44 protein-coding genes and 1 pseudogene are annotated in these 46,933 nt (G+C 32.3%); 30 read left to right on the top strand and 15 right to left on the bottom strand.

Annotated elements, in window-relative coordinates; translation table 11 throughout:
- The 4 genes and pseudogenes from UMM65_RS15985 to UMM65_RS15970 all read right to left on the bottom strand — a co-directional run.
- Positions 1 to 210: pseudogene (locus UMM65_RS15985) on the bottom strand (conjugal transfer protein); the annotation flags it as partial.
- 45 nt (positions 211 to 255) lie between these two features.
- Positions 256 to 2,670 carry a TraG family conjugative transposon ATPase gene (locus UMM65_RS15980; RefSeq protein WP_321977971.1) on the bottom strand — a complete coding sequence of 805 codons (2,415 nt, stop codon included), beginning with the start codon at positions 2,668 to 2,670 and terminating at the stop codon, positions 256 to 258.
- A gap of 21 nt (positions 2,671 to 2,691) precedes the next feature.
- Positions 2,692 to 3,000, bottom strand: coding sequence for a hypothetical protein (locus UMM65_RS15975; protein ID WP_321977969.1), 309 nt, complete (start codon positions 2,998 to 3,000; stop codon positions 2,692 to 2,694).
- Between the two features lie 86 nt (positions 3,001 to 3,086).
- Entirely contained in the window at positions 3,087 to 3,374 is a 288-nt protein-coding gene (locus tag UMM65_RS15970; RefSeq protein WP_321977968.1) for a hypothetical protein, read from the bottom strand.
- A gap of 231 nt (positions 3,375 to 3,605) precedes the next feature.
- Between UMM65_RS15970 and UMM65_RS15965 the strand changes: the two genes are divergently transcribed.
- Positions 3,606 to 4,226 carry an N-acetylmuramoyl-L-alanine amidase family protein gene (locus UMM65_RS15965; RefSeq protein WP_321977966.1) on the top strand — a complete coding sequence of 207 codons (621 nt, stop codon included), beginning with the start codon at positions 3,606 to 3,608 and terminating at the stop codon, positions 4,224 to 4,226.
- Positions 4,227 to 4,363: 137 nt separating this feature from the next.
- Here the strand turns inward: UMM65_RS15965 and UMM65_RS15960 are convergent, their stop codons facing one another.
- The 6 genes from UMM65_RS15960 to UMM65_RS15935 form a co-directional block, all read right to left on the bottom strand.
- Positions 4,364 to 5,185 (bottom strand): HNH endonuclease signature motif containing protein, encoded by an 822-nt coding sequence (locus UMM65_RS15960; protein WP_321977965.1) that lies wholly within the window; start codon positions 5,183 to 5,185, stop codon positions 4,364 to 4,366.
- A 134-nt stretch (positions 5,186 to 5,319) separates the two neighbouring features.
- Complete coding sequence (locus tag UMM65_RS15955; RefSeq protein ID WP_321977964.1) at positions 5,320 to 5,976, bottom strand: P-loop NTPase family protein; 657 nt, start codon at positions 5,974 to 5,976, stop codon at positions 5,320 to 5,322.
- The gene (locus UMM65_RS15950; protein ID WP_321977963.1) at positions 5,960 to 6,679 is read right to left on the bottom strand and encodes a hypothetical protein; all 720 of its coding nucleotides are present in this window, start codon (positions 6,677 to 6,679) and stop codon (positions 5,960 to 5,962) included. Before UMM65_RS15950 ends, UMM65_RS15955 begins: the two co-directional genes overlap by 17 nt.
- A gap of 31 nt (positions 6,680 to 6,710) precedes the next feature.
- On the bottom strand, positions 6,711 to 6,989 hold the full coding sequence (locus UMM65_RS15945; protein WP_321977961.1) for a helix-turn-helix domain-containing protein: 279 nt from the start codon (positions 6,987 to 6,989) through the stop codon (positions 6,711 to 6,713).
- Positions 6,990 to 7,262: 273 nt separating this feature from the next.
- Positions 7,263 to 7,799, bottom strand: coding sequence for an RteC domain-containing protein (locus tag UMM65_RS15940; RefSeq protein WP_415859567.1), 537 nt, complete (start codon positions 7,797 to 7,799; stop codon positions 7,263 to 7,265).
- Positions 7,745 to 8,137, bottom strand: coding sequence for a hypothetical protein (locus tag UMM65_RS15935; RefSeq protein ID WP_321977960.1), 393 nt, complete (start codon positions 8,135 to 8,137; stop codon positions 7,745 to 7,747). Before UMM65_RS15935 ends, UMM65_RS15940 begins: the two co-directional genes overlap by 55 nt.
- 382 nt (positions 8,138 to 8,519) lie before the next feature.
- Between UMM65_RS15935 and UMM65_RS15930 the strand changes: the two genes are divergently transcribed.
- The 12 genes from UMM65_RS15930 to lepB all read left to right on the top strand — a co-directional run bounded on the left by UMM65_RS15930 (position 8,520) and on the right by lepB (position 24,206).
- The gene (locus tag UMM65_RS15930) at positions 8,520 to 9,197 is read left to right on the top strand and encodes a hypothetical protein (RefSeq protein ID WP_321977958.1); all 678 of its coding nucleotides are present in this window, start codon (positions 8,520 to 8,522) and stop codon (positions 9,195 to 9,197) included.
- 127 nt (positions 9,198 to 9,324) lie between these two features.
- Complete coding sequence (locus UMM65_RS15925) at positions 9,325 to 11,226, top strand: O-antigen ligase family protein (RefSeq protein ID WP_321977956.1); 1,902 nt, start codon at positions 9,325 to 9,327, stop codon at positions 11,224 to 11,226.
- Positions 11,227 to 11,613: 387 nt separating this feature from the next.
- Positions 11,614 to 12,519: an IS982 family transposase gene (locus tag UMM65_RS15920; RefSeq protein WP_321977954.1), complete on the top strand. Its 906-nt coding sequence runs from the start codon at positions 11,614 to 11,616 to the stop codon at positions 12,517 to 12,519.
- Between the two features lie 121 nt (positions 12,520 to 12,640).
- Positions 12,641 to 12,949 carry a hypothetical protein gene (locus UMM65_RS15915; protein ID WP_321977952.1) on the top strand — a complete coding sequence of 103 codons (309 nt, stop codon included), beginning with the start codon at positions 12,641 to 12,643 and terminating at the stop codon, positions 12,947 to 12,949.
- Between the two features lie 56 nt (positions 12,950 to 13,005).
- Positions 13,006 to 14,247 (top strand): 6-bladed beta-propeller, encoded by a 1,242-nt coding sequence (locus tag UMM65_RS15910; protein WP_321977950.1) that lies wholly within the window; start codon positions 13,006 to 13,008, stop codon positions 14,245 to 14,247.
- 4 nt (positions 14,248 to 14,251) lie between these two features.
- Entirely contained in the window at positions 14,252 to 14,878 is a 627-nt protein-coding gene (locus UMM65_RS15905; protein WP_321977948.1) for a hypothetical protein, read from the top strand.
- Positions 14,868 to 15,287, top strand: a complete 420-nt coding sequence (locus UMM65_RS15900) for a DUF1573 domain-containing protein (protein WP_321977946.1) — start codon at positions 14,868 to 14,870, stop codon at positions 15,285 to 15,287. The genes UMM65_RS15905 and UMM65_RS15900 overlap by 11 nt, the downstream gene beginning before the upstream one ends.
- An 18-nt stretch (positions 15,288 to 15,305) precedes the next feature.
- Positions 15,306 to 16,409 carry an efflux RND transporter periplasmic adaptor subunit gene (locus tag UMM65_RS15895; RefSeq protein ID WP_321977944.1) on the top strand — a complete coding sequence of 368 codons (1,104 nt, stop codon included), beginning with the start codon at positions 15,306 to 15,308 and terminating at the stop codon, positions 16,407 to 16,409.
- Between the two features lie 7 nt (positions 16,410 to 16,416).
- Positions 16,417 to 18,402, top strand: a complete 1,986-nt coding sequence (locus UMM65_RS15890; RefSeq protein ID WP_321977943.1) for a hypothetical protein — start codon at positions 16,417 to 16,419, stop codon at positions 18,400 to 18,402.
- Positions 18,403 to 18,412: 10 nt separating this feature from the next.
- Positions 18,413 to 21,496: an efflux RND transporter permease subunit gene (locus UMM65_RS15885; RefSeq protein WP_321977942.1), complete on the top strand. Its 3,084-nt coding sequence runs from the start codon at positions 18,413 to 18,415 to the stop codon at positions 21,494 to 21,496.
- Positions 21,483 to 23,027, top strand: coding sequence for a TolC family protein (locus tag UMM65_RS15880; RefSeq protein WP_321977940.1), 1,545 nt, complete (start codon positions 21,483 to 21,485; stop codon positions 23,025 to 23,027). Before UMM65_RS15885 ends, UMM65_RS15880 begins: the two co-directional genes overlap by 14 nt.
- A gap of 21 nt (positions 23,028 to 23,048) precedes the next feature.
- Positions 23,049 to 24,206: a signal peptidase I gene (gene lepB / locus UMM65_RS15875; RefSeq protein WP_321977939.1), complete on the top strand. Its 1,158-nt coding sequence runs from the start codon at positions 23,049 to 23,051 to the stop codon at positions 24,204 to 24,206.
- 251 nt (positions 24,207 to 24,457) lie between these two features.
- On the opposite strand, the gene UMM65_RS15870 is transcribed toward lepB, so the two are convergent.
- The gene (locus UMM65_RS15870) at positions 24,458 to 25,813 is read right to left on the bottom strand and encodes a transposase (protein ID WP_321977938.1); all 1,356 of its coding nucleotides are present in this window, start codon (positions 25,811 to 25,813) and stop codon (positions 24,458 to 24,460) included.
- A 921-nt stretch (positions 25,814 to 26,734) separates the two neighbouring features.
- Here UMM65_RS15870 and UMM65_RS15865 point away from each other — a divergent pair.
- The 16 genes from UMM65_RS15865 to UMM65_RS15790 all read left to right on the top strand — a co-directional run bounded on the left by UMM65_RS15865 (position 26,735) and on the right by UMM65_RS15790 (position 44,134).
- Complete coding sequence (locus tag UMM65_RS15865; protein ID WP_321977937.1) at positions 26,735 to 27,010, top strand: hypothetical protein; 276 nt, start codon at positions 26,735 to 26,737, stop codon at positions 27,008 to 27,010.
- A gap of 61 nt (positions 27,011 to 27,071) precedes the next feature.
- Entirely contained in the window at positions 27,072 to 27,368 is a 297-nt protein-coding gene (locus UMM65_RS15860; protein ID WP_321977936.1) for a hypothetical protein, read from the top strand.
- Positions 27,313 to 28,254, top strand: coding sequence for a hypothetical protein (locus UMM65_RS15855; RefSeq protein ID WP_321977935.1), 942 nt, complete (start codon positions 27,313 to 27,315; stop codon positions 28,252 to 28,254). The genes UMM65_RS15860 and UMM65_RS15855 overlap by 56 nt, the downstream gene beginning before the upstream one ends.
- Entirely contained in the window at positions 28,244 to 29,578 is a 1,335-nt protein-coding gene (locus tag UMM65_RS15850; RefSeq protein WP_321977934.1) for a peptidase associated/transthyretin-like domain-containing protein, read from the top strand. The genes UMM65_RS15855 and UMM65_RS15850 overlap by 11 nt, the downstream gene beginning before the upstream one ends.
- Positions 29,579 to 29,580: 2 nt before the next feature.
- Entirely contained in the window at positions 29,581 to 30,054 is a 474-nt protein-coding gene (locus UMM65_RS15845; RefSeq protein ID WP_321977933.1) for a DUF1573 domain-containing protein, read from the top strand.
- A gap of 782 nt (positions 30,055 to 30,836) precedes the next feature.
- Positions 30,837 to 31,124 (top strand): hypothetical protein, encoded by a 288-nt coding sequence (locus UMM65_RS15840; protein ID WP_321977932.1) that lies wholly within the window; start codon positions 30,837 to 30,839, stop codon positions 31,122 to 31,124.
- A gap of 339 nt (positions 31,125 to 31,463) precedes the next feature.
- Positions 31,464 to 31,742 carry a hypothetical protein gene (locus UMM65_RS15835; protein ID WP_321977931.1) on the top strand — a complete coding sequence of 93 codons (279 nt, stop codon included), beginning with the start codon at positions 31,464 to 31,466 and terminating at the stop codon, positions 31,740 to 31,742.
- Positions 31,743 to 32,004: 262 nt separating this feature from the next.
- The gene (locus UMM65_RS15830; RefSeq protein WP_321977930.1) at positions 32,005 to 33,075 is read left to right on the top strand and encodes a DUF4221 family protein; all 1,071 of its coding nucleotides are present in this window, start codon (positions 32,005 to 32,007) and stop codon (positions 33,073 to 33,075) included.
- Between the two features lie 3 nt (positions 33,076 to 33,078).
- On the top strand, positions 33,079 to 33,492 hold the full coding sequence (locus tag UMM65_RS15825; protein ID WP_321977929.1) for a hypothetical protein: 414 nt from the start codon (positions 33,079 to 33,081) through the stop codon (positions 33,490 to 33,492).
- Positions 33,493 to 33,613: 121 nt separating this feature from the next.
- On the top strand, positions 33,614 to 34,696 hold the full coding sequence (locus UMM65_RS15820; RefSeq protein ID WP_321977928.1) for a 6-bladed beta-propeller: 1,083 nt from the start codon (positions 33,614 to 33,616) through the stop codon (positions 34,694 to 34,696).
- Between the two features lie 1,020 nt (positions 34,697 to 35,716).
- Positions 35,717 to 35,944, top strand: a complete 228-nt coding sequence (locus tag UMM65_RS15815; RefSeq protein WP_321977927.1) for a hypothetical protein — start codon at positions 35,717 to 35,719, stop codon at positions 35,942 to 35,944.
- 57 nt (positions 35,945 to 36,001) lie between these two features.
- On the top strand, positions 36,002 to 37,096 hold the full coding sequence (locus UMM65_RS15810) for a BF3164 family lipoprotein (protein WP_321977926.1): 1,095 nt from the start codon (positions 36,002 to 36,004) through the stop codon (positions 37,094 to 37,096).
- 12 nt (positions 37,097 to 37,108) lie between these two features.
- Positions 37,109 to 37,714: a hypothetical protein gene (locus UMM65_RS15805; RefSeq protein ID WP_321977925.1), complete on the top strand. Its 606-nt coding sequence runs from the start codon at positions 37,109 to 37,111 to the stop codon at positions 37,712 to 37,714.
- Between the two features lie 130 nt (positions 37,715 to 37,844).
- Complete coding sequence (locus UMM65_RS15800; RefSeq protein WP_321977924.1) at positions 37,845 to 40,982, top strand: efflux RND transporter permease subunit; 3,138 nt, start codon at positions 37,845 to 37,847, stop codon at positions 40,980 to 40,982.
- 4 nt (positions 40,983 to 40,986) lie between these two features.
- Positions 40,987 to 42,063 carry a family 20 glycosylhydrolase gene (locus UMM65_RS15795; RefSeq protein ID WP_321977923.1) on the top strand — a complete coding sequence of 359 codons (1,077 nt, stop codon included), beginning with the start codon at positions 40,987 to 40,989 and terminating at the stop codon, positions 42,061 to 42,063.
- 100 nt (positions 42,064 to 42,163) lie between these two features.
- Positions 42,164 to 44,134 (top strand): hypothetical protein, encoded by a 1,971-nt coding sequence (locus UMM65_RS15790; RefSeq protein WP_321977922.1) that lies wholly within the window; start codon positions 42,164 to 42,166, stop codon positions 44,132 to 44,134.
- Between the two features lie 131 nt (positions 44,135 to 44,265).
- Here the strand turns inward: UMM65_RS15790 and UMM65_RS17740 are convergent, their stop codons facing one another.
- Positions 44,266 to 44,787, bottom strand: coding sequence for a TraM recognition domain-containing protein (locus tag UMM65_RS17740; protein ID WP_462976396.1), 522 nt, complete (start codon positions 44,785 to 44,787; stop codon positions 44,266 to 44,268).
- A gap of 36 nt (positions 44,788 to 44,823) precedes the next feature.
- Between UMM65_RS17740 and UMM65_RS17735 the strand changes: the two genes are divergently transcribed.
- The gene (locus UMM65_RS17735) at positions 44,824 to 44,973 is read left to right on the top strand and encodes a hypothetical protein (RefSeq protein WP_462976395.1); all 150 of its coding nucleotides are present in this window, start codon (positions 44,824 to 44,826) and stop codon (positions 44,971 to 44,973) included.
- Here UMM65_RS17735 and UMM65_RS17730 read toward each other — a convergent pair.
- From UMM65_RS17730 to mobB, 3 genes are all read right to left on the bottom strand, one after another.
- Positions 44,963 to 45,244, bottom strand: a complete 282-nt coding sequence (locus UMM65_RS17730) for a hypothetical protein (RefSeq protein WP_462976394.1) — start codon at positions 45,242 to 45,244, stop codon at positions 44,963 to 44,965. The two genes, UMM65_RS17735 and UMM65_RS17730, sit on opposite strands and share 11 nt — an antisense overlap.
- Positions 45,241 to 45,747 (bottom strand): hypothetical protein, encoded by a 507-nt coding sequence (locus UMM65_RS17725; RefSeq protein ID WP_462976393.1) that lies wholly within the window; start codon positions 45,745 to 45,747, stop codon positions 45,241 to 45,243. Before UMM65_RS17725 ends, UMM65_RS17730 begins: the two co-directional genes overlap by 4 nt.
- Before the next feature lie 120 nt (positions 45,748 to 45,867).
- Positions 45,868 to 46,896, bottom strand: a complete 1,029-nt coding sequence (mobB, locus tag UMM65_RS15780; protein WP_321977921.1) for a MobB family relaxase — start codon at positions 46,894 to 46,896, stop codon at positions 45,868 to 45,870.
- Positions 46,897 to 46,933 lie beyond the last annotated feature (37 nt).

The following is a 46,933-nucleotide window of genomic DNA, read 5'->3' as shown; positions in this document are numbered from 1 at the left end:
ACTTACCTTTTCAATGCGTTCCTTTTGTTCCTTAAGAAAATTTACCGTTTTTATCAATTTGTCAGTTTGTTTTCCAGCCTCGGTCAACGCTTTTCCCAACTGGACATAATTGGTATGGTCATACACAGGATCCCCCTGGGCCACACCGTGGCCTTTTAGTAAAAAAGCAAGTAACGCTGTGAATAGGATTTTTTTAATTATATTTTTCATGGTTTTTGATTTTTAAAATTTATAAATAGTATTATTAAGAGCAGTCTATGACTGTTTGAGAAATAATTTGATGGCTTTTTCCATATTTTGGTGTTCTTCATAAAGTTGCATTATGGTCTCATTCTCTACACCATCGGTCAGATAGGCGGCATATACCTCTGGTGGGACTTCCAATCTGAAAATATTGCTCTCTTTACCAATCTTGATAAACATTTCTGTGTATTTACGTTCACCAGTTAAATTGTTCCGTATTGACTTTAGTTGATTGAGGTCGTGTGAAGTCAGGCTAAGCCTGTGTTGAAGTTCATCATAGCCTTTTTCATTGTATAAACTGTAAATGACCTGTGTGTTTTCCAAAATACTGGCAGAAGTCGCATTGCTGGGCAGTTGATTGATAGATTGCAAAATGATACCAATAGCTCCATTCTGTTTACGGATGGCTTGATAATAGTATTCCACACTTTCCAATACATTTTCAAATTTGAGCTGTTTGGCAAACTCGTCAAAAAGGATAATTCCCCTTTCAGCTTTGTTTTGCCATATTGTTCTTTGAATGGCTGACTTGATTAGTTTAAGCATAACTGACAAAATTTCTTTATTTTCCTTGACTTCATCCAATTCAAATACTATCAAGCGTTTGTCTTCAATTCTGTAGGTCTGGTCTTTATTGACGTTGAACAGAAAACTATACAATCCATTACCCACATATTCCGAGAGGATATGAAGAAAATCATTTAGGTTCAAATGCCTTTCATGAATGTTTAAGGTGGTTAATAATACATTCTTTTGGGCTTCCACGAATTGATATAAGGAAGCCAACGAGTGGGTGTTATTGACACTATTTTGGTAATAATATTGCAGTACTTTTTTTAAGGCTACGGATTGTGCTTTGGAGGCTTCTTTTTTTGAGGCCAACAGTTCCAATAGGAAAATAGTTAAGTCTTCTAATCGGTCTGGCTCTACATCTGTTCCCTTGGTACTTTTAGGAATATAAAATGGATTTATCCCTAAATTTTTGCCATGCTCATAGCGTAGTATCACATGGTCTTTGGGATAGAGTTTGGCAAATTTGGCATACGAACCGCCCAAATCGATAATGACGAGTCGGACACCAGCCTCAAAGTATTGTCGCAAGATATTATTGGCCAAAAAGGATTTTCCTTCTCCTGTGGGAGCGAATATGGCAAAGTTCCTTGCCTTGATGCGTTTCTTTTGTTCATCCCAGACATCTTTTAATACCGGGATGTTATGTTGTCTATCATTAAAAATGACGCCAGTGGCGTCTGACTGGTAATTTGTATTGTTAATATACAGGCAAAGGGCATGTTTTAAATCGGTTACATAAACATCTTCATTGGAGAAATTGGAAGCATAACAAAAGTAACTGTTCACAAAATAGTGCTTCCGTTCTTCACCTTTGGGATAATAGGGTACAATATCCAATTCTTTAAACTCCGCCTTAATATTGGAGGCAATTTCTTTTAGCCCCTGCGGCTCGCAGCACCAGAAGAGGATGTTGAGATGGCCTCTGATGATCTGTGAGGTTTCATCTTCATTTATTTGACTCAGGATATGCTCAATCTTTTTGAGAACCACTCGGTTTTGCGTACCAAAATTGATGCTCTTTTTTAGTTCTTCAATCTTTCGCTCCAGTAGTTTTCTCCATTTGTGTTTATCATCTAAATAAAGGATTTGATTCACGATATGATTTTCATTGATACTTAATCCCAATCCATCGATAAAACCTTGATGGAATATAAAATCATTAGATGTGAATTTATCATTGGGTTTACTGGTTTGTACCACATCACCAAAACACAGTTCACTATTGACTGCCAACACATCAAAATGATGATCGCCGATTGCGATATCATTATTGTTCAATAAAATGTCCGTATCAAAATCTTTATTAAAGCCATTAAAATAGGTATTGGTTAGGGATAGGATTTCGTTCTCGTTCAATTGTAACAATGACATCTTTCTACTGTTATTGATAAAAGAAACAGCGTCATTAACTGCTGATATAAATGCTTGAGCGGTATGGTCAAGTTTGGTATAAATGCTTTTTTCTAAACTTCGAAAAGGATTGGTGTATTTTGAGGCATTTAAGGCTTTGTTGTGGGGTAGTATAAAAAACAAATAACAATGATGCTTTAGATACTCCCTTCCTTTAAAATGGTTATTCGTGGCTTTTTGCAGGAAAGTACTGTCATTTAATTTATCTGCAACATAATGACTTTTTTGGTAAATATCCTGTTTATGTACAACCGTAGCGGTTGGCAATGACTTAAAGGCTTGAAACCACGTACCGTGCAAATCTTCAAAGTCTTTTTCGGAAAGGGAATACACTTCTGGGAGTGATGTTTTGTAACAAAGAATGACATTTCCGTTATTGGCAAACACGATATGCCCTTGTATATCGACGATGGGATGGTATGCGGAAAGGTTTATTTTTTTCATGCTTAAAACCAGTTTTATTTTCTAATAATTTTCTTTTTTACTAAATCCCTCGGTGAGGGAAAGACACGCTTTTTTATTACTAATTGTTTTGGGAAATACTTTTCTGAAATAAAAATGAGAAGGGTTTTTGGTCAAATAGACTAAAGCGATGTATAGGACAATATTGAATATCAACGCCGTAAGAATCACAATGAAATCAAATGAAAAAATGATAACCATAAACGAACCGATAATGGAGGTCATCATTAGGGCAAACAAGGAAATGGACAAGCCCATAATCTCGGCTTGTTTTCTCATATTTCTATACACTTCAAATTTTTTCAAACTCATTGAGTTTTTTATTATTTATATTAAAAATGCAATAATTAATAAATTGCCTAATATCGCTTACCTGCCTGCCGGAAGGCAGGGCGACCTTAGACTACGATTCCGATTAAATAGGTAAAGATGCCAACTACTGCTCCCGCAATCAGTACAAAGACCAATACGCGAGTAATCCCTTTTTTGAGATCCGAATTTTCTCCGAAGAAATGCCCTGCATTAAATAGGAAGCCAATTAGGAAAATGACGCCCAAGATGATGGGGAAAATAGAACGGACGGTTTGAGAAACATCATTTACGGAATCTTCTATACCCCCGATTTGTGCAAAAATGGGAGAGGTGATAAAAAGGATTACTGTGGTCATCGAAATTGATTTTTTCATAAGAAATCTGTTTAAAATTTTACTTGATTTTGATATATGAAAAATAGTGTATATTGTAATACAAAATATTGATAATCAGTATTTTGTGAATAAAATAAATTTTAAATTAGATTATTTTCCTTTGATGTAATTTGGCATCAAATACTATTAAAATTGGAAAGTGTGATGTTGATAACTGTAAAAAATTGGAAGTGTACAACGCTCAAAAACGTCATTTTTCTGATATTCCTCATGAAAATCTGCCTTGTTTTTGGACAGAATGATGCTTCTAAAAAAGTCATTGTTATTGATCCTGGACATGGTGGAATTGATCCAGGGGCAACAGGCGTAAATGGTGTTTTGGAAAAGGATGTGGTTTTGAATATTGCTAAGGAATTGATTAGACTTAACGAAACGCTATTTGAGGGTAATTTTGATATTTATTTGACCAGATATACTGATACACTTATTTCTTTAGGAGATAGAGCGAAGTTGGCAAAAACCTTAAAAGCTGATGTTTTCGTATCTTTGCATTGTAACGCTTCTCAGGTGTTTTCAAAAGGAATGGAAGTTTATGTGCATCATTCCAATAAACTTTATACTAAATCTTCTATTGCTTTTGGGTTATCTGTTCTGAATGAAAGTACCGAAAAACTGGGTTTTAAAAAACGAGGGGGTAAGTTTGCAAATTTTCAGGTGTTGCGGGAAACGGTCGATTTTTGCCCATCAATTTTGATAGAAACGGGGTTTGTTACAAATACTGATGAAGCTAGTTATGTTAAGAAACCTAAAAATATTAGAGCTATAGCGTTGGCTATTTTAATGGGTTTGTATAATTATTTAAATATGGACGATGAAAGAATTTTTAATTGAAGTTGTTAAGAGTTTGAGAGAAGTAGTTTTAATAATTTTTAAAGAAACTGTTACCACTATGAGAATTTTATTTCGACAAAAGAAAAAAACTAAAAACTAGTTTCTTTCATCAAAAGAACTTTGCCATCAATATTCAATCAACTAGCAGTCTGAAAAGTTAATAATTTAAGTTTTCCTTCTTTTGGCTTGGAATCGTCAGCAGTTAATGAGTATTTAAATTCCAGTTCTTTTATAGTTTCAGCTAGAGAATCCATTGACTGACACCCCTTGTAGTTTAGGTAAAATAAGTTAGTATCAATAACCTCTTCTCCTCTGTTCATATTTAGAATAATAAATTCAACAGAGGTGCTAAATGAAGTTTCTTCTCTGTAAATTGGATTTCTAGAAAAAAGTATTTCTACTGGATTACCATTGACGATAGGAAAAAATTCAATCTTTACTTTTTTATAATCTTTAACTCCAAAATTATTAACGAATAAATCGATTGAGAAATATCCATAGTCATCATTAAAAGTATTCCTTATCCAATTTGGAAAAAATTTGTTTGACCTTTTATGTTTAGAAGATCCTGTAATAAGATAAAGCTCAATTCCAGACTGATCGTCATTCGCTCTTATTCCTAATTTTTTACTTTCCAATACGGATAACTCATGTTGCTTTTTTATGTTAAGCAACCTTTCTCTGGAGTAGTCTTTACTTGCCTTATCTATTTGTATATGATGATTGTTACATAAAAGAATTAAATTTTTATAAGAATTATCTGGTCTAATACTCTTAGTACTTCTTGCATTTTTTTCACTAAACGGAATAATATGAGCCATATTACTAAACTTTATTGTCCCTGATTTCTCAAAATCCTTTATAAGATAACAGTTACATATGGAACATTTACCATCAGCTTTGAGCCATAATTTTACAAAATCATCTCTATGGACATATCTGCTCTTTTTACTAGCCATAGTTAGAATAAAAAATTTATAGTTGAAATATATGAATTTAATTTCGTTTGTCCTCACTTTCCAAATCAAACGCCACCAAATTAAACAATTAGCTCGTGTTATTTTTATTTTTTTTTAAAGGAACTCGTGAATGTTCAACTTCTCTTGTCAACAGACTTTGCATCAAAACTTATCAAGTTGAACATTTGTCGCATTCGACTACGCACACGATTTCCATACCATTCTTCCAATTCTTGGGCATTCAAATTTGTGGTGGCATGGGTAATTGCTTTGTGTGATATCCAAAAATCATATCGGCTCAATAAAATTTCACCCATTACATTGCAATCATTGCCATAATGTTTTAAATTTTGCTCTATGCCCAGATCATCGAAACAAAAACTTTTTGTTTTGTTATAACTCTCAATAACCTGATGACCAATCTTTTGATATTCAAATGAAATGTTTCTAGCGGACTGCATTTGGTACTGCCTTTTTTTTGGGACAATATGTCTTATCAAACTCATCAATGAAGTTTTCCCACACCCAATAGGTCCAGTCAACAGAATTCCTTTATTGAGATTTAGATTATGCTTTTTACAATTTGCTTTATCTCGGATAATGTAGATCAGTAGTTTATAAATGATTTTAAAATCTTTTTCATAAATTTTAAAATGTGCCCCAAATAATAACTTTCCTTTGACATCTAGGTAGGTTAATGTTTTGACTAAATCGTAGTAAATAGTGTCGTCTTTAATCTCTCCGAGGATATATTCCCTTCCTTGTTCTTTTATTTTATAAAGGCTCTCCATAATTCTTGTCGGTGTTTACATTGAGGTTATTCAATTTTTGTACGGGTGCAACCCTTGTTTTTTCTTTTTTTCGGCTCCGCTCAAGACTTGTTTTTATTTCGTCAGCTTTTAACATCCAACTTTGAGCTGTTGATTGCCAATCAATAATTTTTGATTTGCCACCTACTTTCCAGCCGATACTTTGGTAGTGGTTATAAAATTTTTTTGCCTCTAATGCTGACCAATTTTTTTTTGAAAAGAAATCAATAACTTCATTTTCATTTTTGGGTTGCCGTTTAAGTTTAATATGTTTATTGTTTATATATGTTTTATATGGTATCAGAGCTTGTCCATTTTCTATATAAGCTGGAGACAGAGCTTGTCCATTTTCTTTGTACGTTCGTGCCATAGCTTGTTTAGGAGCGGTACAAAAATTGAACATGATAACACTGCTCCCTTTAAATGGATTATGGGAAGGATGGTATTCCAAATATCGCCAATGATGTAATTCTTTGATACACTTGTGATAAGTAACCTTCGAGCCTATTTTAGATAGTTTCATAATTTCTTCCCTACAGATAGAAAAGGGATTACTGAAACGGCCTAAATTCCAATATTGGAAAAGAGCAAGATACATACTGATGTGCGTAGGGTTTAACCTTTTATCTTTGGCGAACTTTTCCATTACGGCTGAAAGCTGTTTGATGTAATTTATTTGTTCCATGATTTAAGTGAAATTTACTTTTTAGTGAAAATCAAAACTTGTTGTGAATCTTGTTTTGTTCCAATACTTTATTGATTTCATCGTAATCATAATACAGCACGCCTCCAACTTTGGTATAGGGTAAAGTTCCATTAATTCTAAGATTTTGTAAAGTACCAGGCGAAATACCTAATAGTTCTCTAACTTCTTGAGACTTGAGCCATTTCTTTGTGGCTCGTCCAGTTTGATTGTTCAATAATTTTTTGATCTCATCCAGTAATTCCATTTTGAATTCCAGAAGATCTTCTGTGGTAATAATTGTTGCTGCCATTTGTAAAACGATTTTAAAACAAAGCCGCCAAGGGTTAAACTTTTAAAATGGCGACTTTGCTCCGATTTGACTTTCGTTCAACAAATTTGAGTAGTTCTATTGGAATTTTTTCACAAGTTGTACCCAACTTGGGTGATTTTTTTACTCATTTATTTTGGAGTAAAATGGATGTAAATGGTTAATGAGAAAGTAGATTGAGCTACTAATTAAGGCTAAATTGTATGATGTCTTGTTCAGTTTTTGAACTACCAACTTGGGTACAACTTGGGTGTTTTATTCATCAATATCATCCATGCGTTTTTTTAGTGAACTGCTTAACTTTTCTAAAAATTTAGTCCTTCCCGTTTTCCGGTTTCTGATTTCTAAAAAGGTTCTGTAATAGTCCCCTATTTCTACATTGAATATTCGTTCGGTCAAAGAAGCTATTTCTTTTATGTCGGCAGCTCCGCTATTGATGGCTCCACTGCTATGCAATGCGTAAATCAATTCTGTTAGTGCTACTTTAGAGGAAGTCCAACGCAATCTTGACTTTTTATGCAGGTCAAGTGTAGCAAGTGCTTTTGGATGCTTTAGATTGTACAATCTGTTTTGAAGATAGATAGCTAACTTATCATAACCTTTGAGCTGTCCTAAAAGAAAATCATGCGAAGTACTAAATTCTGGAATGCGATAGTAAAAACTGGTATTAGATGAATTTAATCCATTATTATTAGCTCTTAAATAGTAGAGTTTATCTAAGTGGGTATTTCTCCCGTTCACATACTGAACAAAATCAATATTATCATCATAAAATTTGTTGATTTTTTTGATTTTAGTTTTAATGTGCCTCTTTTGATAACCAATGGAAACCTTTGGAATTTTAATTCCAAAGAATGGATTTCAATAAAATATACCAGTTTGCTTAAAGGATGGATTTTGACCTTTTTAAAAAAATGAATTTCTTCATCCTCGTTCTTAAAACCATTTTTTTGAACAAGATGGTTCATTTGTGAAAGAATATCTTTGCAAGTAATTATGGAAAAATTCGCTTGATCTATAATTTCTGAATGTTCATCTTTAATTTTTGATAATTGGGTGTCAAGTTTTTGGAGTAATTTTTCAAATTTCATAGCGTTGATTTTTGAAAGAATGCCAATCACATTTTCCATTAAATCTTTGTTAAAAATTTATGTAGTGTACTTAAAAAAGTGTAATCAACATCAGGTTAATATAAATTGTTAACATAATTTTAACAAAAATTGTGCCTGATTCCTAGTTTATTGAGATAAATATAATTTACTTTCTAAAATATTTTATTTTTATATGGAGATAGGGTATACTTTGATTTTAACGTTATTGTGTCTTCCAAAACTTTTTTATCTAAAATTTTGGATTAAGGTTTAGTAGTCTCTTAAAAGGGGGAAAACACCCCTAAGCTGGGGGATTTCTCCCCTTTCTTTGATTTTTACATATAATCAACCTATATTTTATGGATTATTACCAATAATTATGTATTTTTAAAGAGTATTTGACTGAATTATTAGATATAAAATGGAAAATTTATATAATATACTATTAATTGATGATCATCCTTGTGTTTTAGAATACTATGACTTAATTCTAAATAAAATTAGCCAAAATAATTTTGAGTTAAATTTTAACATTGACAAAGCATTTGATTATTATGAAGGTATTGATAAAATAAAACAAGCATCTTTAAATAAAGGCCGTCATATAATAGTTTTAGATATGAGGCTTGGTAAATCTCCGGAAGGAAAAGTCTTGTTTGGTGAAGACTTAGGCTTATTGGCCAAACAATTGATCCCAAATGTCAAAATTATTATAAGTACTTTTTACGATGACGCTTTTAAAATAAATTCAATTATTCACAAACTAAATCCATTAAGCCTTTTAATAAAAAATGATTTTGATAAGGATATTTTTGAAAATGCTATAAAATCTGTTGTTGAAGGAAATCCATACTATTGTAATAAAGTTAATAGAATTTTGCAAAAAAAGAATGAGTTAGATTATATACTGGACGAGATTGATTTAAAAATATTGTATGAATTGTCCATTGGAACTAAAATCACTTTTTTACCTGATATTGTAAATATGTCAATGAGTGGTATTGAAAAAAGAAGACGTAAGTTAAAAGATATTTTTCGGGTAAAGTCTAAAAATGATCGACAACTCGTTTTAATAGCTAAAGAAAAAGGATTCATTTAGTATGATTACAAGGCCTTGAAAAGTACAGATTTCCCTTACTTTTTTTGTGGTTTTTTTTTCTTGTTTCTATGTGGTTTAAAGTAAATTTGAAGAGATATTTTATTCATCAATGGTTTCAGTTATAAATGTGGAAAGAACTAAGGCTCCTTTAATATTTTTAAGTTTACTATTAGTTGTACTACCTCAGATTAATCTTATTGGTTATGTCCAACCTACCATTACAAGTAAATTCATTGTTTTTGCTTATAGTTGTTTAGTACTTGTTGGAGGATTTATAATTATGTTCAGTGTATCAGGACTCAAAGCAATTCAAATTACTAAACTAGATATATTTCTGTTTTTGCTTTTAGGATATATAACTATAAACAGATATTTCATTCAACCAAATTTTGGTTTTTCTATACGCTATATGGAATTGCTTGCCTTAGGAATTCTATATGTTGTTTTAAGAACTTTTCCAATAAAATCTTATATATGGTTATTATTGGCTATTGTAATTTCTGGAATTATACAAGCCATTTATGGAAACCTTCAATTATTGGGTTATTACCCCTCAAACCATTCCGGGTTTAAAATGACCGGAAGTTTTTTTAATCCAGGTCCTTATGCTGGTTTTTTGGCTGCAGTATGGCCTATTACTTTAGGTATGTATTTGTTTAAAGAAAATATAATAGCCTATATACAGCCATCAATTAGAAGTACCTCAAGAATATCAAGAAAAATAATTCAGTATATTTTCGAATACACCCCCCTATTGGGTCTTATCAGTATTATATTAGTAATTCCAGCAACGCGGTCACGAGGTGCTTGGCTGGCTGTACTAGTTAGCAGTTTTATTTTGTTGGAGTTTAAATATCATTTCATTCAGGGTATGTTTAAGAAGACATATGGAGTAAAAAGAATCACCTTACTATTGGTTACATTTATTATTTTTTGCAGTGGTTTGTGCGGAATCTATCAATTTAAAAAAGGGTCCTCTGATGGACGTTTGTTTATATGGAAGGTTACTGCCGGAATTATTAAAGATTTTCCTGTGACCGGAGTGGGTTTTGATAGATTCAAGGCTCATTATATGGATTATCAGGCAAATTATTTTAAAGAACATGGAGAAACACGGGAGGCTTTGGTTGCAGATAATACTTACTATGCTTTTAATGAATGGTTGCAATTTGTAAGTGAAAATGGTCTTGTAGGAGCAGTGTTAATGGTTATTGTATTATTTACATTATTTAAAATACAGGTCGTTGATAAAAACAAATATATTTTTTTAATCGCGAAAGCAACGTTTTTGGCGATTGGTGCATTTGCTTTTGTTTCCTACCCAATGCAAATATTACCTATTAAAGTAGTTTTAGCAACACTACTTGCTCTTTTAGGATGCTTGAATATGCAAGTCTTTAACCGTTTTAGCTTTAAGAAAAACCACGGACCATATTCCACATGGATATTCAAAACAGCTTTTCTTCTGTTAGGTTCCATTGGGATTTATAAAGGAATTGTCTATACCAAAACTTTGGATAAAAACTTTAAAAAATGGCAAATAGCATCAAGTATTTACAAATATGGAGACTATCAAGGCTCAATTAAGGAATTTGAAAATGCCTACCCTATGTTAAAAACAGATGGCGATTTTTTAATGAACTATGGCAAGTCCCTCATAATGAATAAAAATAGTGAAAAAGCCCTCCAGATTTTGGAAGAGGCAAAGTTATATTTAAACACGACCATTATAGAAACGGCTTTAGGTGATGCTTATAAAGATGTAAGAAAATATAAAAGAGCCGAATTAGCATACCAACATGCGTATTATATGATTCCAGCTAGGTTTTACCCTTTGTATTTACAAGCTAAATTATATGAGCAAAGTGGGCAAATCGATAAAGCCAAGGCAATGGCAAAATCAATATTGACTAAGGATATAAAAGTACCCTCAACGGCCATCAAAGAAATAAAAGCTGAAATGAAAATGATTGTAAAAAACAACAATGCCACCGCCATTCCAAGTGAAGCAAAAAAATCTTATCAATAGAAAAGAAAAAATAGTGCCTGTAAACTTAACATATAGACCGGATTTAAAAAATGTTAACCAACTAACAATGGTCTTTGTTATTTTGTTTCAAACAATTTTAAGTATAACCGAACTTACTTATAGGCCTCATAAATTGACTACTAACGTAAGACCGCTAAAAGACAATAAAGAACAAAGGGAGACCGACCCAAAACACAACATTTTACTCGCAATAAAATTTCAGTTTTGGTAGCTCCCCTTGAGGGGGCAAAGATATAATTAAAAACGATATTCGATATACTTAACGTGAGTTCGACGAAAAAAAGTGTTAAAATACAAGGGAAAAAAGCAGAAAATTCAGTATATTTAAGTAATTGAAATTCAAATATTTAACTAAATTTTCCACCTATGATTTCCGATACTAAAATTACACAAATATTCTGTTCAATTGATGATTTTTGTCAAGAATTTGTTCCTTTTTGGCAAAAAAGCCTGCTTACCAACGGTAAAAAACGTATCCGTGCCTCAAAGATGAGCTTGTCCGAGGTAATGACCGTTCAAGTTTTATTTCATCTGTCCGGTTACAGAACATTTAAAGAATTCTACATTGGATATGTCCGTAAATATCTGCGGAGCGAGTTTCCCGATACGGTTTCGTACAACCGCATGGTAGAACTAAAACGAGATAGCTTTATGCCATTGGCAATTTATATAAAAACCTGTGGTCTGGCAAATTGTACGGGGATCAGCTTTATAGACTCAACACCGCTTCGGGTGTGTGATAAAAGAAGAATCGACCAACATAAAACTTTTAAGGGCATAGCCCAAAGAGGGCAATGTTCCCTAGGGTGGTTCTATGGGTTTAAACTACATATCGTTACCAATGACCAAGGCGGGATTATTGACTTTATGATTACAAAAGGCAATGTGGACGACCGTAAACCGCTACGATTTAAATCGTTCGTTAAAAAACTATTTGGAAAGTTGTTCGGGGATAAAGGATATATCTCCAAAGAGCTTTTTACCGAACTGTTCTCTAGCGGTGTGCACCTTGTAACAAAACTAAGAAAGAACATGAAAACAAAACTCTTGACACCAATGGCAGATGTATATTACCTAAGAAAAAGAGCAATCATCGAAACAATATTCGACCAACTCAAAAATATTTGTCAAGTAGAACATTCAAGGCACAGAAGTATTGCAAATTACTTCAACAACATATTCACGGCATTGATCGCTTATAATTTCAAGGATAAAAAACCATCGCTGAAAAACAAATTTGTTGAAACCAATCAACTATATTTACCTTTTTAGTTATATCGAACTCACGTTACTTAGTTAAAGGAATCTAAAAGACCTTTCTCCCAAAGTATTCATAAAGACAAAAGCCAATGAGTTTTATGCTTTCTATTTATTAATTTAAAATATTATAAAAATGAGAAAAATAATTGGAATTTTAGGAGTTGTTGCAATTGTAATAACTATGTTATTAAATGTTTCACTTCAAAGTAGTAGTGTAAATGGATTTAATAGTACTGTTGATTTAGCATCAATTATATCAACAGCATCAGCTCAAACGGAGAGCTGTAGCCAACCAGCTAATGACCCTCCGATTGTAGGTTACGATGACTATGTTGCAGGTTGGTGTTACGACAGTTATGGTAATGATTGCGGAACTACTACCTGGTGTAGTGCCGCTCCATCTGGTCTTTGTTACGGGTGGCAGTGTGAAGTATTTATTTAATTATTCAAAGAGTCGACGTCAATTATGACATCGACTCTTTACTAAAAAAATTAATTATGAGTAAATATTATCTTTCTATTTTTAATTTGGTAGTGATAATTGCGTTTTTCACTTCTTTCACTTCTTGTAAAGATAACCAAACACCATACAGCAATATCAATGTAATAGATATTTCAAAGACTTTTAATAAAAAACAAAAAACTAATTTAAGTACAATAGTGTCTAATATTGAGTATATTCAATTGCAAGGCGACAGTATCTCTTTTTTAGGTCAAATATATTACCCGAAGAGAAATATTAAATTCTTAGGTGATAAAATATTGGTCAGTGATGCCAGTGATAAATTATTATTATTTAATTCTAAAGGTGAATTTTTAAACAAAATTGGCAATGTGGGGCGAGGTCCTCAAGAATATATTAAGCCAGATGATTTTACTATTATTAAGGACAATAAAGGTATATTGGTTGTTGTATTTTCAGCTGCCCAACAAAAAGCATTAATATACACACTCAGTGGCGATTATATAAAAGAGTTATCTATTGATTTTTGGCCAATTAGTTTAACTTCTACTAAAAATAACTTAGTCTTTATTAATAATATTGGTAGGAGAAGACCATCAAATTACCATACACTAAGCATTGTTTCCTCTAATGGTGACTTAAAAAAGCGATTCTTATATAAAGCAAATGAAAAGAAAATAGAAATGACTAAGACATTGGGATTAAGTGCCATGTACAATTCTTATACCTTAAACGATAAGTTAAGTTATTGGGAAAAAGACTATGATACAATTTGGAGAATTACGAATGCACTTGAAATATTGCCCAAATATGTTATAGACATTGGAGGTAATAAAATGCCTTTTAAAGAGCAAACGAAATCGAACATAATTGATTTTAATGAAAGAAGTAAGTATAATGCAATTACAGAAGTTCAGGAAACTTTAAGGTTTTTCTATATAACTTCAAGTATTAAGGGTCGACTTCATCGTGTGTACTATGATAAACTGTTGAAAAAAGGCTCTTGTGTTGAATTCAAAAAAAACTATGGCAAAGGTATCAATTTTTCATTTTACAATGATATAGACGGCGGTATGCCCTTTTGGCCTCAGGGTCAAGTTTCAGATAACAAGATGTTCAAATTGATTTATGGTTACGAACTAAAAGATTATTTAGATAGACAGGGGGGCAAAGCTAAGTTTTTGGACAAAGAGGCTAGAGAAAGGTTGTTAAAACTGGCGGAAAACGCCAAAATATCCGACAACCCTATTTTAATGGTCGTTACTTTAAAAGAGTAATGTTATGAAGAATAACACTATTATTCTGATAATGCTTACAATTCTGCTCATAGGTTTTAACGCTAAACTCTTGTTAAAAGCCAAAGATCAAGAATCTGCAAGTAATTCAAAGTATAAAGAGTTGCAAAAAGAGCTAGAGCAAAACGAAAAGAGATACCGTAACAATTTTCATTTTGAAACCCAAAACGAACAGCTATACTTGGACAAAAATTTAAAACTTATCGGTATAGATGGTGATACCGTTTTTGCTAAAAATGTTTTTAACAATGCCAAATTAGTGCTCCGCTATACCGAAAGCAATTGTAGGATGTGCATAGATGCAGAGCATGATATTTTAATCCAAAATGCGAATAATATAAAAGAAAATGTAGCTGTTTTAAGTACTTACGACAGATTGAGAGGAGCGTTTATGGATGCAAAAAAACTAGCTAAGAGCGGTTTAAAAAATATAGAAATTTATTTGGTGCCCTATGCTTTGAAATTACCGTTGGAACAGCAAAACATACCTTATTATTTTGTGGTAAATAAAAATTTGAGGGTGTCCAGTTTATTGGTGCCGGCAAAAGAAGACCCAAAGCTGTCGATGCACTATGTAAAGTCAATATTAAAAAATTTAAATCATGAAAAATAAAATAAATTATTTACCCCTTATCTTAATATTGATATTGTTTTCTTACTGCTCTAAAAAAAATGCCTCTATACAAAGAACGACTATTGAATTTGCTAATAACATTCATGATTTTGGAAGCATAAAAAGTAAGCAATATGCGAACGCTATCTTCAGTTTTTCCAATTCAGGAAACAACCCCCTTATCATTACAGATGTAAAAACTACTTGCGGGTGTACCGTACCAGAATATCCAAAAGAACCATTACTACCCAATGAAAAAGGAGAAATAAAAGTAATTTACGATGCTAAATACCCTGGGCGTTTTAATAAGACCATTACAGTGTTTTACAATGGTAAAGATTCACCAAAAACGCTAGCTATAAAAGGAGAAGTGGCTTACCCAAAAGAATTTGATACTTTTGTTAATTAGAAATTTTAAATTAAAAATATGATAATAAAACCATTTATTCTAATAAGAATAATCTTGTTTCTTTTAGCAATTGTTTGCTTTTCTTGTAAAAGAGGACAAGCCAAAGCACAAAAAGAAACCGCAGAGAAAAAACAATTCTTACCCAAAAAGAATGAGGTAGATGTTATGGTTTTAAAACAAAAAACCTTTAAAAAAGAAATAGTAAGCAATGGCAAGTTGGTAGCTTTACAAAAAAACCAGTTAAAGTTTGATGTAAGTGAAAACTTAGAAAAACTCTATGTAAAAAATGGCGACTATGTAAAAAAAGGACAAATACTGGCAGTTTTAAAAGCATTTACTTATCAGCAAGCATTTACCAAAACAAAAATAAGTTTAAAAAAGGCAGAACTTGAGTTTCAGGATAAGCTAATAGGACGAGGATATGACAACTTTGATGAGGGTAATATTCCAAGGGAAGAATATGATATGCTCGCCATCCGCTCTGGTTATAAAGATGCCCTTCATGAACTGCAAAATGCAGAATTCAATCTGAAGTCCACAAGGCTTGTTGCCCCTTTTAATGGTAAAGTTGCCAATATAAAAAGCAAACAGCACGAATATATTAATGCAGGTACAGAAGTGATGACCTTGATCAATGACAACGTTTTTGAAGTAGAATTTTATTTGATAGAATCCGAGGTATCCGAGATAGCAATAAACGGTCACATACAAATTGAACCTTTTGCATTAAAAAAAATCTATCAAGGCAAAATAACCACCATAAACCCCCAAGTTGAAAAAGACGGTACTATTTTGGTAAAAGCGAAAGTGAAAAATGATGGCCAGTTATTAGAAGGTATGAACGTAAAAGTCTTCATTCAAAAAGATATTCCTAATCAGTTTGTAGTGCCCAAGACTTCAGTAGTATTACGTCAAAATCAAGAAGTGTTATTCATTATAAAATCAAGTAAAACCTATTGGACTTATGTACAAACAACTAATGAAAACAGTAAGCAATATACCGTAATACCAGATCCCAATAAAAGTAGTGCCAACTTAAAGTCTGGAGATACTATTGTTGTAGCTGGTAATTTGAACTTGGCACATGATATAGAGGTTACCGTTAAAAATGTAATAGATTAAATAAAGTATGAGTCATAAACATTTTTATACCATCATCACAGCATTATTGTTAAGCCTATCTTCCTGTAGTAAAATACCAAAAAATGTCCAACAAGCATTAGAATTGGCAGGAAATAATAGAAGAGAGCTTCAAAAAGTGATAGACTATTATCAAGCACCACAAGACAGTCTTAAATTAAGAGCAGCTTATTTTTTAATCGGAAATATGAGTAACAAGTATAGTTTGTCAGGTGAAAAGTTGGAAAATTACGATGTTATTTTTGACAAAATTCAAGAAATTTCAAAAAAAAAGGCTTTTGATTATAAGAATTGGGAAGATGATAAATCAATTAGGGTGGATAGTATTTGGAAAGAAGTTACAAGAAAAGTAGGTGTTTTAAATCCTAGAGCCCTTGAAGTAAAACCAGATATACGCTATATATCCTCTAAATTTTTAATTGAAAATATAGAATATGCTTTTAAAGCTTGGGAATTACCTTGGAGCAAGCATTTAAGTTTTAATGAATTTTGTAAATACATTTTGCCATATCGCTTTAGGGATGAGGTCTTAACATCATGGAGACCTTATGTCTTTAACAAGTATTTACCTCTTTTGGATTCCCTTCAACATATCAAAGACCCAGTTACTATATGTGACACCATTAACAGAAAATATACATCTCTATGGAAATACAGTCATGTACTAACTAGTTATCCCGTAGCCATGACCATGCAGAATATGGAAAAAGTAAATATGGGCTCTTGTACCCATCAAGCTGGATTGGGCATATTTGTCATGAGGGCTCTGGGAATTCCTGTAGTACACGAGCAAGTTCCGCATTATGGGAATAGGAGTCTAGGACATGATTTTAATGCTGTTTTAAGTAAGGACGATAAATTTTTGGATTTTGAAGTTGGGAACGTTAAGATGGGAAACGTTGTTGATACAAGAAAAAGTTGGAATTTTTTAATCCCAAAAATATACAGACAAACATTTTCTTTTAATGAAAAGTCGTTAGCTGAAACGAAATCTTCTCAAGAAGAAATTCCTCCATATTTTAAGAGCTCTAATATTATTGATGTCACTGCCCAATACCTTCCAGTTAGTGATATTACCATAGATCTTAGTCAGCCTGCTCCAGAAGGCTCAAATCATGTATATCTTTGTGTATTTGACAATAAAAACTGGAAAGCAGTCGCTTGGGCAAAAATCAATAATGGAAAAGCTTTATTTAAAGATATGGGTAAAGGTTTTGTATATATGCCAATGTATTTTGGTGAGAATGGCTTTTCGCCTGCTTCTAGTCCAATTAATGTTGATATAAATGGGGAAATAAAATACATAGAAGCAAAGGAAAGCATCCATCAAATGGTTTTAAAAATGAAATATCCAAATAGAAAACGGTTTAATCATATTCTTTTGAACGGGAAGTTCGAAGGAGCCAACCAAAAAGATTTTAGTGATGCTAAAATTTTATACGTTATTAAAGACACATTGGAAGCTCCTATTCCTCACGAAATAGAGATATCTAAACCTGAAAAGTATAGATATGTAAGATATCTTTTTCCTGAAAACAATAAAGGATATATTGGTGAAGTATCTTTTTTTTCAAAGGACAAAGAGAAAAAGCTACAAGGAAAAGTAATATCGTCTTCAGATCTTTCAAAAAGAACCGATTTGGGAAATGTATTCGATGGAAATGTACTAAGTTTTCTTCAACAAAATTATGATATTCCAGGAACATGGGTGGGTATGGATTTTGGCTCCACAAGGCAAATTTCAAAATTATCTTTTTGTCCCAGAACAAGTAAAAATAATGTTTGGAAAGGATTAAATTATGAATTGTTTTATTGGAATAATCGATGGACATCCCTTGGAGTTAAAAAAGCGGAAACATATAGTTTGACTTATAAATCTACAGTTTCTGATGCACTATACCTATTAAAATGTTTAGATGAAGGTAAAGAAGAAAGAATTTTTACATACGAGAACGGAAAACAAATTTGGTGGTAAAAAATAATTTATGGTAAAATTCCTGATTAAAAAACCCATTGCGGTAGTAATGGCAGCCTTAGGTATTCTCATTTTAGGGCTGTATGCCCTTGGGCTTGTCCCCGTGTCTTTAATGCCAGATGTTGATATTCCCGAGATTACGGTACAAGTATCGGCAGAAAATATGTCCGCAAGACAATTAGAAGATGCAGTTGTAAAACCGCTTCGCAGAAATCTCATGCAGTTGAGCCATTTAAAGGATATTAAGAGTGAGGCTAATAACGAATCCGCTGTTATCCGTTTACGATTTAATCACGGCACAAAAATAGATTATTCGTTTATTGAGGTTAATGAAAAAATAGATCGTGCCATGGGCAGTTTCCCCAAAAGCATGAAACGTCCCAAAGTCATAAAAGCGAGTGCAACAGACATTCCTGTATTTTATTTAAGCATGGTCTTAAAGGAAGGTAAAACCAATTCTGCCTCTAATAAAGACCTATATCCCGTATCTCAAGAATTTGTAGATTTCAACCGTTTTACCAATCAGGTAATACGTAAACGTATTGAACAAGTTGATGAAGTAGCTATGGTAGATATAAGTGGTTTGGTAGCACCAGAAATATTAATTATTCCAGATAACAATAGACTCACGGCGTTAGGCATTAGTTTAGATGAACTAGAAGCAAATATTAAGAAATACGACTTAGAGATTGGCAATTTACTTATAAAAGACAACCAGTATCAATACGATGTCCGCTTAGGAAACACCTTAAATAATATTCAAGAAATAAAAAACATCTACATTCATAAAAACAATCGTGTTTTTCAGTTAAAAGAACTTGCCGAAATCATAGAACATCCCCAAAAAAGAACAGGCTTGGTTTTGTCCGATGGTAAAGAAGCTGTTACTATGGCTATCATTAAACAAAGTGATGCTAGAATGGGAGATTTAGAAGCCTCTTTGAATCAACTGTTGGATTATTTTAAAACCGATTACCCGAACATTGATTTTACCATTACCAGAGATCAGACCAAGTTGCTGGACTATGCCATAAACAATCTGTTCCAAAGTTTGTTGTGGGGTATGCTTTTGGCGTTTGGGATTATGTTTCTGTTTTTAAAAAATGTAAAATCCCCTCTCCTGATTGGAATTACTATCCCTACCTCTATTATCGTTTGTTTACTGTTTTTCCAATTGTTCAATATATCAATAAATATTATATCCCTATCGGGATTGGTTTTGGGCATAGGGTTGATGATAGATAATTCCATTATCGTTATTGATAATATTACTCAGTACAGGGAACGTGGTTACGAACTAACTGAAGCCTGCGTAAAAGGCACAAACGAGGTTATAAAACCCTTATTGAGTTCGGCCTTGACTACTTGTGCGGTATTTATTCCCTTGATTTTTTTGAGCGGTATTAGTGGGGCTTTGTTTTACGACCAAGCAATGGCCATCAGCTTTGGCTTATTTGTGTCTTTTATTGTGTCTATTACCTTGTTACCGGTATTGTATCGATTGTTTCACTTTAAAGATTCTAAAAAACAAGGACGCGTTACTCGGCTTCTTACTAAGGTCAACCGATTGAATTATGAAGCCCTTTATGAAAAAGGGTTTCAATGGGTAATGCGAAAACAAAAACTAGCATGGGGTATCAGTTTTATTTTACTTCTTTTGGGCTTCGGCTTATATACACTTCTACCAAAAACACAAATGCCCGAATTTACCAAGACCGAAACGCTATTAAAAATAGATTGGAACGAGCAAATCCATGTAGAAGAAAATAAAAAACGTATCTTAGATTTATTAAACCCCATAAAGGATAATTTAATTAATCAAACGGCTTTAGTGGGCAACCAACAATTTATTTTAGATAAAACTACCGAAGCCAAGGCGTCCGAAAGCACTATTTATTTACAGGGTAAAACATCGGAAGACTTGGCTTCTTTAAAAGCTACGCTACAAGCAAAAATTCAAAAAGAATATCCCAACTCTTTGTTTCAATACAAGGATGTTGACAATATTTTTAACCTGATTTTTTCTGATGGCGAGGCAAATTTAACTGCACGTTTACGGTCGTTAGAAAACGTGGGAGGTGGTCAAAACAATACCCTTAAAACCTTGTGGTATCAATTGCAGGAAAACTCAGGAGATGTTGAGTTAAAACCTATTGTTTGGCAAGACTATATGACCTTAGTGGCCGATCAAGAAAAATTAATGACTTATGATATAAGTGCTCAAAACATTTTCAACGCTTTAAAAAGTGCCTTTAACGAAAGGGATATTCTATCAATAGTCGATAATCAAAATTTTGTTCCCGTAATTTTGGGCGGTCCGTCAAAACAGATTAATAGTATTTTAGAAGAAACGACCGTAATGTCTCAAGATAGTGCTATATTCCATATTAAAGACTTCATCAAAGTGGTTTCTTCAACCGATTTAAAGACCATTACAGGAGGATCAGAAGGGGAATATTATCCTGTACCGTTACAAGTCAATTCCAATAGAATTTCTCAAACTATGGAAAATGTAAAAAACATAGTGGGCAAGAACACTTGGTACGATGTTAGTTTTTCAGGTAGTTATTTTGAGGATCAGGAACTAATGAAAGAACTTCTAGGTGTTATTGTAATTTCGTTGTTGTTGCTCTATTTTATTCTGGCCTCGCAATTTGAATCATTTACCATACCGCTAATTATTTTACTAGAAGTACCGTTAGATTTGGCAGGAGCGTTTCTGTTTCTGAAATTGTTCGGAATGAGCATCAACCTAATGTCCATGATCGGTATTGTTGTAATGGGTGGTATTATTATCAACGATTCCATTCTAAAAGTGGACACTATCATTCAATTACAACGTCAAGGGTATTCATTGCTAAAGTCACTGCTTGTTGCTGGACAACGTCGTTTAAAACCAATTCTTATGACCAGCTTAACCACAATCCTCGCTTTAGTGCCATTATTGTTATCAGGTGGCTTGGGTTCAGAGCTACAAGCACCATTGGCCGTTGCATTAATTGGAGGTATGTTATTGGGAACTTTAGTAAGCCTTTACTTTATACCGCTTTGTTATTATTATCTTTCAAAAATTAAGCTCAATGTTAAAAAGTGAAACTTACAATAAAAATCGAATGCTGGTTCGTGTATCCAAATTCTATTTGATACTATTGGGTATTTTATCTTGTAGCTCTATTATGGGTCAGCAAACACCAGACACCGTTCAACTTAAAAAAAACATATCGTTAAATGAGGTATTAAATTTAACCAGTCAAAACTCTTTAGAAGCCTTTAAAGCCAAACGAAAGTATGGTGTAAACTATTGGAAATACAGGTCCTTTAAATCAAGACTGTTACCAAAAATAAATTTTGAAGCAAATCCATTTACATATAACAGAGCTTTAATAGAACGCTATGATTCTCAGCAAAATATTGATGTATTTAGACTACAGCAAAATTTAAATTCTTATGCCAATGTTTCTATTAATCAAAACATCAGAGCTACGGGTACGAGCTTGTTCATCAACTCAAGTTTTAACAGACTGAAAAATTATGGCGATTTTGATTCAGAAAGTTATACGGCAACTCCTGTACGTATCGGTCTAGTACAACCCATCATGGCATTTAATCCGTTTAAATGGGAACACAAAACCGCTCCATTGCAATATCAAAAAGCCAAACAAGAGTACTTATATGAACTGCAATCCATAAATTTAAAAACAATCGACTTGTTTTTTGATTGGGCATTGGCTGGTAAAAAAGTGGATATAGCCAAAGAAAACAAACTATCCGCTGAAAAATTATTTAAAATTGGCAAAAAAAGGTATGATTTGGGCTCAATTGAAAGGAATGATGTTCTTAATTTAGAACTCGATGTGTATAACGCGAATACTAATCTAACACTAAATGAACAAGCTTTAAACAAGGCAAGAAATGCTTTAAGATTATTCTTAAGAGATGATTTGCCGAATAATTCAGCTCCTATGTTACCGGAGCTAATTCCTGATTTACAAATAGACATTTCAGAAGCTACCGAATTGGCAAATGCAAATAATCCAAAAATTATTGACTTGGAATTGCGTAAAACTGAAGCGTTAAGAGATTTGGATAAAGCGATAAAAGACAATCGGTTCGATTTATCTATAACTGCCAGCTATGGTTTAAACCAACAAGCAAATACGTTTAGAGATGCTTATGGAAATTTACTGGATCAGCAAATGGTATCGGTTAACTTTAGCATTCCTATTTTAGATTGGGGGGAACGACGAGGCAACATAAAAACCGCTAAAATGAATAATGAAGTTATAGATATAGAGTTACAACAAGATAAAGACAAAATTAAACAGGACATTGCTCAAAAGGTTATTGATTTCAATATTCAGCAAGAATTGGTTGAAGGTGCTTTAAAAACCAGTGAAATTGCTAGGAAGTCTTATGAAATTACTGAAAAAAGATATTTATTGGGAAATTTAGATTATCTGAAGCTCACTTCATCTAGGCAAGCATGGCAATCGGCAACTGAACAATATATAACGAGTTTATTAAATTATTGGAGATTATATTTCGAAGTGCAACAATTAACTTTATACGATTTTATGAATAAAGTACCTATAGAACAAGATTTTGATGCAATTCTTAGTAATTAAAAAACAATTCTAAAAGATGACATGAAAAAAAGATTTATAACCTTGCTTTTGTTACTATTTATATTGCTGTGGTTCATGCCATTGTGGGCAAGCATATTTATTGCAATAGCAATATTGTTTAATTTATTCTTAATAAAACTAATAGGATTAATAAAACATAGATTTTTAAAGAAAACTGCAAAAAGTATTTTTCTTTTTATATATATATTCTCTATAGCCATATCCATTAAATTGTTTTTTTTTGATATCTATAAAATACCAAGCTCATCCATGAATAATACATTATATACCAATGATGTTATCATGGTAAATAAATTAGAATTGGGTCCAAAATTGCCTCGATCTCCTTTTGACATTCCGTGGATAAACATTGCATTCTATTTTAATGATGCAGCAAAAGAGAGAATAAACGAAAATTGGTGGCCGTACAAACGATTATCTGGCAGAACAACTATAAAAAATGGTGATGTTGTGGTGTTTACTATGTTTAAAAAAAATATGGTTATTGTAAAACGTTGTATGGGCATTGCCGGTGACACCCTTAAAATAGATAAGGGTAACGTTTATATAAATAATAAACACTTTAGCCCTTCAAACCTAATACTTAATAATTATGAGTTTAATGTTAAAGACAAAAAAACACTCTATAGGAAACTAGACTCTATTGGTTTCGATATTTCAATGAAGAGAACGCGGACAGGTCATTTTATGGCAACCCTATCAACGCAGGTTAAAGATAAGCTTAAAGCATTGTATTTAGTTAAAGATTTAAAAAAAATAACTGATTCACTTGTAGAAACAAGTACTGTATATCCCAACTCTAAATACAATCAATGGAATTTAGACGATTACGGCCCCTATATAATTCCCAAAAAAGGACTGAAAATCGAGCTAAATCCAATGAATTTTGAATTATACAACAAAGTCATTGACACACATGAAGGCATTCGTATAAAAGATATTGAAGGAGCTTATTTTATAAATGAAAAACGAGCTAAAACCTATACTTTTAAACAGGATTATTTTTTTATGATGGGCGATAACAGAAAAGGATCCATTGATTCAAGAGTTTGGGGCTTGGTGCCTGAAAAACGCATTATAGGCAAAGTTCAATATATACTGTTTTCAAATTACCAAGATAAGTTTCAATGGAATCGATTATTTAAATATGTTAAATAATCAAAACTGCTATTAACTCAAAAAAGTGGTTTAAATTCAAAAACTTACACTTTTGAGCACCGTTACCTTAGGATTTATTTTGGCACTTTCAGAAGTAAGCGATTTTTATAAAGACGACATTTAAAAAACCTGATATTTTTTTCAAGATATCAGGTTTTTGCATTTTATGCCCTGTCGATTTAGTTAATTTTACCGGATAATTTTAAAACAAGACATATCCGTCCCATCCAATAGGTTAGGATATTAAAGTTTTAGGCTGTTTTTTGTAAGACCTGTGCCTGCATTCTTCTGCCGATCTCCAATGCATTGGCGGTGTGGATTCCAAAGAATATCCAAAGAATTTCGGTAGGTTTTGTTTTGGCCTTGATTTTTTTTAAGTGGTAATGTTCTTTCTCTTTGCCAAAACTGCCTTCCAGCCTAGAAGCCCTCTCTTTGGCGATCATCGCTTTAAGTTTTCTTTGAAGCCCGTAATGTCTTGAAGGTTTTCCTTTGGGCCTGAAGTCTGTTTGTATTTGGTTCGAGGTAGCGAAAACCCTATTTTTATTGGTTGCATAAATAGCGTCCGCACCTACTACTTTAACTTTTTTACGGGTCAGTCCCTGTGCCTTGTGGATTGTATTTTTAAATTGGGCCCCTTCGTTGAAGTTATCAAAATCGATACGTTGTACAAAGCTGATACCATCGATTTGAAGTTTGTTCACTTTGGCGCCAAATTCAACTGATTTTATTTCTTTCCCGCGAACGATCGGACGCAGATAGTTTTTATGTAGGCTTACTATTCTTCCTTTTGGCTTTTCACCTTTGGTAAACAATAGAAATTGTTGCTTATAAACTTTTTGAACGGTGCTACGTCTTTTGTAATAGCTCTCGGGCAGTTCCAATCGATATTCTTTTTCAATGTGTTTTAAAAATTTCTGGAACTTTAAAAGCAATCGCAACAGGGCACGCGTTATAGAGGTGCGTCGTTTTACCGTTTTCTTTCGCATTTTACTATAACCGATATATTTTCTTTTCCACTTTAAATATTTAGTTCTCGGTTGCTTTATTTTTAAGGTCCCGCACAGTTCTTTTGTTTGTTCGTAAAGCCAATAGACACTTTCCCAGAGCAGTTTCTGATTGGCGGGAAAACGGACTTCGCTCTCATAACAAGTAGCATCCGTAACAATTTTCCCCGGTTCGCTTATATATGTTTTCCAATGTTGGTAAAATACCTTTTCTGTGGTGCCGATGTTGAGGTTTTTAGCAAGTTCGCAACGAATCTGGCTCACGATTTTATAATTGGTAATCCGTTTAAATCCTAAATGGATATCGCAGAACAATCGATAGTCGATATTGCCGTTGAGCTGTTCGATTAATTTCCTGTCGGAACAACAGGCGTAATGCTTTAAAAACATCAGGGCCAATTTACCCTTTGGGCTAAAAATACATCGTGTGCCCTTATTAAATTCCTTGATCTTAAAAGCAACAACCAAATCGTCCCATGGAACAGCCCTATGGATTTTCCCCAGATCACCTTGAAGAAAACGGGCTTTTAACAAGGCTAAATGCTCTGTGGAAGATAAAAACGGAAATTCGTGCTGCAATTCGGATATTCTTTGTAATTTCATGCCTAAGAAAAAAGAAAAACCCCGTTTTTATGGCTTTTTGCCCGAATTCGGGGTTTAGTTCCTCTAATTTACAACTTATTTAGCTGATTTCCAAATGTTTATTTAGTTGTGAATGTGCCTATTTTATTGCTTAATAAGTAATTAACGTAGCGAAGGTTACGAAATTTCGTACAACACCAATATCACGGAAAACATTCGCAAATTTGAAACAGAAAGTAAGGGTTTCACTTACTTTTTTTGCGGTTTTTTTTTCTTCTAATTAATTTATTTGTACTTACTTTGAAATCAAATTAATACTGAAAACTTTTCAAGGAAAAACCTCTAGATATTAAAATTTATAATTAAAAAGAGATGAACCTTATTTAACTATAAAAACCTAAGCTTATAAGAATAAACTCTATAAATACCCAGAGGAAGAATTGTCATTCTTGTTTAGTCAAGAACATCATAATTTAAATTTTATTTGCTGATAATTCTTATAATCACTTAAACGATTTAAGTAATTGTTATGTTCTACAAAGTAGCATGTCTCATTAGACTTTTGTAAAAGTAAAAATAATAATTAAAAAAGGATTTTTAATCCTTAAACAATATATTTTAAAATTTAATAAAATGAAATACCCATAAGCGATCAATAGCATACAAACAGACGATGAATAAATTTTGTAACTTGCGATTAAACAAGAAACTCGATTTTTTACTGAAGGCAAAGACCTCGAGAATGAAATTGAGTTCGAAAAAGGGGGAAGCACAAACAGATGTTGCCACGCTTATTAACTTGAGCCAGAGCACGAAGATGAAAATTTCAATCTCTACCCCTTTACTTTTTATTCAAGGTTTATTCCTCTCTTTTTCAAGTTGGGTAAGGGATTTTCCGTCTCAAACTCAATTTTTCGCTTATTTTCAACAAATTATATACAGATGAAAAAAATAATTGGAATATTTGGAGTAGCAGTTTTAGCAATGGTTATGTTTTTTAGTGTGAATGCAATAAGCAGTTCAAATGGTGGTTTGGATCTAGCAAGTATATCGACTATGAATACGGCAAATGCGGAAATACCAATTCAACTTGGTACAAAAAATTGTGTTTGTAAGGGGTCGACATGTCAAGATGCCAACTGGGTGTCTTTTCGTAAATATTGCGGTTATGGAGAAAATTCTGATATAGTATGTAGTCAATGGAACTATAAATGTTAGTTAGATTTAATATAGAGTTATTGGCTCGGGCCAATAACTCTTTTAATTTCAAATAACTGTTATGATAAAAAAAATAGCTGTGGTTTCTCTAGTAATTGTTCTTTGCTTATTTATGTCCTGCAATAAGGAAAAAGGTATGGATGCAAAGGTCTATTATAATGTAGTAAATCTAACGGACAAAATTGATGATAATATAATCAATACTTTCGAATTTGAAATAGATACATTAACCATACAGTCGAGTATTGAAACCTCCTATGTAGGCAATCTTTTATTATTTAATGATACCTTATTTTTTGCGGATGAATTTTTTGGATATTTGTTCCGCTTTACAACAGAGGGGGGAGTTAATAGATAGGCATATAGGAAAAGGTAGAGGCCCAAATGAAGTGCTGGGCTATAATTATTCAGCTGTATCGGACAAACTCTATTGTTTTTTAAATGGCGGAAATAGTGGTTTAGCTTTTTTCAACAAGAAATTTACAAAAGAAAAAGAATACAGGATAGATTGGGAAATCAAACGTTCTAAAAAAGAGGTACTGGCAAATCCCATACCAGAGATAGGGGACAGTTATGAATTCGATTTTGGAATGCCCGGAATTTTTAAAGTGTGGAACGATAAACAGGTTTCTGTTGCCGTTACGGCTTCTCATCCTAAATTTAACGGGTATTTTAATTCGGAACTCTATTATAATTACTCAAGGGTATTGGCAATAATCAATATAAATACCGGTAAAATCGATAAACTAATAGGCAGAAGGCCTCCAATTTATTTATTACATAAAAACATACCTAATTTTGATCATTTTAACTATGAAGTTACAAATGAAAATGTATTTGTTAATTTTTGGGCGGACAGCACTATTTATGTTATAGACAAAAAAACAGATTTAGCTATTGGTAAATTTGGACACCCGGGCAAGAATATGAATGCGAACTACCCCACAACACAATCTTATGAGGATGCCGAAGATAATTGGAGAGAAGACAGAAATAATTTCGGGTTTTATCATTATATAAAATATATTCCTACTGAAAATACTATGTACAGAGGTTATACCAAAGGTAAAGATGAGACAACTGACGGATTGCAAATTTATAGGGGATACAACATGGTAGGTGATTTTTCGGTCCCAAAGGGAATAGAAGTTATTGGGGAAGCGAATGGAGAAATTTATGCCATTAACTCTAATGACGAAAATATGCTTAGAATTTATAAAATAAAATTTAACCATGAAAATTAAAATTATTTTTTTCTGTATTGGTCTTTTAAACTTCAATTTAAGTCATAGTCAAAAGACAGCTATTACTGGTAGAATACTTGATGCTAAAAACAACGATCCTGTTTTTGGAGCCTATATTTCTGTTAACACCAATCAAGTAGCTATATCTGATGATTTAGGCAATTATCAATTTATGCTTACGACAATTAACCCAACCGATAGTGTATGTATTTCCCATATTGCCTATGGAAAAAATTACTATAAGTTATCTGATTTCAAAAACAGAAAAAAATTTGAATTAACAAGCAAAATAAATCTATTGGATGAGGTAATTGTTCATAATAATCTATCAGATGATGCTCCTATTTTAAAATCGGCGAGAACGAATTTTGATAAATTAAGAATTAAATCCAATTACTGGTCAGGTCTTAATTTAAAGCAAGTAACTAAATATAAAGATACTGCTCAGAGTTATTTAGAAGTGGTGGGGCATGTCTTTATGGTCGGCAGTGATGAAAAAAACCCATTTGTGTTTGGATTTATAATTCCAAGTGAAGTTAGAAGGACCAAAGAAAGTAAGTCTTTACAAGAAATTTCCAGAAATTTTAACAGCAAAAGGGGAATGTTGCAAAGTATTGGACATGAATGGACGAATGTATTGTTAAATTATAAGTTTTTTGAATTAGCACATCCTTTGAGCAAAAGGGGGAGGAATAAATTTGTAATTAGGTCTGAAAAAACAGAGTGGATAGATAATAATGAATATTATGTTTTAGAGTATAAACAGGTAAAAAAGTTAAAATTAAAGACCAGATATTTAAAAAATATGTATGGAAAAATTTGGATAGATAAAATAGACAATTCAATATTTAAGGAAACAACTTATTTCGACTTTGAAAATATAAGCAGTCAAAATTTTTCCATTTTTTACAAAAAAATAAAAGACCATGTCTATCCGTATAAAGCAGTTAGCAATGTTTTTCACCATAATTATTCGCATTTTAAAGCAGGTTTTAATGTAAAAAGTATTTTTAGTTTTTACAATATTGATGTTAAGGAAAGGGAAAACTACCGAAAACTATATGGTCTATATCAAATGGATGCTTTTTTTACAAAAATTGATTATAACAAACCCTTTTGGGACAAATACAATTTAAGCAACAACCCAATGTCAAAAGATATTGAATATTTATCGCACAAAAAAGACTTGGACACTTTGTTTTCAGAAGGTGCAACTTCAGAAATTTACATTAAAAAACACCCCTTGTACGGGTATCTTCAATCGAAAATGCCACAGTTTAAAGCTATTGAAAATTTAATGAAAAAAGATTTAAAATTAAAATAAGTATGTTACGTAACTTTTATTTATTGCTCTTAATATTACTTTTCTTGGTCAACTTTGCCTGTAAACACGGTAACCAAAATAAAAAAACCGATTCAGCTAACAATATAATTGGAACTGTTGATTCAATTAATAGTGAGCTTAAAGAAAAAATTAAAAAAACAAAAGGACTGTTAATATGTAATAACAAGCATATTAACCTAAAAAAAGTAAAAAAAGGTTCTAGCATTGAGCAGAATTTCATTTTTCACAATACGGGTACTGAAACGGTTGAATTGCTTGGATATGAAGCTTCTTGCAATTGTACGGAATTAAAATTATCTAAGAATATTGTTTCTCCCAAAGATTCCGTTTCAATCATAATGATTGTTGAAACTGAAAATAAAGGTTTAGGAAATGATATTGTTAATACAACAATAAAGACTAATGGACAAAGGACCTTTTACCATTTATCTCTTAAATTTGAACTTGTAAATTAATATACGTGATATGATGATATATGTTATAGAAAACTAGTAGGTGCTTATTACTATAAAGTTAATTGTCAAAAATAATATTGTCTTTAAAATAAAAGCAAATGTAACTATTTGAAGTGCAAGGTATACTAAACTTTTTAAAAGAATACTACTAGTTGGAACTATAGTGTAAAGTATTAAAAAATAATCATTTGAGGGAGAAATATACTAGGATACGATAAATTTCACTTTTTTAAAAAAAATTATACATTTGGAAGAAGCAATCAATACAAAGAGTTTAGTCTAAGAGACAATGTGTTTTATAGTCAAATTACCAAGATAAGTTTCAGTGGAATCGATTATTTAAATATGTTAAATAATCAAAACTGCTATTAACTCAAAAAAGTGGTTTAAATTCAAAAACTTACACTTTTGAGCAGCGTTACCTTTTGATTTGTTTTATTGATTCACAAGTAATTAACGCAGCGAAGATTACGAAATTTCAAACAATACCAATATCACGGAAAACATCGCAAATTTGAAACAGAAAGTAAGGATTTCACTTACTTTTTTTGCGGATTTTTTTTTGATTTCTTAACTTCTTAGTGGTACTTTTGCGTAATTAATTTATGATTAACCATAAAATATATGCCTATTATATAAAAAAACAGAGGATAGATTCCATACATTTTGCCAGTTTTTAACCGGTGTAAAAAACCTGAATCTAATATTACGCCCCGCAAAGTAGCGAACCTCTATAAACTTTGTAAGAGTAAATAAATTATAAACCATTAAAAATTTCAAAAATGAATTTAAAGAAAAAAATAATAGGAATTTTAGGGATAGCTATTATTGCAATGGCTCTATTTTTTAGTACAAATGCAATTAATGGCTCAAATGGAGAATTCGATTTATTAGGATTGGTATCTATGAATACAGCAAATGCGGAGTGTAATAACGTGACTCATCAACCAGGAGCCTATTGCAAAAATAATTATGAAAAAAACTGCGGATTCTGTACTGTAAGTTCAACAGTTACCTCTTGTAAAGAATCAACATCTCATATCAAAGATTGCTACGATATTGGATTTTAGTATCAACATAAAAAATATAATATGGTAAAGTTTATTAAAATTTTAATGACTGCTTGTGTATTTATCTTTGCGTTATTTTTAAGTGTAAAAGTACAGAGTAGTATTTCAGGTAAAGATATTACATTAAACTCTATGTTATGTTTGGTTAATGCGAATGCGGAAACTAAATGTCTGAAAGGTTCTGTTAATAGCTCTTTTTGTAAACATAACCCCAATATAAATACCGGTCTCTGTGTCACCGATGCAACGAAAAGATGTTGTAAAGACACAACTGGGACAAAAGATTGCTACGATGTTGGGTTTTAATATTGACTTAAAAAATAATATAAATTTAAATTAATGAAAAAAATAATAAGAATTTTAGGAATATTTTTTGTTACATTAGTTATTCTTTTTAATGCAAACACAACGAACGGTTTAACAAGAGGTTTTGAATTGGCAAGCATAACGAGTATGAACACAGCTAATGCCGAATGTAATAGTTCAATCACATCGCCGGGGGCTTTTTGTAAAAACAATCCCCAAAAAAACTGTGGATTATGTACAATACATTCTACAGGGGGGGCATCCTGTAAAGAAACTTCTTCTATTAAAGACTGCTATAGTGTTGGGGTGTAACTTTTTAAATTATTAATCTATTAAAAGAGGCTATCCAAAAAGTTCTATTTTTTGTCATTTCGGTTACAGCCATTAGCTTTAACTTGCCGATTTTTCATGTGTCTATACTATAACCAATGTAGCAAAAGATTTAAATTATACTTTTTAGATAGCCTCTTTATTTATAAAAATTATTTTAGATATGACAAGCTGTAAAATTATAATTGTACTGGTTATTGCCAGCTGTATATCAGTATCATGTACGAAACCTATAAACCCAAACATGAATTATGGTGTTACGAAAAATAAAATCAAACAAATAGGATACGATTCTATTATCTTTAAAATTGATGATTCTTCATTACAGTATTCCAATTCAATACAGTATTATGATGGGTTTGAAAATAATCAATTTACTTACTTTAATTCTACTAATAATTCAATATACTTTCTTGATTATTTAACCAAGAAGCAGGATAGTATCTGGGATAATACAATATCAAATCATATTTTTGATTCTTATACAATTAAAAATAAAGATAGTATTTTCCTATTTAGCACAACAAATAAGAAACTCTATTTATATAACTTAAGGGGAGATTTTAAGAAAGAATTTGATCTGTCACAAGAAACGATTAATGATTCAACCATTTTACCTTATCCCTATATGTCAACAAACCTTCCTCTCGTAAGTCATAAAGGGAGTTTATATTTGACAGGATATCAGGTTGGAGAATTATTTACTGGGGGAAGAGGCCATAAGCAAAGGAAGACTATTCTTAAGTTAGATACTGATGACAAGCAATTAAGTTATCACATTAATTACCCTGATTTATATAACAAATTCAATTGGGGTGCTACATATTATTATATGACTTCATCAACTTATAATCCATTAACTCAGTCACTAATAGTGAATTTTCCTATTAGCCATAATTTATACGTGTATGATTTAGTTAGTGAGAAAGGTCGATATGTTTATGCAGGGAGTAGCTATATTAAATCAATTGAGCCATTTTCAAAAGATAAGAGTGATTTCGTAGATTCTAATAAACGATTAATATATTACATAACTAATTCTTCGTATATATCAATATTTTATGATAGATATAAAGATGTTTATTATAGAATATCTGCTTTACCAATGCAAAAAAAAGAAATTGTGGGTAAGGATTATTGGAAAAAAAGGCAATTTCAATTGATTGTTTTGGATAACAATTTTGAAACTTTGGGAGAAATTTCAATTAATAATATAATACCCGAAAATATCTTCATAAATGAAAAAGGAATTCATTTGCAAAATTTCTCCAATGAGGATGAAATGAAGTTTAAAATAATTAATATTAAAATATAGTTAATGAAAAAGATCATTTTGATATTAGCATCAGCACTAACTTTTATTGGTTGCCATAGTAAAGATTTACATTCTTTTTATTCGGAAAGCTTATTAACCGATATACCTAACAACAAAAATTATATCTATTATGTAGTTATACCACATGCAGGTTGTCCAGGCTGCGTAACGGATGCAGAAGAACTATTGATCTTAAACAAAAATAGTAATCGGCTTTTTTTTATTATTACAAATTATTCATCAAAGAAATCTTTACGATTAAAACTTGGGGAAGATGTAATGAAATATAAAAATGTGTTTCTTGACTCTACGAATAAGTATTATGCTAACTTTTTTAAGGATAATATTTATCCTATTTCCATTCATTTGGATAAGAACAAAATAAACGATATTTTGGTAGGTATTCCCAATATATAATAGTTTGGACTACATCTTTATTCAATTAATTTTAGCGTTTATAATACTCTAAAAATCAATCAAAAAAGTGAATAAACTTAATTGTTTTTATAATAAATGTTATCTTCTGATAGTTTTAATTTTGATCAATTGTAAACCTGATAATAATAAAATTAACAGCGGTTATTATATTGTTGATTTTGATAATGCTAAGGATAAAGAGATGAAATTATACGAAGTAGCAGATTCCTTGAAATTTACATTTCTTCAGTATGATAAGGAGAATCCCGTAGGCGAAATATTACACTATAAAGTTACCGAAAATTATTTATTTATAGTAGACCAACAACAGAAACTTTTTGTTTTCAAAAAAAATGGAGACTTAGTTACCTTTATTTACAATAAAGGAAGAGGCCCATCGGAATATATCACAATTGAAGATTTTATTGTTGATTCAAGAGAGGAAAGTATTTTTATTTTGAGCCCAACGAGCGGAAAACTTCTCAAGTATGATATATATGGAAATTTTATTGAAAGTTTTTCAATCAATTATACTCACGCCGCACATATTTCAAAACTTACCAATGGAAACTATTGCATCTATCAATCTGCACGCTTTTCCGAAAATAATTTTAATATATTTTTTTTGGACAAAAATTTTCAAGTAATTAACTCTGTAATAGATTCTAAAGGAGCGTTTATAAAAAAAATTCCTTATCTACTAGATGTAGTTTGGGGCAATCATAATAATAGCACCTATTATAAAGAAGTATTATCAGATACAGTATTTAAAATTAACCAAAAAAACACTTCTGAACCCTATATACTGTTTGACTTGGGTAAAAAAAGAATGCCAGACAAATACTATGAAAAAACAGGATATTATCAAAAGAACGCTCACAAGTTTTATCAGGTAGGTAGTATTCTAGAGTCCGGTAAGTATTTTTTTTTACAAATTGCATATAATAATGAAAAGAAATATTTTTTATATAAAAAGAATAATAATGAATCTTTAATTATTAATTTGGGAACTAAAGGGTTTTCCAATAATATTGATATTGATTTTTGGCCAGAATATATAGACGATAGCGAAACTATGTATCGATTTATTGACCCCATAGAATTGCGTAGTAAATTAAAAGAAACTTCTGAGGCAAATGAAATTAAGAATATTTTAGATTCAAATGATAACCCTGTATTGTTAAGTGGCAAACTATTGGACTAAAATTAATATTTAGAGCTATGTAAATTCAATAATATCAATACACATATTTCATAATATTAGATTAAGAAGGAGAGGCTCTATTTGTTCAAAAAAAAATAATTTTTTGTTATAGTTTAGCATGGAAATAGCATAATTGATGAAAAAAAGTTTATCCCCATTTTCAATAATCCTTATCTTTATTACGCTATCCATAATAGGAGCCAGCCTGATACCCTTGTTGAGCATCCAGTTTGCCCCAACACGGGCCAACAAGTCCTTAAGTGTTTTTTTGGTTGGCAAGACACCTCTGCCAAGGTCATCGAGCAGGAAGCAACCTCTAAACCGGAAGGCGTTTTCAATACCGTTAAGGGCATTAAGGACATCCGCTCAACCTCTAGAAAAGGCGGCGGGGCCATCTATATGGACTTTAAAAAAGGGACGGATATGGATGCCGTCCGTTTCTAAGCCCCCAAAATTATTTCGATTTATCCCAGGCAATTAATTTAAAAAAAACAAAAGAACTACCCTTTTGCATAGTATAAGTTAAAATAGTGCCTCATAGATTTGTTGTTAAATTGTATTGCCCCCTATTTAAATAACCGAGCTTCTTGGCGGCCCTTATTCTAAAATAATTTTATGAAATTTGGAAAAAAAATCAAATTCAACAACAATATTATCTCATTATTGGGAAAATAGTATTATATATATTACGTCGTTTTAATAAAGCAATTTTAAAGCTTGTCAATTCTTTGACAATTACATTAGCAAAACACCAAAACAATTACCTTAAAATCAATGCCTATGGATATAAAAAAAGTGCCTAGAGGATAGATTCCATACATTTTGCCAGTTTTTAACCGGTATAAAAACCTGAATCTATTAGTTACGCCCCGCAAAGTAGCGAACCTCTATAAACTTTGTAAGAGTAAAACAATAATTTACGGGGCAAGCCCCGTTAACATTTAAAATCAAAAAAAATGAAAAAAATAATTGGAAGTTTAGGAATAGCTGTTATTGCAATGGCTTTGTTTTTTAGTTCAAGTGCAATATACTAGCTCGGATAGTGATTTGGACTTGGCAGAATTAATAAAAACGAATGTTGCCAATGCTGAAGGTCCAGGAGGTACTTGGGATTGTTGGAATACGGTTACAAGAAATGGAAGCAATTATGTTATTGCATGTAGCATTACAGTAAATGGGGTAGAGTATTGTTGTAAAGTTGTTACGGACGCGAGCGACGTTAATGGACTAGCCACCTGTACAACCTAGCACCAACCAACTAGCATGGTTGTTAAAACATTTTTAATTCTGATATAATGCTCCAAAATGAAAAAAATTTCAACTTCTGACATTATTAATATATGTTTATCATTTATTGCTTTATTAATATTAAACAGATGTGCAAATAAATTTGAGCCTAATAAAAACAGCATAACTTTTAATAAAAGTTATGCTGTTGAAGTTGATTCAGTTGAAGTACCTCCAGTTCTCTTAAAAGAAAGAAGAATAATTGCAACTAATGATTTTCTCGTTTCGATGAACATTGATTCTGATACCATATTTAGAGTCTTTAAATTACCATCATATGCCTATTTAGGGAGTTTTGGGAGCAAAGGCAAAGGTCCTCAAGAATTTGTTTATCCAAATATTTCAAGTTTTAGAACTGATGGTAAGAATATTTCCATTTCAGATTTAAAAAAGGTTTTTACAATAGGTTTAAATGAAAACGACATAACAAATAATAAGGTTACTTTTTTAGAGAATTATTACATACCTGGAAAAATAATGGGTTTAAACCAAGCGACTGTTTTAAATGACTCCATTATCTGCGGTGTTATGTGGACAAATTCAACACATGAAATAGTTTCTTTTAATACTCACAATGAAGAAATAGGTTCTTTTATCGATTATCCGAATTTTTATCCTAATGCACCCAAAAAAATTAAACCAATACTTTATAATAAGCACATTTCTTTATCACCTGATAAATCAAAGTTAGCTATACTGTATACAAAATTTTCATTATTAAGAATTTATGATTTTAATACAGGTAAATTAATAGAGAAATCAATTAATGGAACCCCTGATCAAAAAGACATTTCGTTTACAAAAAATTCAATAAAAGATTCCTTTGATCTTTATAAATACTATAAAGATATCACTATTACAGATAAGTATATTTATGGCTTATACCAATTATCTACAGCCCAAAGAAAAAATAAAGGAAGTAATGAATATATAAGTAAATCAATTTCTCAGAAAGAACTTCATATTTTTACGTGGAATGGAGAGCCCAAATTAAAAATAAAATTAGAAGACTGGATGAATATTTTTACAGTTACCACCGATGATAAAAACCTAATATTCGTACATCCTGAAAAAGAGGATTTAATATTTACTGCTAAATTAAATTTTTTTTAATTCAAATACGCCATGAATAAAAAATGGGTATATATTGCTGTTTTTTTGCTATTATTTACTAATTTTTATTTGCTTAAAACAAAAAATTCAAGAGAGAAAAAACTTATTGGTTTTACTAAAAGCTTGAATGAACAAAACCTATTATTAGAAAATAAAATTAAAAATTTTAATACCAAATTAATTTTCAATTTTCAAGTTCGTATATCAGAGAATAATAGAGAAATTATTTTTAAGAATAACCCGACGTTAAAGCCAATATTAAATTCTAAAAAAATAATTCTTTTTTTTAATGAAAAAACATGTGGTTCATGCATTACCAAAATTTTACAAGATTTAGAAATTATTGCTAATAAAATTGGAAAGGACAAAATAATTGTTGCCTCGAACTTAGGAGAAATAGGTAAGCCTTTGCATAATTCGGAGTATGATTTTAAACATTTTTTTGTAGAAACCTTTTATATAAAAGCTGAAAAGCTTAATGAGCCTATAGTTTTTATAGCAGATAACAATTTGAATATCAATTTATTGTATTTACCTGAATCATTTCCAAATATGAGGCAACCTTATTTTAGCAAAATTCTTCCTAACTACTTTAAACAATCTGCAAAAAAGAGATGAGATCAATTAAGAGTCTATCCAAAATTACCGCGAGTTAGATTATAACTTTTGTTCAATTAAAACAGAGAGAGTTGATTAGTTCAAAAGGTTTAATTTTTTATTATAACTTAGCTTGAAAATAGTAAAATACGTGAAACAAAACTCATCGTCATTCTCTGTAATTCTAATTTTTATCTCTCTATCTATTATAGGGGCAAGTTTAATCCCTTTATTAAACGTTCAACTTACCCCTACTCGTTCCAATAGCTCCCTAAGCGTTTCTTTTGGTTGGCAAGATGCTTCTGCAAAAGTCATAGAACAAGAAGTAACCTCTAAATTAGAAGGTGTCTTTAATACTATACATGGTATTAGCAATATCAGTTCATCTTCACGAAAAGGTAGCGGTTCAATTTCAATGAACTTTAAAAAAGAGATGGATATGGATGCTATCCGTTTTGAAGCGGCCAATCTTATCCGTCAAAGCTATTCTGAGTTACCCGAAGGTGTTAGTTACCCTTCATTATCTAAAAGTAGTACTAATGAAAATACTTCACCCATTTTATCCTATAGTATCAATGCCAATGAAAGCCCCTATCATATAAAGAAATTTACTGAGAATAACGTATTACCCAAGTTAACTACTATAAATGGGGTTAATAAAGTAGATGTTTACGGAGCAGCCCCTTTTGAATGGGTTATTGAATACGATACTAAAAAGTTATTTCAATTAAACATTTCCGTTGAGGAGATACAAAATGGGGTAAGAACATACCTTCAAAAAAAAGAATTAGGTACTGCCTTGATTCAATCCGAAAACAGCACAACTGATCGAGAAATTTCATTGGTTTTAGCCCACAAACCAAAAGAAAAAATCAATTGGAATATAATTCCTATTAAGAAAATACAAAATCGGATTATTTATCTAAGCAATCTTGCAACTGTCAGGTATAAAGAGGGCAATGTAAATGCCTATTACCGTATAAACGGTTTAAATACCGTCAATATGGCCATATATGCCGAAAAGGGTGTGAATACCATTGATTTAGCAAAAACCATAAGATCAACTGTTGATGATTTAAAAACTGGTTTACCTATTGGCTTTTCAATCAAAATGACTAAGGACACCACAGAGTTTGTAGTAGCGGAATTACAAAAAATACAAAAACGAACCTTATTTTCTTTTTTGATTCTACTAGTATTGATAATTTTAATTAATAGAAGTGTAAAATATTTAGTGGTATTGTTTTTAAGTATTGTCACCAATCTTTTAATAGCGGTTATTTTTTATTATGCACTAAATGTGCAATTGCAATTGTACTCCTTTGCTGGGATTACTATTTCCTTTAGTATTATTATAGACAATAGTATCATTATGATTGACCATTTACGGAACAAAGGCAATAAAAAAGCTTTTTTAGCCATTTTAGCAGCTACCTTAACTACCATTGGAGCTCTTATGGTTATTTTTCTTTTAGAGGAAAGCCAACGTTTAAATCTTTGGGACTTTGCCTTAGTCATCGCCATTAATATTGGTGTTTCACTTTTGGTTTCCTTATATTATGTACCCGCCCTATTGGAAAAAATGAAAATGAAAAAAAAGCGGATTCGTTTTTCCAGAAAACGTAAACGACGTGTTTTCAAATTTACAAGAGGATATGTAAATGTTATAAATTGGACACAAAAACCAAAATTTAAATGGGTCTTTATTGTATTGTTTATATTTGGGTTCGGATTGCCTATACACTTATTACCTCAAGAACTTGAAGGTAATACAATATGGGATAAGCTTTATAACAATACATTAGGAACAGAGTGGTACAATACTGAATTACGCCCTACACTTGAAAGGTTTATTGGAGGTTCTTTTCGTTTATTTACGGAAGATGTTTTTGAAAATTCATATTATAATAAACCTGAACGTACCGCACTCCGTATAACCGGAAGTATGCCAGATGGATGTACTATTGAACAGCTCAATGAAGCCATTCTGAAAATGGAAAATTATATTGAGAGATTTGACGAAGTCTCATTGTACGAAACAAGGATTAATAGCCCGAAAAGTTCGAGTGTCGTTATATATTTTAAGGAGGATTATGAGTTTGGCTCTTTTCCCTATACTTTAAAAAGCAAACTGGAATCTAAAGCAATTAGTTTAGGTGGATTGGATTGGTCTGTAAGTGGTGTTGGGCGTGGCTTTTCAAATGCTTTGGGCACGGGCAACAAAAGTAACCGTATTATTGTAGAAGGGTATAATTACGATAATCTGTATGGTTATGCGGAACTGCTTAAAAAACAATTAGAGACTAATTCAAATGGTCGCGTTAAAGAGGTAGAAATTACAAGCGGTGGCTGGGGTAGTAATGCAATAAATGAATATTTTTTAAATTTTGACCAAGAACGATTGGCCATGGCCAATTTATCGCAACATCAATTATATGGATATTTACAAAACCAAGTATATTCCAGAAATATAACCTCTATTATAAATGACCATGAGCTACAACAGGTAAAATTAGTATCCGACAAATATCAAAAATTTAATGTTTGGGATTTAAAGAATACACCTATTCCCATTAATAAAAAGCAATATAAATTAAACCAGTTGGCCTTTATCGATAAAAGAAAAACAGGAAATACCATTGAAAAAAACAACCAACAATACCGCTTAACTGTTGCATATGATTTTTTAGGCACTCAACCGCTAGCAAAAAAAGTAAGAGAACGCAATGTTGCAGAGCTAGAAGTTAAATTACCTATAGGTTATCGCGTTTTAGAGCAGTCTTATGGAGGATGGAACAAAAAGGATTCAAAGCAATATTATTATCTTTTTGTGGTCATTATTATTATTTTCTTTGTTTGTACTATTCTTTTGGAATCCTTGAAACAACCTCTTGCTATCATAAGTATGATACCCTTATCTTTTATAGGGGTGTTTCTAACCTTTTATCTATTTGATTTTAACTTTGACCAAGGCGGATATGCTTCGTTTATTTTATTGAGCGGTATTAGTGTCAATTCGGCTCTTTTTATAATTAACGATCATAATAATTTAAAAAAACAATATCCTAACAGAAACAATCAAGCACTATACTTTAAGGCTTTTAATTATAAAATTATTCCTATAATCCTAACAATAACTTCTACTATTGTTGGGTTAATTCCATTTGTATGGAATGGTCAAAATGAAGCCTTCTGGTTCTCTTTTGCTGTAGGGTCTATTGGGGGTCTATTGTTCTCCTTTCTGGGTATATTCTTTTATCTACCTTTATTTATAACCAAAAAAAAATAAGAAAATGAAAAAATTAATGACATTACTATTTCTATTCCCATTCCTGTTAATTAGTCAAAAAGCAACAATTTATTCTTCATCGGGAAGCAATTTTGATCCTCCAAGAGAACAGTTATGGCGGGGAATTATTTTTGCCCCTGAGGAAAAAGAATCTTCATCGGCCGATTTCCTTCTGAATTTTAAGAAACTTGTAGAAGACGCTTTGGTTCCAAAAGGAATCAACCTAGTAATTTTCGATATGCACTGGAATAATTTTCACTTTGTTTGTCGTCCAGAGCTAGAAAGATTGAGCCTTCCAGTCGGACGCTATTTTACCAAAGCGGACGCAAGGAAAATGTCTAAGATCTGTAAAGACAATGGCATCAGGGTCATGGTGGGAATGAACTTCTTGACCCATCAAAATTTTGGTCAATTACTAAGAGCATTCCCTGAATATCAGTGGCCTGGAGAGAAAAAGCTATGGGATCCCTTTAATAAAAAGGTAAACCCTGTGGCATTTGCTATGGCCGACGAACTTATAGATGCTTTTCAGCCAGAAGGATTTCATATTGGTATGGACGAGGCTTGGGATTTTGATGTTTCCACGCATCCTGAGGCGAATGGCTACAATAATGCCGAATTGTGGGCCAAGTGTGTCAATGAATATTACCAGCATATTGTAAAAAAAAGAGAGCTCGAAATGCTTATATGGTCAGATATGTTCGATGAAAGACATGGTAAAGGGACTAGTGATGCGTTGAAACAGATTCCTGATGATATTATTATGTGTTATTGGGAATATGGAAACCATAAAGAATATCCATGGATTAAAAAATTTTTGGATGAAGGATTTCGGGTTTTAGCCTGTCCTTGGAACAACGAAGATGCTACTATCTCATTGGTTAATTCGGCTATAAAAAATAAGGAAAATCCAAAGATGTTGGGTATATTATATACTACATGGAGTAATGCTGTAAGCTCAGATCTTAGACCTGCTCTATTACAAGAGGGTGACCAATCTAAGCTAGACAAAACTATTCAGGGAATTGCCAAAGGTATGGAAAGTACGATTCCGTTACTTTTAGAAAAGGACATAAAATAAAAAAATACCTTCTAAATTTAAATAGATGAAATATAATAATATATCCTCCTCTTTAAAATATTCAATAACGGTTATTACATGTGCTTTTTTCATTATAACCTTGTCCACCTGTAATAAAAAAGATCGCCTTAAACAATCATTGGAACTTGCTGGGAGAAACAGTGTCGAATTTAAAAAAGTGTTGAACCATTACCTTGCGGAAAATGATACTGCGAAAGTTGGTGCGGCCGAATATCTTATTAGTCATATGCCAGGAAATTTTTCCTATGATACTACCAATTTGGCAATATACAGACCGGTTCTAAATATATTGGATTCCCTTTTAGGCAGTGGCGATTTGGATTACGGAACGGAAATCAAGCCTATAATCGATTCGATTTGGATTTTCGAAAAGAATAGATGGCCACTTTCCGAATATATATATTCCAAGCCGATCATCCATGACTTAAAAGGGGTTAAGGCCGACTACCTAATGGATAATATTGATATGGCATTCGATGCATGGTCCACGAATCCTTATAAGGACAGTATACTTTACATGGATTTTTTGGAGTATGTGCTTCCCTATAGGAATCAATCCGGTTTAGCATTGGATAACCATAGGAAGTATTTTTTAGACGACCATGGGAAGTATTTTTCTGAAAAGTATCCTTTACCAATTCATATTGCCATTGATTCACTATTGTATAAATATCGTGACATTACTTTCTCTAATGGGTTGCTTTCAGATTATCCATTCCTAAAATGTAAAGATGTGGAGTTATCGACTAAAGTACTATGCGACCAGCGTTGTTGGTTCAACTCCATGCTTTTTACTTCATTGGGCATACCTGTAACTGTAGATTTTGTACCCCTTTGGGGACATGGTAATAACGGGCACACATGGAACGCTCTAATTTATAATGGAAAGACCTATGCGTTTGAACCTAATTGGGATGATGATAGATGGAAATACAATCGGATTTATAATAACGTTGATACAGATTCCATATGGGGGAAGTTTCATCTTCCAAAAATATATCGTCATACCTTCGCAACATATCCTGAAGGGCCATTGACTGATAAAAGAATAGCGGTAGAGAATATTCCTCCGCTTTTTAGGAACCTGAAAAAGAAAGATGTGTCTGAAGTTTATTTTAAGGCCATTGATGTAAAAATACTGTTGGAGGTTGAAGTTCCAAACAATACATATTATGCTTATTTGGGGGTATTCAACAACAATTGGTGGCGACCTGTTCAGTGGGGAAAATTGGACGGTAGAACTGTAGAATTTAAAAAGATGGGAGGGGATATGATTTATGCCCCTATCTTTTATAAAAATGGGGTATCAATAATTGCTGGAAACCCCTTTTATTTAGGAGAAGATGGACAAATAAAGAAACTTACACCATCCAAAGAAAAGCAGAAGGTGTTGTTGAAGCGTAAATATAGAAAAGGATCAAAGTATAATGATCCAGGTCATCTCTTAAAGGGGAGTAGAATAGAAGGTGCCAACAACCGGGAATTCAAAGATGCCACATTGCTCGGAGAAGTAGATTTTCATCCTGAACTTAGGTCTTATTCCATCAATATTCTTAACGATCAAAAGTTCCGATACGTTAGATTTTTATTGAGTAATCCAGTCAATCTTGCGGAGTTGCGGTTCTTTGGGAGTGACGAAAATTTTGAGGAGTCGGAATTTAAAGCAAAAGAAATACTCCCCGAAGAATTACAAGAGCTTGATTTATACAAAATCAGGGACGGGGACATGCTTACGTATGTCAATATTAAAAATAAGATGAGCTCTCTTAAAAATAAAGACGCTTGGATAGGATATGACTTGAAGTACCCAAGGAGGTTAATGAGAGTCTCATTCTGTCCCCAGAACAATAGAAATCATGTCCTTCCGAATTTAAAATATGAACTTTTCTATTTTGATGGTAAATGGATATCTTTGGGCGTGCAAAAATCAAATGGGTATGAACTTAGATATGAGGCTCCTAAAAATGCATTATTCATTCTAAGATGCCTTGATGAGGGCAAAATGGAAAGGATATTTTTCTATGAAATGAATCAACAAATTTGGTATTAATGTTTAATCAGTTTACTATAGTTAATCCTAAATTCGACCCTGTTTACCATAGGATTAACAACATCAAAAAAGATGTGCTATTCTAATTTATTCCTTTAATAAAAGGTCTTTCATCCTGTTAATACTATTTTTTAACTCGAACTCACGTTAAAGATAGATTTCACATCATTATGAATTTTTATAAAATTCGCATCCAAATCAGTATTTCCTATTTCTTTAATGTCAGGTAATCCTTTAATTAACTTAGGGCGTTTGAACTGTAATTTTTTATCCTTCCCCTCGGCAACTACAATAAACTCCCCTTGTTTCAATCGAAAAAAAACATCTGCTCTACGTTTAGAAACTTCCTTCTCCCCTTGCGTTACCCGAGTATCAAAATTTAGGTTATGCCCTTTATTGATACTTCTTGTCTGCTTTTTCACAATTTCAAAAAAGCGTTCGTAATACTTTGCCGTATCTGGATAGTTTGCCTTTCCAAAAAACTGATAAGACAAGTTGCTTAAAATAGCACGACTTGCCCTATCCCCATACATCATATCGTTTTGTATTTTGTCCTGTAATACATAAAGGGTCACAATATCATAACTCCTTAAGGTTGCCGGAATACGGTGCATGTTTAATAGGCGAATGGTAGATGCTTCTTCCAACAGCACGAATGAAGGGTTTTGATTAGTTTGGTAATCGTGTGCATGATAGTGGCAATAACCGGAGACAAAGAGGCTTCTTTTTTAGGATTGTTCACTATGGAAATGACCGCTGGGTTTTGGGGATTGTTGACATCCAAAGGTATATCATCCGCGGAAAGCACCATAAATATTTTTTTGGTACTTATTTTTTAAAGGCATTGGCCAAGGTGCTTTTAACCCCTGCCGTTTGCCTGTCAGACCCTACCCCACTTATAAAAGCATCTGCCATAGCTTTAGCTGTTAAATCCGCTTCGAGAAAGGCAATGAGTGCTTTCGTTTCCAAATGTTGGTACAGGGCTATTAAATGGGGAATGGTACAGTAATCCCCATAATCTGTTTTGAGCCTCCAAATCAGACCACCTATCAAGCCTTCCACGGCATCTTTAAAAAATCGAGAGGTACTGTTATTATCCGATTCTTTCAATTCCAAAAGGTTCTCCAACAGCACCCTTGAGATTTCATAGACACTTTCTTCATCCGGCAAATATGTGGGGGCAATGGGATTGACCCTATGGTGAATGGGGTCAAAAGAAACAATATAAAATCGGTATTGCTTTTTTTGAATATAGGATATGCCATTTCGGTAATTTCAAAATCCTTGTAATCGTGCATGACCCCGCAAAAAGCATTCTTGCCAAAATGTTCTAAAAAATTATAGACCACACTTTCAGTTTTACCACTGCCCGCTGCCCCAATAATAGAGACTCCCCTACGGATGTTTTCCAATACAAAGCGAGAACCTTTTGTATTGAGTACTACCTTATATTTTTTATTTTTTTTGTTAGAGGTATCATCTTTCGAAAAAAAACATATAACAATATATTTAAGAACAGGAAAGGGATGGTTATATACATGAGTATCTTTAAAAAGGAATGCAAATCCAGAGCGTAATATCCAATAACCGATATACCGATTATACTCAGGCACATCAGGGAAAAACCATAACGTACAAATCTTATAATAAGATAAGAGATACTACATAGCAATGTAACATACAAAATCAAACTGCTCATTTCACCCATAGCTAACATTTATTGAAAATTAGTACTAAATCCCGATAGAACCGGAGTTTATCGCTTTTCCCATTCCTTTCTTAAGTTTTATAAATGCCTTATATGCCAATTGCACCTTATTGGTAGGAATATTGGGAATGTTTATTCCTGCTTTATGGAGCAATTTAAAAGCCATTTGTCTTTCGTTTGTTGGTAAGCCCACAAGTGTTGTAAAAAATTGTTTCGGGTCTTTTATAAACATATTTTTTGCCCAATAACTTTCAACAAAATTTCGGTTGTAGTCAAAAACAGTATCAAATCTTTTTTCAGCGGCTTTATAAAATTTTTCCCTGTGAAAGCCCTGTTTTACTTTTTTGCTGTTTAGAATTGTTTCCGATTCTTTATATTTTGATCCCGGGGAAAGACTGAACGAATTGGTACTGTCCTTTCTGCTGACAATAATATGGATATGGCTCTGGTAGCCTTCTTTCTGCATTCCTCTGACGATACGTTTGCTCCCGGGCCCTCGGGATCGGTGCGGGGCTTCTTTTTCCAATTTGGCTATTTCCTTTTCCAGTTTTTTGATGTTACCTGTTGCAATGCTTTCTTGTATGTCCCTGATTTTATGTTTTAGCTTGAGTATTTTGGTGGCAAAGGGCTGGTTTTCCCGTATCTTTTTGTCCGTTCCCTTATAGGTACGTTCGTGCTCGATTTTGGCATAATATTTAATATCGTCAACAGTAACTTTCTGGTCCCTATAAAAAGCGTCGGCATAGTCCTTCATGACTTCCCTAACGTATTTACGCAGTTTTTCGGGATTGTTATGGATATGTTTTAATTCCCTCGGGCTAGGACTGACCACCAAAGAATAGAATTTAGGATCCTTTTTGGAAAGCTTAGCGGTATTGCCATCAATTTCCGAAATTACTTCTTCTGGGCTTACCTTGTCGTTATACTGGTCAAAAAAATGTTCCCGGAGTTCCATACTTTTATCCTCGTTTTCCTTTTCCAAATAATTGACGAAATCAGAAACACTTCCCTTATAGTTCATGCCCGATTGTTGTTTGGTAATGGCGATATACATTCTTTATAAATTTTTTAAGGTTCTTTTCAGTTTTACA

The sequence above is a fragment of the Aureibaculum koreense genome, assembly GCF_034296135.1.
GTDB lineage: Bacteria > Bacteroidota > Bacteroidia > Flavobacteriales > Flavobacteriaceae > Aureibaculum.
The sequence above is the reverse complement of the archived record's forward strand: the minus strand, read 5'-3'. Positions and strand labels throughout refer to the sequence as shown.

What these genes read in the sequence shown, in the direction of transcription:
- UMM65_RS15980 (WP_321977971.1), bottom strand. Translation starts at nt 2,670, where the DNA reads ATGAAAAAAATAAACCTTTCCGCATACCATCCCATCGTCGATATACAA.
- UMM65_RS15975 (WP_321977969.1), bottom strand. Translation starts at nt 3,000, where the DNA reads ATGAGTTTGAAAAAATTTGAAGTGTATAGAAATATGAGAAAACAAGCC.
- UMM65_RS15970 (WP_321977968.1), bottom strand. Translation starts at nt 3,374, where the DNA reads ATGAAAAAATCAATTTCGATGACCACAGTAATCCTTTTTATCACCTCT.
- UMM65_RS15965 (WP_321977966.1), top strand. Translation starts at nt 3,606, where the DNA reads ATGAAAATCTGCCTTGTTTTTGGACAGAATGATGCTTCTAAAAAAGTC.
- UMM65_RS15960 (WP_321977965.1), bottom strand. Translation starts at nt 5,185, where the DNA reads ATGGCTAGTAAAAAGAGCAGATATGTCCATAGAGATGATTTTGTAAAA.
- UMM65_RS15955 (WP_321977964.1), bottom strand. Translation starts at nt 5,976, where the DNA reads ATGGAGAGCCTTTATAAAATAAAAGAACAAGGAAGGGAATATATCCTC.
- UMM65_RS15950 (WP_321977963.1), bottom strand. Translation starts at nt 6,679, where the DNA reads ATGGAACAAATAAATTACATCAAACAGCTTTCAGCCGTAATGGAAAAG.
- UMM65_RS15945 (WP_321977961.1), bottom strand. Translation starts at nt 6,989, where the DNA reads ATGGCAGCAACAATTATTACCACAGAAGATCTTCTGGAATTCAAAATG.
- UMM65_RS15935 (WP_321977960.1), bottom strand. Translation starts at nt 8,137, where the DNA reads ATGGAAAATGTGATTGGCATTCTTTCAAAAATCAACGCTATGAAATTT.
- UMM65_RS15930 (WP_321977958.1), top strand. Translation starts at nt 8,520, where the DNA reads ATGGAAAATTTATATAATATACTATTAATTGATGATCATCCTTGTGTT.
- UMM65_RS15920 (WP_321977954.1), top strand. Translation starts at nt 11,614, where the DNA reads ATGATTTCCGATACTAAAATTACACAAATATTCTGTTCAATTGATGAT.
- UMM65_RS15915 (WP_321977952.1), top strand. Translation starts at nt 12,641, where the DNA reads ATGAGAAAAATAATTGGAATTTTAGGAGTTGTTGCAATTGTAATAACT.
- UMM65_RS15910 (WP_321977950.1), top strand. Translation starts at nt 13,006, where the DNA reads ATGAGTAAATATTATCTTTCTATTTTTAATTTGGTAGTGATAATTGCG.
- UMM65_RS15905 (WP_321977948.1), top strand. Translation starts at nt 14,252, where the DNA reads ATGAAGAATAACACTATTATTCTGATAATGCTTACAATTCTGCTCATA.
- UMM65_RS15900 (WP_321977946.1), top strand. Translation starts at nt 14,868, where the DNA reads ATGAAAAATAAAATAAATTATTTACCCCTTATCTTAATATTGATATTG.
- UMM65_RS15895 (WP_321977944.1), top strand. Translation starts at nt 15,306, where the DNA reads ATGATAATAAAACCATTTATTCTAATAAGAATAATCTTGTTTCTTTTA.
- UMM65_RS15890 (WP_321977943.1), top strand. Translation starts at nt 16,417, where the DNA reads ATGAGTCATAAACATTTTTATACCATCATCACAGCATTATTGTTAAGC.
- UMM65_RS15885 (WP_321977942.1), top strand. Translation starts at nt 18,413, where the DNA reads ATGGTAAAATTCCTGATTAAAAAACCCATTGCGGTAGTAATGGCAGCC.
- UMM65_RS15880 (WP_321977940.1), top strand. Translation starts at nt 21,483, where the DNA reads ATGTTAAAAAGTGAAACTTACAATAAAAATCGAATGCTGGTTCGTGTA.
- lepB (WP_321977939.1), top strand. Translation starts at nt 23,049, where the DNA reads ATGAAAAAAAGATTTATAACCTTGCTTTTGTTACTATTTATATTGCTG.
- UMM65_RS15870 (WP_321977938.1), bottom strand. Translation starts at nt 25,813, where the DNA reads ATGAAATTACAAAGAATATCCGAATTGCAGCACGAATTTCCGTTTTTA.
- UMM65_RS15865 (WP_321977937.1), top strand. Translation starts at nt 26,735, where the DNA reads ATGAAAAAAATAATTGGAATATTTGGAGTAGCAGTTTTAGCAATGGTT.
- UMM65_RS15860 (WP_321977936.1), top strand. Translation starts at nt 27,072, where the DNA reads ATGATAAAAAAAATAGCTGTGGTTTCTCTAGTAATTGTTCTTTGCTTA.
- UMM65_RS15855 (WP_321977935.1), top strand. Translation starts at nt 27,313, where the DNA reads ATGAATTTTTTGGATATTTGTTCCGCTTTACAACAGAGGGGGGAGTTA.
- UMM65_RS15850 (WP_321977934.1), top strand. Translation starts at nt 28,244, where the DNA reads ATGAAAATTAAAATTATTTTTTTCTGTATTGGTCTTTTAAACTTCAAT.
- UMM65_RS15845 (WP_321977933.1), top strand. Translation starts at nt 29,581, where the DNA reads ATGTTACGTAACTTTTATTTATTGCTCTTAATATTACTTTTCTTGGTC.
- UMM65_RS15840 (WP_321977932.1), top strand. Translation starts at nt 30,837, where the DNA reads ATGAATTTAAAGAAAAAAATAATAGGAATTTTAGGGATAGCTATTATT.
- UMM65_RS15835 (WP_321977931.1), top strand. Translation starts at nt 31,464, where the DNA reads ATGAAAAAAATAATAAGAATTTTAGGAATATTTTTTGTTACATTAGTT.
- UMM65_RS15830 (WP_321977930.1), top strand. Translation starts at nt 32,005, where the DNA reads ATGAATTATGGTGTTACGAAAAATAAAATCAAACAAATAGGATACGAT.
- UMM65_RS15825 (WP_321977929.1), top strand. Translation starts at nt 33,079, where the DNA reads ATGAAAAAGATCATTTTGATATTAGCATCAGCACTAACTTTTATTGGT.
- UMM65_RS15810 (WP_321977926.1), top strand. Translation starts at nt 36,002, where the DNA reads ATGAAAAAAATTTCAACTTCTGACATTATTAATATATGTTTATCATTT.
- UMM65_RS15805 (WP_321977925.1), top strand. Translation starts at nt 37,109, where the DNA reads ATGAATAAAAAATGGGTATATATTGCTGTTTTTTTGCTATTATTTACT.
- UMM65_RS15795 (WP_321977923.1), top strand. Translation starts at nt 40,987, where the DNA reads ATGAAAAAATTAATGACATTACTATTTCTATTCCCATTCCTGTTAATT.
- UMM65_RS17735 (WP_462976395.1), top strand. Translation starts at nt 44,824, where the DNA reads ATGATAGTGGCAATAACCGGAGACAAAGAGGCTTCTTTTTTAGGATTG.
- mobB (WP_321977921.1), bottom strand. Translation starts at nt 46,896, where the DNA reads ATGTATATCGCCATTACCAAACAACAATCGGGCATGAACTATAAGGGA.